The organism is Kitasatospora sp. NPDC057940, assembly GCF_042887425.1.
Lineage (GTDB): Bacteria > Actinomycetota > Actinomycetes > Streptomycetales > Streptomycetaceae > Kitasatospora.
Window position 1 is genome coordinate 142,497 of the sequence record NZ_JBHVPH010000002.1, and the last position, 54,627, is coordinate 197,123.

Below are 54,627 nucleotides of genomic sequence, written 5' to 3' on the forward strand. Positions count from 1 at the left end.
GCCGAGTTCGGGCAGTTGGACGTGGTCGTCTCCTGCGCGGGCATCGAGTACTTCGGCGCGCTGGAGACCATCACGCCGGCCGACTTCGACCGGGTCTTCGCGGTGAACACGCGCGGGCAGCTGTTCACCGTGCAGCACGCCGCGCCGCACCTGCGCGAGGGCGGCCGGATCGTGCTGACCTCCTCGGTGAGCGCCCGCAAGGCCGTCTTCCACCACACCTTGTACGCGGCCAGCAAGGCCGCCGTGGAGTCGATGGTCCTGAACCTCTCCGCCGAGCTGGGCACGCGGGGTATCACCGTCAACGCCATCGCCCCGGGCGGGACCGACACCGACATGGCCGCCGAGGTCGCGCCGCACTACGTGCACCCCGACCTGGCCGGCACGCAGGACCTGGCGCGGCTGCTCGGCACACTGACCGCACTGCGGCGGCTGGCCCGGCCCGAGGAGGTGGCGGCGGGCTACGCCTTCCTGGCCTCCGACGACGCCGCCTACATGACCGGCCGCACCCTCCGACTGGACGGCGGGACGTTCTGAGCACCCCGTGCGAACCCTCTCCGGGGAACCGGGGCCGGTGACGCTGGCGGGCCGGCGGGGGCGGTCCGGGCGGGAAGCTGCCGGTGGATCTGCCGATCGGCGGTGCGGCGCGGACCTAACGTTCGGTGCGGCGCCGGACGCAGCGGGGCGGGCGCCGCAGGAAACCCCCGCTGGCTCGTCAACTCCACTGTCCCCGGAAGGACTTCAAGCCCACCCATGTCCAGACTCCGCTCCCGGGTCGCCGCCCTGGCCGCCCTCGCCACGATCGGGTTCGGCGCCCTCACCACGGGTACCGCCGACGCCGCCCAGGCCGCCGCCCCCGCCGCGGCTCCGGCCGCCGTGACCGCCGCGCCGTCCGAGCCCACCCACATCCCGATGAACAGCCTGCTGAACCGCGACCAGGCCTGGTACTCGCCGAACGGCCACATCATGCTGGCCATGCAGGGCGACGGCAACGTCGTCCTGTACCGCGACACCACCCCGATCTGGGTCGCCAAGGGTGCCATCCCCAACGGCAACGTCCTGGTCATGCAGGGCGACGGCAACCTCGTCGTGTACTCCGCCGCCAACACCCCGCTGTGGGCCAGCAACACCGGCGGCAACCCCGGCGCCGAACTGGCCGTCTACAACGAGGGCGCGATCGCCGTCCAGCTGAACGGCAAGATCCTGTGGACCAGCGCTCCGTCGACGCCGACCCTGCCCAAGTGCCCGCCGTGGGGCCCGCCCTACCCGGGCCAGGTCACCTGGCCGTGGTGCCCGACCTGGCCCTTCCCGAGCTGACCCGCACCCCGGACACTCACACGACCGGCCCGTGCCCCCGCCGCCCGAACGGCGGCAGGGGGCGCGGGCCGGCGCCGTGACGGTCGACCGGCGTACAGGCTCCCTCGTCGCCGTCGAGTCACCGTCGAGTCACCGTGCAGCTTGTACACCGAGCGGGTGACACTGTCGGGCACCATGCGGTCCTCCTGACCGGAGATGAGCGGCAGGAGAGCCCCGCCACGCGTTCCCGGTGTCCACCCTCCGGCGCGGGTGAGCCGCGACGCCTGCGTCTCCCAGGTCGGACAGCAGATGACGCGAGGAGTTCGCGGCCCGCCCGGTGAGCGCCGGGGCGTCGGGGCGTCGGGGCGTCGGCGGGTACCCGGCGCAGGTGTGTGCGGGAGCGGAAGGGACCGGGGTCGTCCATCGGTGCCTACGCCGGAAACATCGAAGTGACTCGACGTCGCCGACCGATGTCCCCGGCCATGTCGTCCCCGGCCGGGTCGCCGACCGCGCGATGTCCTGTCGGCGCCGCCCCGCCGTGTCGGCGCTCCCTGACCGGCCGTCGGGGACGGTCGGGAATGGTACTGCACGGCCCCGGGGGAAAGCCGCACACTGCCCGCACCCTCCTCCACGGAAGCTCCGGCGTGGGTACCATGCGCAACGTCATCCATTACTAGGGAGTGAACGGTTGTGACCAGCCAACCAGCCAGCACGCTCCGTACGCGGCTCGTCGATCAGGCCGCATCGGATCTGGAAGAGAACCGTCGGCGTCAGCAGGAACTGGCCGAGGAGGCCAGGATGCTGAAGCAGGAGGAAGCCCTCCTGGTCGACATCCTCCAGCTCGCCGAACGGTACGAGGGCCTGTCGGAGCCCGCGTCCCTGCCCGAGCAGGCGCAGGACGAGCCCGTGCTCACCGGGGCGAAGCGACGCCGGGCGTCCGCTTCGGCCCCCGCCCGCACACCCGCGCCGCGCTCGCCGCGTTCGGCACGGACGGGGAAGTCGGCGAAGACCGGGAAGCCCGGGAAGACGGGGAAGCCCGGGACCACCGCGCGGACGGTGCGAACGGTGCGGGCGGGGAAGCCGGCGCGGGCCGCCGAAGCCGCGACCTCGCGTCAACCCCTGCTCGGAGAGCTCCTGTTGTCCCTGCTCAGCGGTCACGACGAACCGCGCCTGGCGAAGGAGCTGCGGGAGGAACTGCTGGCGAAGCACCCGGACCGCGCCCCCACCCCGCAGGTCGTGCGCAACACCCTGGAGTCGCTCGTGGCCAAGGGGAACATCGAGCGCCACAAGCAGCAGCGGTCCGTGCTGTACACCCTCGCCGAGTCCGGCCGGCACGCGCTCGCGGCGCAGGAGGACGCTCAACGGCCCTGACCTCAACTGCCGTTGATCACGGAAGGCCCTGATCCCGGGCCTCTCCTCGTTCGGTGCCCAGGAACGCCTACAGGTGTCCGACGGCCTCGCGTATGACAGTCACGTGTCTCACCGACGCGGTCACGTGACTGTCATACGTGTGAGAGAGCCGGCCGGACGGCGCTCCAGCCGCGCCTCCGGAGCATGCTCCTCCAGCCTGTTCAGGGCGTCCCGGAGGGCGACCCGCGTCGTGATGCCCAGCTTGGGGAAGATGCGGTACAGGTGGGCGCTGACGGTACGCGGGGACAGCCGCATCTGCTCGCCGATCTCCTTGTTCGTCAGGCCCCCCGCGGCCAGCCCGGCGATCCGGCGCTCCTGCCACGTCAGCGGGACCACGGTGTGCGTCGACGCGCGGGACGAGACGCCAGCCGCCCTCAGCTCGGCCCGGGCCCGCTCGGCCCACGCGACCGCGCCGAGCCAGTCGAAGGCGTCGGCCGCCCGGGCAAGGAACGGCCGGGCCGCCGCACCGCCCTGGGCGCGTCGCACCCGGATGCCGTGCGCCAGCCGGATCCGCGCCAGCTCGAACGGGAACCGCTCCGCGGCCGGCTGGGACTCCGCGCACGCGTACGCCTCGGCGGCCTCCCGCTCGTCGGTGGCCGTCATCGCCAGGACCCCGTGGGTGATCAGGGCCAGCCGCGGGGAGAGGTCGGGAAGGCCCGCCTCCCGCGCGGCGAGCGCGTGCGCCCGGGCCTGCTCCGCGCGCCCGGTGTGCAGGGCCGCCTCGACGAGGTCGAGCAGGGTCCGCGAGGCCTGGTAGGCGTAGGGCCGGAACGTTCCCGGGGAGGTGATGCCGATGGCGTGGAGGTAAGCGGTCTCGTAGTCGCCGTCGCTGAGCGCGGCCGTCGCCCCCGCCGAGTCGGCGAGCTGGGTCAGGAACCCGATGCCGCGCGGGCGGGCCCAGGCGTCGACCACCGCCTGGAGCTCGCGCGCGGTGTCCGTCCGTCCGCGCATCGCCGCGAGCTGGGCGAGGTAGGCCTGCGTCTGGTGGGCGAAGAGGTCGTGCCCGTGTTCGGCCGCCTGGCGCATCGCGCGCTGTCCGGTGCGCTCGGCGGCCTCCCACTCCCCGACCGCCATCTGGTCGAGCATGATCAGGTGCAGCATCACCATGCCGGTGGACACGGCACCGGTCTCCAGCTCACGGGTCACGACGCGCTGGAGGTAGGGGCGCAGCGGGCTCAGGAGGTCGAGGTGGTACGCCGACACGGCCAGGCGTGCGACGTCCCAGGGCTCCTGGTCCCGCAGGTCCGCCGCCGCCCGCTCCACCGGCCGGGACCAGCCGGCGCCGTGCCGGACGACGTCGCTCCAGGTGCTGCTGTAGATGCGCGCCCGCTCGCTGACGGTGTCGCCGAGTGAGGCGAGCAGCGCGTGGGTGCGTTCCCACAGGGCGCGGTCCGCGGCGTACTGGCTGACGGCGAGCAGGAGGGCCACCAGCCGGTCGAGCACCTCGCCGGGCCGGTCGGCCCCGCCGTCGCGCAGCTTCTCGACCGCCGCGGCGATCTGACGGTGCGTGGAGCGCACGTCGCCGTCGTGGTACAGCCCCTGGTATCCGGCGGCCAGGACGGAGGCCGGGGATTCGTGGGAGCCCGGCGTGGAGTCGGCCAGCACGAGCCGGCACGCGTGGCCGAGGCGGGCCGCGTGCCCGGCGATGAACGCCGCGTCGCCGAGCCGCCTGGACCGGTCGGTGTGGTGCTCGCTCAGCTCGGCGGCGCGGGTCAGCCAGGCCACCGCCGTGAGGGCGCCGCCGCGCCGGGTCGCCGACTCGGCCGCGGCCTCCAGGGCGCGGGCCACCTCCTCGTCGGGGTCGATGGTGGCCACCGCCAGGTGCGTGGCGCGGCGTTCGAGGTTCCCCAGGTGGATGTGCGCCAGTGCCCGGTGGGCGGCGCGCCGCTGGTCGGGCGTGGCGAGCTGTACGACGCTGGAGCGGACGAGCGGGTGCCGGAAGGCGAAGTCGCCGGTGGTCGGCTCGACCACCAGCAGGCCGCAGGCCACCGCCTCGTCGACGTCGCGCATCCGGTACCGCGCGGTCGGGGCCGCGCCGTCGCCGGGCCCGGCCGCCGCACCGTCGAGGGCACCCTTCAGCAGCTCCGCCCGGACGGTGTCGCCCAGGTCGGCGATGCGGGTCCCGTAGACGTACTGGAGCCGCCGGGACAGCGACGCGCCGCGCGGGGCGTACAGGTCGTCCGGCGTCCGCCCGCCGGTGTGGGCCGCGGCGTGGGCGGGCAGCTCCAGCAGGGCCAACGGGTTGCCCTGGGCCTGTTCCAGCACGAGCCGGCGCAGCTGCCGGCCCAGCGCCGGGTGGTGCCGGTCCAGCAGGCGGGCGGCGTCCTCGTCCGCGAGGGCGTCGACCGGGGCCTCCGGCAGCGCGGCGGTGTCGAAGCAGGAGGCGATGTCGGCGCGGATCGCCAGCAGGAACTTCACCGGGCTGCCGGCCAGTCGGCGGCCCACGAATCCGCAGACCGCCGCGCTGGAGTCGTCCAGCCACTGGCCGTCGTCGAGGACCAGGAGCAGCGGCTGCCTCGCGGCGGCCGACGACAGCAGGCCGAGCACCGCGATGCCGAGGGCCATGACGGACGGCGGCGTGCCCTTGACCTGGCCGAACGCGGCGTCGAGCACCGCTCGGGCGCCGCCGTCCAGTTGGGCCGCGTCGGCGAGCAGCGGGCAGAGGAGCTGGTGGAGCCCGGCGTAGGGCAGCTGCGACTCCGCCTCGACTCCGGTGGCCCGGACCACGAGGTGGCCCTCCCGGGCCGCCAGCTCCGCCGCGTAGTCGAGCAGTGCGCTCTTGCCGACCCCGGTCTCTCCTCTGAGGACCAGGGGCTGCCCCTCCGCTGCCCGTACGAACGCGGACAGCTGCGCCCGCTCGCCGTCCCGGCCGACCATCGCCATGGAGGACTCCACGACCCGCTCCTTCCCCACCGACCCGCAGGTTCGCGACCGCCGCAGCCCTGCGGGTCACGGGGAGCGGGACCCGGGTGACGCGCCGGAGCCGCTTTCAACTACCTGGTTAGTTGATTACAACCCGTCAGTAAGGATCGTGTCAAGTAAACGGTTAGTTAGCAGTGCGCTAGGCTCGGGGAATGCAGCGCGACGCGGAAGCCACCAAGCAACGACTCATCGCGGCGGGGCGGGCCGAGTTCGCCGCCTACGGGCTGAACGGCTCCCGCGTCGACCGGATCGCCGACGCCGCGCAGTGCAACAAGGCGCAGATCTACCACTACTTCAAGAGCAAGGTGGGGCTGTTCGAGGCGGTCTGGAGCGGCGTCGTCGAGCAGATCGTCGGGAACGTGCCGCTCGACGTGGACGACCTCCCCGGGTTCGCGGCCCATCTGAGCGACGTCTACGCCGAGTACCCGGAGCTTCCCCGGCTGATCACCTGGCAGCGCCTGGAGCGCGGCGACGAACCGCCCAACGAGTTCGCGGTCGCCGAGGTCCGGAACAGGAGTGCCGCGATCGCCGACGCCCAGGCCAGGGGCACGGTGTCGGCCCGGTTCGAGGCCCGGGTCCTGTTCGCCCTGATGGTCCACCTCGCCACGCTGTGGCCGGCGAGCAACCCCGAGATCCTGGTGGTGGCGGACGTCGGCGACCGCGAGCAGCGCCGCGAGACCATCCGCCGGGTGGTCGCCGTACTGACGGACTGACCCGGAGGGCTCGGCCCGGCCTGCCGCCCGTCGAGGGGGAAGCGTCACCGCCTCAGGTCGCGCGGGGCAGGTCCAGGACCCGGCGCGCGGCGCGTTCGCCGGTGGCGAGCGCGGAGTTGGTGGTGCTGTAGGCGAAGTGGTCCCCGGCCAGTTGGACGGGGGAGGTCGGATCCAGGCTCGCGGTGAAGGCCGCGAGGTCCCGGTACCCGCCGGCCGGGCGGGCGAGGACCGCGTTCTCCCAGCGCTGGACGACGGCCATCTCCCGGTGGTCGTCGATGTGGGCGGCCAGACCCGGCATCACCTCGCCCACGGCCGCGCGGGCGTCGGCGATCACCGTGTCGTCGTCGAGGGCCATCCGGGCGGCGTTCCAGTGGTGCCGGAAGATCAGGCTGACCAGGCCCCGGCCGGCGGGGGCCCGGCCGGGGCCGAGGTTGTGCTCGTACAGCGCGACGCACAGGTCCGGGTGCTCCCGGCGCGGCACGGCGACGCCCAGCGCCGTCTCGGCGGGAGGCCGGCGCAGCCCGAAGGTGACGTGGACGTCGCTGGTGTACCGGACCCCGTCGAGGTACCGGCGCTGGTCGTCGTCGAGGGTGGTGACGATCCGGGCCGCGGCCGGGGCGGGTACGGCCACGACGCAGGCGCGGGCCCGCTCCGTCCGCACCTCGCCGTCCCGCTCCCACACCACCGCAACCCCGTCCCCGTCCCCGTCCCCGTCCCGGCGGACCTCGGTCACGTGGGCGCCCAGTTCGACGCGGGTGCCCGGGGCGCGCATCACGGGGGTGTCGAAGAGGTGTCCGGGGAGGCGCCCGACGCCGCCGTCGAAGGTGAAGCTCGCGGCCCCGAACGTGCCCCACATGATGCAGAAGGCGCCGACGGCGGCGACCTCCTCGGCGGGTACGAGGAACTGGGTGCTGCACAGGGGCTCGACCAGGTAGTCCAGGAGCTCCCGGTCGAGCCTGCGCAGGGCGTGGTCCCGGGCGCTCTCCCCGTCGATCCCGGCGGCGCCGGACATGTCCTCCCAGCGCAGCCGGCGGCGGGCGGCCGCCAGGTCGCGCAGCAGGTTCAGCGCCTTGAACTTGGCGCGCCACCCGAGCAGTCCGGTCCGCAGGAGTCCCGAGGCCTGGACGAGGGAGAGCCGGTGCACCCGGCCCTCGCGCAGCACGGCCAGCTCGTCCGAACACGGGAGCATGTGCGCGGCGAGCCCCGCGTCCTCCAACAGCCGGATCATGGGCGCGTAATTCCGGGAAAGCCAGCTCGCGCCGCGGTCGACGCGATATCGGACGTCTCCGACCGGCACTTCGCGGGTGGACATCCGGCCTCCGACGTGGTCCTCCTTTTCGAACAGAGTGACGTCGCGACCGGCCTGGCGCAGCCGAAAAGCGGCGGCCGCTCCCGCGATTCCGGATCCGACCACGATCACGCGGTCCTCACGGTCCTTTTCGGCCATGCAACGCCTCCTCGGACATCCCGGTTCCCCGGGTTTCTTTTTCGCGTGGGCAGAAACACTCTGGGACGGCGCCGAGTTGTCCGTCAACCCCATCGGATCTCCTCCGGCGCGACCATCACGGCGCTTCTGTCAGCAGGTTGACGCACCGTTGACACCCGTGGAACACCGGTGTTGAGATCGATGCGAATCGAGGGCGGCGGTGGTGCGCCGCCCTCACGTCACCGTGTTCACGGCCTCCGCGCGAGAAGCCACGAGAAGCCACGAGAAGCCGCGAGAAGCGAAGCACGAAATCCGGTGCGCCGCACCGAACGGACTGGCGTGTCGCCAGGGGGCGGTACAACGGCGCTGATCCAATCGGCGAGGAAAAGGAGGTACCGCATGCGGAAGGAACCGCCGACAGAACGCGAACTCCCGGCGTACGGGGACGAAGTCCTCGCCTTCGCCCACCCCGCGCAAATGGAACGCCTGAACGCCCTGGCCGATTTGTGCGATCCCGCGACGACCGGCGATCTGGCGCGTTGGGAATTACCGGCCCGGGCCCGTTGTCTGGAAATCGGGGCGGGGGCCGGGACCTTGGCCCTGTGGCTCGCCCGCCGGCACCCCGAGGGCGAGGTGACGGCCACCGACACGGACCTCCGCTTCCTCGCGGGCCTGCGCCACCCGGCCCTGCGGGTGCTGCGGCACGACGTGCGCACCGAAGGGTTCCCGCCCGGCACCTTCGACCTCATCGTCGCCCGCAGTGTCCTGTGCCACCTGCCCGATCGCGCCGCGCTTCCGGGGCGCATGGCGTCCTGGCTGAAGCCGGGCGGCCGCCTGTACATCGAGGACCCGTCGTTCTTCCCCTCCGCCTCCTCCCCCGATCCGGTCGTACGGCGTCTCGGGGCCGCCGTCACCACCACCCTGGCCACCACGCTCGGCAGCGACGTGGCGGCCTGGGCCCGGTCGTTCCCCGCCCCGCTGCGGGGCCTGGGACTCGGCGAGGTGGGGATGCGGGTCCACTGCCCGACGCTGACGGCGGCCAACGCGGCGGGGCGGGCCTGGGCGCTCTCGATCGCCGACCTCCTGCCCGCGATGGCACGCTCCGGCGCCCTCGGGGAGGCGGAAGGGGCCGAGGCGCTGGCCCACCTGCGCCGCCCCGGGTTCGTCGACACGGCGCACGCGATGATCGCCATGTGGGGCGTGCGCCCGGTGCGGCATCAACCGGAGCAACAGACGGAGCGGCGGGCGGCACAACGGTTGGAAACGGGGGCCGCATGACGATCGACGTGCTCAAGGGCTCCGCGATCCGGGACGTCCCGGCCCGCCACGGCGACCACGCCGAGACCGCCGACGCGCGGACCCTGCGGTGGGTGGAGGCCGCCGGCCTCTGCGAGACGCCGACGGAGCTGCGCAACCTCGCGCGGATCCGCCCCGGGCTGCTGGCGGCGTGGTGCCATCCGCGGGCCGACCGGTCGGACAGCGTCCTGGTGGCGATGTGGATGGCCTGGCTGTTCCTCCTCGACGACCGGATCGACGAGGGCGACCTGGGGCGTGACGCCGATCGCCTGGAGGCGCACCTGCACGAGCCGCTCGGCGTCGTCTCGTACGGGTCGGCGCCCACCTCACCGATGGGGCGGGCCCTCGCGGAGATCGTCGAGCGGGCCTCGGACGCCATGCCCGACGCCTGGGTCCTGAGGTTCCGTCGTCACGTGGCCGACTACCTGTCCGGCTGCGTCTGGCAGGCCGCCCACCGCCAGGCCGGCCACGTCCCGCACCCGGAGGGGTTTCCCGCCTGGCGCCGGGCCTTCGGGGCGATCATGCCCTCGTTCGACCTCGTCGAGCGGACGGACGGCTGCTTCCTGCCCCCGTCCCTGTACTACTCCCGCCCCTTCCAGGAACTCCTCGTCGCGGCGGCGGACCTGGTGTGCTGGACCAACGACCTGATGACCGTGGACAAGGAGGCCGCCCAGGGCGACCCCCACAACCTGGTGCTCGTCACCGCCCACCACGGCGGCATGGACCGGCACGCCGCCGCCCTCCTCGTGACGGACGCCTTCGAGGACCGCCTGCGCGCCCACGCGCGGGCCCGCCGCGAACTCACCGGCCTCGCCCGCGCGCTCGCCACCCCACCCGCCCTCCGGCGGCAGGCCGACCACTGCGCCGAGGCGCTCCTCGACTGGGCCCGGGGCCACCTGGAATGGGGCCTGGGCACGCCCCGGTACCGCACCGGAACGACAACGACCGCGCCTGCGCCTGCGCCTGCGCCTGCACCCACGGGAGAGGACCACCATGCCGACACCCCCTGACCCCACCGGCCGCCGCCCGCCCCGGGTGCCGGGTGCCGTCCCGCTCCTCGGGCACGCGATCCGGCTGGCCAGAGCGCCGCTGGCCTTCCTCGACGCCCAACGCCGGTACGGGGACGTGGTCGAGTTCCGCATCGGCCCCCGGCCCGCCTACCTCCTCAACCACCCCGACCTCGTCATGGCCCTGCTGACCGGGCCCGGGGGACGCTTCGACCGCGGCGAGATCTTCACCAAGTCCCGCCCCCTGTTCGGCACCGGCATCGCCGTGGCCGACGGCACCCACCACCGGGACCGCCGCCGCGTCGTCCAACCCCTGCTGAGCGCCGCGCGCCTGCCCGGATACCTCGGCACCATGGCCGAACTCGCCACCGCCCGGGCCGACTCGTGGCACCACGGCCAACGGATCGACCTCAACGCCGAGATGGCCGAACTGACCCTGAACGTGGTCGCCGCGACCCTCTTCGGCCGTCCGCTCCCCGCCGGCGCCGCCTCCGTCGTCCACCACGCCCTGCCGGTCGTCGTGGCCGGACTGGGCCGCAGGGCCTACGGGCCCGCCGCCGCGTTCCTCGACCGGCTGCCCGGCGCCGAGCGGCGCAGCTACCGCACCGCCCTGAACGACCTCCACGGCGTCGTCGACGCCCTCATCGACGCGGACCCGCACAACGCCGGCCTGACGCACCTGTCGGCCGGCGCCGAACGGCGGCAGGTCCACGACGACGTGACCTCCCTGCTGGTCGGCGGCTCCCACACCAGCGGCGCGGCCGCCGCCTGGCTGTTCATCCTCCTCGCCCGCCACCCCGAGCTCCGCCGCCGGGTCCGCGAGGAGGTCCGCCGGGTCGTCGGCGACCGCCCCGTCGAGCCGGCGGACCTCCCCGCGCTCGTCCTCACCCACCGCGTCGTCCAGGAGACCCTCCGGCTCTACCCGCCGATCTGGCTGTTCCCCCGCCGTACGCGCAGTGCGGTGGAACTGGGCGGCCACCGACTCCCGGCCGGGGCCCAGATCTTCTACAGCCCCTACGCCCTGCACCGGGACCCGCGCTGGTACCGCGACCCGGGCGCGTTCGACCCCGACCGCTGGGACCCGCAACGGCACCCCGCTCCCCCGCGCGGCGCCTACCTGCCCTTCGCCGCCGGTGTGCACGGCTGCCCCGGCGGCGACTTCGCCCTGGCCGAGCTCACCCTCCTGACGGCGGCGGTCACGGCCGCCTGGCAGGTGGACCCGGTCCCGGGCAGCCGCCCCCGCCCGATGGCGGCGGCCACCCTCGGCCCCGCGCCCCTCACCGCGACCGTGACCGCTCACTCCTGAGCCCGTCCCTGAGCCCGTCCCTGAGCCCGCCCTGGGAGGCCGACACCCGGACGTCGGCCTCCCAGGGCGGGCCCTCACGTCACCTCCGCCAGAACAAGTGGTGCATCACCCCGCTCGGGCTGGGCACCACCTCCAGGTGGAACCGGTCCAGCAGCTCGTCGGGGGACTCCCAGAGCCGTAGCCCGGGGCCGAGCTCCACCGGCGACACCGCCACGTGCAGGGTGTCGACGAGGTCGGCGGCGAGGAACTGCCGGATGGTACCGACCCCGCCACCGAGCCGGACGTCCTTGCCCTCCGCGGCCTCCCACGCCCGGGCCAGGACCGTGGCCGGGTCAGCGTCGACGAAGTGGAACGTGGTGTCGGAGAGCGTGAACGACGGGCGTTCGTGGTGGGTCATGACGAACACCGGAGTGTGGAACGGGGGTTCGTCACCCCACCAGCCGCGCCACTCGTCGTCCTGCCAGGGCCCGCGCTGGGGCCCGAACTTGTTGCGGCCCATGATCTCGGCACCGATGTTGCGCGCGAAGTCCCGCGTGAAGCAGTCGTCGAGGCCCCGGCTCCCCCCGGGAGCCGTCCGCATGGGCCAGCTCGCCGTGGCCCCGGCCCAGGCGAACAGCCTCTCGGGGTGGTCAAGGCCGAACGGCCGCTCAAAGCTCTGCTGCTCGCCGGCACCGGCACCGACGCCGTCACTGGAGACGTTGAAGTTCATGACTCTGAGCAGTTGGTCCACGTGTTCCCTCGTCAGGTCTCGTCGTCGCGTCACCGTGCGGCAGGGCGCCGCACATCATGACGTCGCAGCGGACCCGGCCGAATCGACATCGGCCCGAACCTTCTTCTCGATCTTTTTCTCGGGGCCCTGCCGATCACTCGGGGACGGTGGGGGCGGCGGTGACGGCGACCGCGTTCGCTCCGACGATCACCAGCATGGCGAGCCAGGCCGCCGCACCGAGGTGCTGGTCGAGCACGACGAGGCCGATCAGCGCGGCGAAGACCGGGTTGACGCTCATGAACACGCCGAAGAACTGCGTGGGCACCCGCCGCAGCGCCAGCAGGTCGGCCAGGAAGGGCAGGGCCGAGGACAGCACTCCGGCGGCCAGCGCGCAGGCCAGGGCGGCGGCGGTCGGGGGACGGAGGCACAGCGCCACGATGCCGACGGGAAGGTAGAGCGCCCCCGAGAGCGCGGCGGCGGCGGCCGAGCCCTCCAGCCCGGGCAGGCGGCGGCCGACGACCCGGTTGAGCAGGATGTAGCCGGCCCAGCACACCGCCGCGAGCAGGGCCAGGGCGATGCCCGGGTAGTCGGTGGAGGGCGAGGGCCGGGCCAGGACGACCACCGCGGCCGCGGCGGCCACCGCGCACAGGGCGTCGAGGCGCCGGCGCGAGCCGGCCAGGGCCACCGCGAGCGGACCGAGGAACTCCAGGGTGACGGCCAGCCCGAGCCCGATGCGGTCGATGGCCGTGTAGAGGGACAGGTTCATCACGGCGAACACCACCGCGAGCCCGAGGACCGGACGCCACTGCGCCGCCGTGAACGACCGCGGCCGCGGCCTGCCGACCGCCCACAGCGCCCCGGCGGCCACCCACTGGCGGACGGCCACCACGCCCACGGGGCCGATCACCGGGAAGGCGAGCGCCGCCATCGAGGCTCCGGTCTGGTTGGACAGGCCGGAGCCCAGCATCAGCGCCACCCCGGCCAGGCGCCCGTCGCCCTGGGCGGTGACGCCGTCGTGAGAACTCTTCAGCTCCATGTCCTCCACGGTGGAGCCGGCGCAGCCATACGCAAAATGCATTCATCGACCCATTGATACGCTGGGCGTATGGATGAGCGACGGCAGAGTCCCGCCGATCTGGAACTGAAGCACCTGCGCTGCCTGGTCGCCATCATCGACACCGGCAGCTTCACCGACGCCGGCCCCGAGCTGGGCCTCTCCCAGGCCGCCGTCTCCCGCAACCTGCACGCCCTGGAACAGTTCCTCGGGGTGCGGCTGCTGCACCGCACCAGCCGCACCATCGCGCCCACACCGGCCGGCGTACGGGTCCTCGCCCGCGCCCGCGTCCTGCTCGCCGGCGCCGACGAACTGGTCGCGGAAGCGACCGCTGGCCACGCCCTACTCCACCTCGGCCACGCCTGGTCCGCCTTCGGCCGCCACACCACCGACTTCCAGCGCCGCTGGCACGAGCGCCACCCCGAGGTCGAGCTCCGCCTCGTCCGCCACAACTCCCCCACCGGCGGACTGGCCGAAGGCATGTGCGACCTCGCCGTCGTCCGCGCCCCGCTCGACCTGAAGCCCTGGTCACACGCCCTCATCGGCCACGAACACCGCATCGTCGCGCTCGCCTCCGACGACCCGTGGGCCCGCCGGCGCAGCATCCGCCTCGACGAGATCCCCGCCCGCACCCTCGCCATCGACCGCCGGACCGGCACCACCGCCCTGAACCTGTGGCCCGAGGACCAGCGGCCCGCCGTCATCTACACCCAGGACATCGACGACTGGCTCGCCGCCATCGCCACCAGCCGCTGCATCGGCGTCACGCCCCAGGCCACCGCCGCCCAGTACCGCCGCGACGGCATCGTCTACCGCCCCCTGCGCAACGCCGCCCCCGTCCCCGTCCACCTCATCTGGCGCCGCCAGGACCCCCACCCCGCAACCCACGCCGCAGTCGCCCTCGCCCTCGACCTCTACCGCGAGAAGCCCAACTCCCCGCCGCCCCCACGGAGCCGCCGCTGATCAGCCGAGGTAGGGGGACGCCTCGTTCCGGAAGCCGTGGGCGAGCCGCAGCCTGGTCGTCGGGGCCATGTCCAGCGCTTCCAGATCCTCGCGCGGCACCCACCGGACCTCGAACGACTCGGAGCTGGCGCTCAGTTCGCCACCGACCGGCCGCGCCCGGAAGCACAGGGAGAACTCCTGCCGGACCTCCCCGTCGGAGAACTCGATGACGTGGCCGGGGTCACTGTACGTACCGACGAGACCGGTGACCTCAACCTCGATACCCGTCTCCTCCCACACCTCCCGGACAACGGCCCCCGGAAGGTCCTCACCGATCTCAAGAACTCCGCCCGGCATCCCCCACCGGCCGTTGTCGGAACGCCTCTCCAGCAGGAGTTCGCCCCGGTCGCTCACCACGAACGCGGTGACGGCGGGAACGATCCGCTGGGCCTTCGGGGCGTTGGGGTCGTCGAAGTAGTCGGTACGGCTCACGATGCCTGCCTTGGTAGGGGAACAGCACTCGCCCAGACCTTTTCGAAGCTGTGCTGGTAGGTCAAGGCCAGCTGGGCGCCGGCAACACGCCTCAGATGGAGCACCGGAGCGAGAGGGGCGCTCACCCCGTAGATCTGGGTGTTGACGAGCACCTCGTCGTCGAACCTGTACAGGGAGTTGTGCAGCGTGGACCGGTGGGCCCGGAACTCGATGCCGGGCGTCCCGTAGAGCGGCCGGTAGAGCTTCATCACCTCGCGCACCTTGTAGGCGACGCCCGCGCCGATCTCTTCCTCCTCTCCCCGCCGGGCGACCTCCGGGCTGTCCGGGTCACCCAGGAGCATACGGACGCGAACCCCCGATCGCGCCCGCTCGGCGAGGATTCGATGCCATCGCGGGTTCTCAGCGAGGTGCACGCCGGCGTGGACCAAGACCCCGATCTCGATGGTGGCGCGCTCGGCGAACTGCAGCCACAAGTCCGGTGGCACGGACGAACGGTGGGGGTAGACGTGGACGATCTCAGCGTCGGCCTCGTCCAGGCGCTGCGTCTCGGACTTCGCGTCCGGCCAGAGGTAGTCCTCATCGATCTGCAGCTTGGCCGCCGCCGCCTGCCGGTGTCGCCGGTACGGTTCGCGGTTCTTGAGGATCCAGCGCTCCACGGTCTTGGCGTCCACTCCGCAGTGCTCCGCCAATCCCTTCTCGGTGACCCCTCGGATGACGAGAGCCGACCGGAGACGTTCGTTCGCCATCGCGCTCCCGGGTGGGACGTCTTGGGACGTACTGAGGCCTCTGGACGATACAGAGGACGTCCCAAGACGTCCAGCTCAGCTCTGATCATGTCCTGTGTCCTCCAGGCATTCTGATTCCCGACCAGCTCGGACAGTTGAATCGGCTCTCCCGCTGTGCGACTCGTGCATGTACGTCGTGTGTGCTTCGCGTCCGCAGCCACCCAGCTCCTCTGCCCCACCCATCCGACAGCAACTCCGCCCCAGCTCATCAGGGGCGAGGTGCCCGCATCCACACCGGTCTGGGTCCGTCCATGCGTTGCCAGCCCGCTTGCCGGGCCCCACGCGGACGTACGACAACCGGACTCACTCCGACCTCCCGACAGCGGAGGACTACGAGGAAGACGTATGGAGATGACTGAACACGCTCCCCCGCAGCACACGGTGGTGATCGCCTCCGGTGGACTGGACAGCACCACCGTCGCCTACTGGCTCGCCGACGCCGGCAGTCGGCTCACGCTGCTCTCCTTCGACTACGGGCAGCGCCATCGGAAGGAACTCGACTTCGCACAGCGGGCCGCCGGCCGCCTCGGTGCACGCCACGAGGTAGTCGACCTGAGCGGGCTCGGCCGCCTGCTGGCGGGCTCGGCGCTGACGGACCCGGCTGTCAAAGTGCCCGACGGCCATTACACCGCCGAGAGTATGCGCAGCACCGTGGTACCGAACCGGAACGCGATCATGCTCTCGATCGCTGTGGGTACGGCGGTCGCTGCGGGAGCGGATGCGGTGGCGTTCGGCGCCCATGCCGGCGACCACGCCGTCTACCCGGACTGCCGCACCGAGTTCTTCGACGTGTTCGCCGAGGTCGCCCGGGTCGGCAACGAGGGGTTCATCGCCGAGGGCTTCCGGCTGCTGGCGCCGTTCATCGACCAGACGAAGGCGGACATCGTGAGGGTCGCCGGTCAGGTCGGTGTGCCGTTCGCGGACACCTGGTCGTGCTACCGCGGCGGTGAGCTGCACTGCGGGACGTGCGGGACGTGCGCCGAGCGGATCGAGGCGTTCGTGCTCGCCGGGATCGAGGACCCCACCGAGTACGCCACCGCGCCAACGGGGGTGGCCCGATGAACGGCGTCGTCGTGCCCGGCCGGCACCGGATCGGGAAGACGTTCCGGTTCGAGGCGGCCCACTCCCTGCCCGACCTGCCGGAGGGGCACCAGTGCGCGCGGATGCACGGCCACTCCTACGCGGTGGAGTTCGTCCTCACCGCCGACCGGCTGGTGCCGCCCGGCTTCGTCACGGACTTCGGCGACCTCACCCCGGTGAAGAAGCTCATCGACACCACCCTCGACCACCGGACGCTGAACGACATCCTGCCGGTCGCGCCAACGTCGGAGAACCTCGCCGCCTGGCTGGCCGGCTGGTTCGTGGAGCACGTGGAGCCCTCGCTGCCGGGCCGGCTGGCGTCGGTGCGGGTGTCGGAAACGGCGAGCAGCTGGGCCGAGTTCGTGCTGGAGGAGCGGTGAGCGTTCTGGGCGGTGAGGTCGCCGGCGGCAAGAGCCTGTTGGTGGCGGAGTGCTTCGGACCGACGTTCCAGGGCGAGGGCCCCAGCATCGGGCAGCAGTCCCTGTTCGTCCGGCTGTCGCGGTGCAACCTGCACTGCCCCGGGTGCGACACCCCGGAGACGTGGGACTGGAGCCGGTTCGACCCGCGCGAGGTGTCCACGCGGCACGGCGTGGAGGACCTGGCAGCGTGGGTGATGGCCCGCTCACCGCGGCTGGTGGTGGTCACCGGCGGTGAGCCGCTCCTCCAGCAGCCCCAGCTCGTCGACCTGGTGCAGTTGCTGTCGAGGCGGCGGGTAGAGGTGGAGACGAACGGCACCGTCGTCCCGCGGCCGGAGCTGGTCGAGTCGGTCGCGGCGTTCAACGTGTCGCCGAAACTGGAGGCCTTCGCCGCGTCCGGGGACCGACGGATCGTCCCGGAGGCGCTGGCGGCGCTGGCGGCCTGCAGCAGGGCTCGGTTCAAGTTCGTCGTCCACAAGGCCGCCCAGCTCGACGAAGTCGCCTCCCTGGTCGAGACGTTCTCGCTTCCCGACGTCTGGATCATGCCGGAAGGAACGAGCAGCGAGAGGGTCCTCGGCGGAATGCGGGAGCTGGCGGACGAAGTCCTGGAGCGCGGTTGGAACCTCACCCCGCGACTGCACACGCTGCTCTGGGAGGACGAGCGTGGCCGGTGAGGACAACAAGGCGCCTGGACGGCGCGGTCGTTCCGACTCCCCGAGGCCGCGCGTGTTGGGTAGCGGCCAAGTACTTGGTGCGGAGGAGAGCGGGATCCTGCATGCCGTCCAGGCACGACCTACTATAGCCAACTCCCGCTCCCCGCGCGCCCATTCGCTGATGCCGTTCCTCGTCGAACCCCGTCACCTCAAAGCCGCCGCACGGGCCTGTATGCGCCGGGCCGGATCACCGGGCGCCGACGGAATGAGCTGGGCACAGTTCCGGCAGGGCATGGACGGCCGGCTGGAGGCTTTGGCCGAGCACCTGCGGACGGGCTCCTGGACGCCGGGTCCGCTGCGCGAGGTGGCGATCACCACGTACACCGGCAAGACGATCCCCTCGGTGATCCCGACGGTGACCGACCGGGTCGTCCAGCGGGCGATGCGGGGGGCGGTCGAGCCGGTACTGGAGCAGCGGGCGTTCGCCGACTGGGTCTCGGGCTACCGGACCGGGCGGAACCGGATCACGGCGCTGCGCGACTCCGACCGGTACCTGCGGGAGGGCTTCCGGTGGGTGGCGGACGTGGACGTGCGTCGGGTGTCGGAGGGGTCGAGCGCGGCCGAGGTCACCGACTGGCTGGCCGAGCACGTGGCGGACGGCTCCTTCCTACGCCTGTTCGAGCGGGTGCTGGAGCCGCTGCCGTGTCCGCTCGTCCCGGGCACGGCGCTCGCGCCCCTGCTGATCAACCTGCGCCTTTCCCGCGCGGACGCACGGCTGACGGGGCTGCGAACGGTGCGGTTCGCGGACAACTACTGCGTCTTCTGCGACAGCACCGAGCAGGCCGACGAGGCCCTCGGAGCCATCACCGGGGCATTGGCACGCTGCGGGCTGCGCCCCAACCTCGCCAAGTCCAAGGTCTGGACCGGCGTGAACGCCGAAGACCTGTTCCTGATCGCCGGATGAAGAGGACAGCGATGACGACGAACCTGGCCGGCCACGCACTCGTGTGGGTGCCTGTGCCGGGCGGTGTGTGCCTGTTCGGCGACCGGCAGAAGCCATTGCGGGTGGTCGACCTGGAATGGACGGCGACGCCCGTCACGCCCGCCCAGCTCGGGCTCGCCCCGGACCACCGGCCGCTGGTCGGGGTCGCCCACGCGCAGGCGGCCCGGATCGCCGCCGACCTGGGCGGCCGACTGCCGCTGTCGAAGGAATGGGAGTGGGCGGCCTCCGGCACCGAACGCCGCCGGTACCCGTGGGGCGAGGAGGAGCCGGCCGAGGGACGGGCGAACCTGCGCGACTCCTGCGGACGGCTCACCCCGGTCAGCTCCCACCCCCAGGGTCGGACCCCGACCGGCCTGTGGGACATGGCGGGCAATTGCTGGGAGTGGACCGCCTCGAACACCATCGGCGATGGTTTCGTGATTCGCGGCGGTTCCTACAACTCCCTGCCGCTGTACGCCCGGTGCACGTTCCTGAACGCCGCACCGGCCGAGTCGACCTCGGCGGGCATCGGCTTCCGGGTGGTGCGAGCGGCGTGATCGGCGACCTCGTGATCGCGGGCTGCTCGCGCCGCAAGGCGCCGGGGACCGGTCTCCTGCCCGCCCTGAAGCGGTACGCCGGAGGCATCGCCCCTCAGCTGAACGCCCGCTTCGCCGCTTACCCGCAAGCCCGCAGCCGGATCCGCTTCCTGTCCGCCGCCTACGGCCTGGTCCATGCGGACGACCTGATCGCCTCGTACGACCAGCGTCTCGGCTCCGACCGGGTCGAGGGGCTGCGCCTGATCGTGGACAGGCAGCTGCGGCGCGACTTCGCCGCCAATGGTGTCCCCCAACGGGTGCTGCTGGTCCTCGAACCCGACTACCTGGTCCTGCTCGCCGATCTCCTGGCCCTGCCGGAGCGCCCAGCTCTGCACTGGATCTCCGACCCTCGCGGCTGGCCCCAGGCCGCCGCCGTGCTCGACGAATGGAGGTGGCCGTGATGCGCAGCCTTGCGGACACGCTCAAGACCCTGGCCAACGCCCACCAGTACTTCACGACCGGGTTCACCACACGCACCAGTCTGGGCTGGCACCAGCCGACCCCTGCGTGTGCCGCCACCGGCCGGGCGCTGTCGGTCGTGATTCCGGCCCGCAATACCGCCTACGCCTTGCCGTCGGTACTGGACGCGCTAGCTGCCCAGCAGCACGCCGCCGACGTAGAGGTGATCCTGGTGGACGACGCCTCCACGGACGCGACGTTCGACATCGCCCGCCGCCACCCGGCGGTCACCACCGCGGTGCGCCTGGCTGAGCAGCGCGGCTCGGCGGCGGCGCGCAACACCGGTGCCCGCCTCGCCCAGGCTCCGACCGTCCTGTTCGTCGACGCGGACATGGTGCTGCCTTCGCACGTTTTCGCCGACGTCGCGGCGCGTGCCGCTGGCGACACCGTGCTGACCGGGTTTCGGCACAACGTCACCTACCAAGCGTTGCCCTGCGGCGGGCCGCTGCTGCCTGAGGGGCCTCCGCTCCTCGCGGCCGATCACCGCGTCACCTGGACGCCTCCGGTGGGCAAGGCACTACCGTACTCGGGCATCACGCTCACCGAGGAACTGGACGGGCGCCCGCTGGATGCCACCAACGACTTCCAGAACCTCGGGTACGGGCGGTTCTACTACGACTGGGACCTGCCGAGGATGGCCGTCACCGCGCTGCTCGCCGTTCCGCGCGAGCAGCTGGTGGACGTCGGCGGCTTCGACGAGGAATTCGGAGCGCGGGGCTGGGGCATGGAGGACACCCACCTCGGTGCGGCCCTGATCGCCACCGGATGCCTCGTCATCCCGCTGCGTCAAGCCGTCGGCTTCCACCTCGACCCGCCGGACGCCGCCGCCCAGTGGCAGACCAAGCTCGCCTCCTGGCCCGCAACACTCGCCCACTACCGCCACCTGCTCTCGCTGCCAACACCCACCGGGCGCGATCACGCCTTCGCCACCGCCGCCGACAAGCACCTGACAGACGCTGAGGTGATCACCCGATGATCCGCGCATTCGCCGTAGCCACATTCGACAGCACCACCGTCGTGCACGACCCGGCGGTCGGCACCAACCACCTTCCGCCCCAGCCGATCCCCGCCGGCTGCATCGCCTTGGACGACCAGCAGGTGGCCGCCTGGCCCGAGGCCGCCCCCTCCACGCTCGCGCTCGAATACCCGCTGAGCATGTGCTGGTCTCCGATCGTGCGCTGCAACCTGGACTGCCCGCAGTGCCTCGACGACAAGAGCGTGCGCGAGTCCACCGCGGCCGAGCGGCGCATTCTCGCCGGCCACATCGCCGCCTCGGGGATCCTGGGCGTGGACATCTCCGGCGGCGAGCCGCTGCTGCTGCGTGACCTGCCCGACCTCGCCCTCGCGATCCGCCGCCAGGGCACCAGCGTGGTCAGCTGCACCACCAACGGCTGGCACCTCGCCCGCCGCGCCGAGGAACTCGCCGACGCCCTCGACGCGATCCGCGTCTCCCTCGACGGCGCCACCGAGGCCACCCACGACACCTGGCGCGGCCAGGACAGCTACCGGCGCGCCGTCGCGGGCATCCGCGCCGCCGTCGACGAAGGCCTGTTCGTCCAGCTCCAGATGGTCCTCATGCAGTCCAACAAGCACGAGGCCCAGGAATTGCTGGACCGCGCCGCCCAACTCGGCGCCGGCGGAGTGACCTTCCTCCAGATGCTCCCCATCGGCTCCGGCGCCGCCCTCGCCGCCGAACAGATGCTCACCGACGAGCAGGCCCAGGAGACCGTCGCTCCGCTCACCGTCCCCGACGGCGTCCGGGTCCGGCTGCGCACCCGCACCAGCGCGGGCGGCTTCACCGTCCTGCGCGCCGACGGCTACGCCTGGCGCAACACCCGAGGCGCCACTGGCATCTCCGCGTCCGTCCCCGTCACCGGACCGGCCGACCTGTGCCTGCCCACCTCCGGGAGCACCTCGTGACCGACACCCCCTACGCCGAGCGGCGGGTATTCGCACAACGCGTGCCGTTTGCCCCGACGCACTACCAGTGCTTCGACGCGGCCCGGATGATCGCCGAGTCCGTCGTCGGGATCGACCAGGATGTCTCCTGCGTGATCGGCATCGCCTCCGGCGGGATCAAACCGGCCCGCCTCATGGCCGACTACCTCAAGGTGCCCTTCCACTCCGTCACCGCCAAGCACAACAAGAGCGACGCGCCGTTTCAGCAGGCCACCGGCAAGGTCGAGGTCCTGTTCGCGGACGCGCTGCCCGAGCGCTTCACCGGGACGGTACTCCTCGTCGACGACATCGCCGGCACCGGAGCGACGTTTGCCGCCGTCGCCGATGCGCTGAGCCACCGGCTCGACGACGACGCCGAGATCATGACGGCGGCGCTGTTCCGCAACCAAGGCTGTATGCATAAGCCCGATCGGTGGGCCTGGACCGTCAACGACTGGGTCGTTTTTCCCTGGGAGACACCGCACCACGGCCAGACCCACCCCGTCCCGACGCTGCGGTGGGTGAGCGCCCGGTGATCACCCGCCCCGCCGCCCGCGGTGTCCTGCTGGTCCTCATCTCCTGGACCCCGGACGCCCCGGCCGGCATCGAACGCGCGACGGCCGCGCTGGCCCTCGGCCTCGCCCAGAACGGCCACCGGCCCGTCATCGCCACCGCCGCACCCCAGCCCGAAAGCCCCGACCTCCCCGGCGTCACCATCGCTCGGCTTCGCCTCGACGACGTGCACTTCCCCTGCGACGACGACATGTTGCGCCGGGCCATCATTTACCAGGACACCACGCTGACCCGGCAGATCCGGGACCTGGTGACCGAGCACCGCATCGACACCGTCCTGTTCACCGACGCGCTGTGGGGGCTCGGCCGCCTGCGCGGCGACATCCCCGGCCACGTCCGCCGAACCCTCGCCGCCCACGTCAAGCCGCACCCCCTCGACGCCGGGCCCGCGCTCGCCCGCGCCAGCCGTGTCCTCGTGCCCTCTGCGGTCGTCCGCGACGAGCTGGCCGGCTGGGACCCACGCAACCTCCGCGTCGTCCCCAACGCGCTCCTACCCGACCCCGCCGTGGTCCCACCCACGCCGTCCCGGCGAGAGGAGCTGCGCCGCAGCGGCCCGGTGCGCATTCTCGCACGGCTCGGGCCTGAGAAAGGCGTGCTCGACCTGCTGAAGGCCGCCTCCGGATGGAGCCGACCGATCGAAGTGGCCCTCGCCGAGGCCGGATTCGAGGCCAACGCAGGGTCGCAGTCCAAGCTCCTCAACAGCTGCCGCAAGGCGGCCGCCCGCGCCCCGGGTGTCCACCTGCGCGGAGCGCTGGCCTGGGACGAGGTACTGCCCTGGCTCGCCGGAGCCGCCGTGGTGATCGTCCCCAGCCACAAGGAGACCTTCGGCCTGGTGGCGCTGGAGGCGATGAGCGTCGGCACCCCCGTCGTCGCCTACCGAGTCGGCAACCTGCCCGCCCTCATCGGCCCGACCGGCCACGGCGACCACCTCCTCGTCGACCACGACGAAGGCCCGGCCGCCCTCCACAGGGCGACACAAAGCCTTCTGGAAGATGACATACTGTACGCCGCGACTACACAGACCGTGTATCGGCGAGCGGCCCAGTTCAAGCCCCGCCGAATCGCTGACTTCTTCCTGGAAGCGGTGTCGTGATGCCCGAAACCCCAGCAACCCCTGCCCCGTTGCTGCTCGTCGACGGATTCAACCTACTGTGGGCCGGCACCTTCGGCTTCCCCGCACCGATCCACTCCCGCGACAAGAGCCGCGAATTGACCGGCCTGTTCGCCTTCTTCGCCCTGCTGCGCGCCGCAATCCGTGACGATGTCGACGTCGTGGAGCCCGAGGTCCTGGTCGTCTTCGACGGCGAGCACGGCTCCGCCGAGCGCACGGCCACCGACCAGGAGTACAAGGCGAACCGGGAGGCGACACCGGAGGCGCTCAAGCCGCTGCAGTTCCTCGCGCCGGTCAAGGACGGCCTGGACGCGCACGGGATCCGGTGGGCCGAGGTCGAGAACGCCGAGGCCGACGACGTCATCGCCACCCTCGCCACCCAGACGGCGGCCTCCCGGCCGGTCCTGATCATGTCGCGGGACATGGACTTCTACCAGCTCCTCGACGATCGCGTACGCATCCTCAACCGCTCCCGGAAGTCGGCCCAGCGGATCATCACCGCCGACGAGGTCGTCACCCGGTACGGTGTCACCCCCGCCCAGTGGCCGGCCTTCCGCGCCCTGACCGGCGACAAGTCCGACAACATCCCCGGTGTACATGGCGTCGGCCCAAAGGTCGCCTCCGCCCTGCTGCATGACGGCATGCGGCTGCGCGACCTGCCCGGCTCCGGACGGCTGACCGGCGCCAAGGGCACAGCAATCACCACAGCCTGGGCCGACGTGCTGCGTTGGGAGGCGATGATCACGGTGCGCCGCGACCTGGACGTGCCCATCGCCCCCAGCGGCCAGGCGAGCCCCCAGCTGCCGAAGCCCGCCGAGGTCGTCGAGAAGCTCGGGCTGTGGTGACCGGTTCCGTACCGGGCTCGGTCCTGGCCGCCTTCGCGCACCCCGACGACGCCGAGCTGTGGGCCGGCGCCACCCTCGCCCTCCACGCCAAGTACGCCGCCGTCACCATCGCCGTCCCGCACCGCGACGAAGTCCGCGACGCCGAGGCCCGCAAGGGCGCCGCCGCCCTCGGCGCCGACCTGCACCACGCACCCCGGCTCGACCACGCCTCCGTGCAGCAACTACTGCTGGAAAAGCGGCCGGACATCGTCATCACCCATCCGCTGGGCGACGTTCACCCCGAGCACCGGGCGGTGGCTGCCGTCGTGCTCGGGGCCGTCCCCGAGCCCCGGATCGCCACTGGCAGTCCGAACCGCTTCTACACCTGCGACACCTACAACTCCCTCACCCTCGACGGACCGGTGCACGCCGACGTGATCGTGGACGCCACCGCGACCTTCGACACCAAGATGGCCGCGCTGCGCGAGCACGCGAGCCAGCCGATCGAGCAGCACTTCGGGCCCATGGCCGAGAACCTCGGCCGACTCTGGGGCGCCCGCATCGGAACCCGGTACGCGGAGGCGTTCACCGCCGTGCCGATCCTCGGCTGCCTGCCGGGCGCCACCCACCTCTGACGCTTGGCTCCAGCAGCCCCTGTACCGTCAACTCACCCCAAGGGGACGACCATGACGTCCATACCCGAGCAATCCACGCGCCGGCCCGTCGACCGTCCGCGCGTCGAAGCGCTCGCCCGCGAGCTACTGCTCGCCCTCGGAGAAGACCCCGACCGCGACGGCCTCAAGGACACGCCCCGCCGGTTCGCCGACTGGTGGACCGAATTCCTCGACCACGACCCCGGCAGGCTCAACACCACCTTCCAGACACGCCAGTACGGCGACTTCGTCCTACTGACCGGCATCGAGGCATGGAGCATGTGCGAACACCACCTGCTCCCCTTCCGCCTCGACGTCTCCATCGCCTACGTACCGAACACCGACGTCCTCGGCCTGTCCAAGCTCGTACGGTACTTGGAGGCCCACACCCACGCCCTCCAGCTCCAGGAGCGCATCACCCACGACGTCGCCCACGACCTCGCCAAGGCCGCCGGCACCGACGACGTCGCCGTCTTCACCGTCGGCGATCACCTGTGCATGAGCATGCGCGGCGTCAAGGCCGCCACGGTCCGCACTACCACCATGTGCCGGCTCGGCCGCACCGAGAGCGACCCCGACCTGGCCACCCGAATCGAACGCCTCGCGCTCCCCGTCCGCGCGTAACCGCCTCCCGTCCTCAACGCACCAGGAACCGATCTTGCCTGTCCACACCTTCACCCTCACGGCCTCACTGGGCACCGACACGGCTGCGGCCGAGGTCTGGCAGCAGCTGAAGGCCTCTCCGCCCGTCGGCTGCACCTACGACTCCGAGGTCTTCACCCAGACCCCCGGACTGCGCTGCGAGCGTGAGGCACCCACCCGGCTGGAGGGCGTCTTCGCCGTCGTCGGCGAGGTCCACACCACCCACAGCCTCCTCCTCGACGACCTGGGAGTGGAGAAGCTCTCCGAGTGGATCGGCGACGGTGAGGACAAGCCCGACAGCCTCTCCGGGATCCATGCGCACGACACCGCCGCGCAAGCCCTGCTCCTGGCGATCGACCGACTTCGGCGTCTCGGCCACAGCGCCGACGGCATCAAGGCGTTCACGGACCTGGTCCTCGGCAGGCCTCGCACCACCTGATCACCAGGCCATGGACATACCGGCGGTGCCAAAACCAGCTCATCCGCCCGAATCGATGCCACGCTGAAGAAACTCAGCAGGCCCTCCGGGAAGTAACCCGCGTCAACGCTTCCAGGGCTGCTCACGGCGCTACCTGTGTGAGTCCCTCAAGAGCTGGTCAGCCACAGCGCTTTGTACTGGATCTCGGGGTGCCGGTGGTCTGCTGTGGCGAAGCCAGCCGGCCTGTGGCCGAAAGATCTGAGCAGGTCCTGCACTGTGTTCTGGTCTCGTTCCTCGTTGTAGACGCCGATGATCAATCGGCCGCTCGGGGCGACGACCTGGTTCAGCAGATGGGCCACATACGCACCGCACAGGTCTGCCGGCACATAGTCCAGACCAGTGCGGACGGCATCGAAGCGACGCGGCGGCTTCCAGCCCATCGCGTTGGCGGCCCAGATCCGATGCGCCCACTGCGGGCAGCGGGTTCGGGCGAGGTCGGCGAGGGCCGCGGAGATCTCCACTCCGTACGGTTCGATGACGGACCCGGCCTCGGCGGCCCAGTCGGTCAGGCTCTCCATCAGGTGCCCGTTGGCGCATCCGACGTCGAGGAAGGTTCCGCCGTGGGGCGGGAGCAGGTCGACGAGCAGGCCTCGGGCTTCTCGCCAACGTGTCTCGTCGCCGCTGTGGCCCGACTGGGCCCGCGGATTGCCGCCGTTGAGGTAAGCCGGTTCGATGACGTTCAGGACAGCGGCGTGCCACTCGGTGCCCGTGATCTCGCCCGCCTGGTAGGCGTCGTCGATGGGCACCAGATCGCGCCAGCCTCGCTCCTTCGCACTCGCGATGTCCTCAGCTTCGTGACCGCCCGGAGGGCGCGTGGTGGGGTCCATGCCTGATCCTTCCCTGTTCGGTGACGATGGTGCGATGGCAATACGGCTGACGTTCAGCCCTCGGCCCCCGCCTGCTGAAGCACCTCGCACGACCCAGCACCTCCACCGACTGACCGTCCGTACCCTGCCGGCCCTCCGACCACCGGAGTTGCTGCTGTCATGGCCACCACCCTCCCGCCCTCGCGGAAGTGACAGCGGCACCCCAGCAAGGCCGCCTCGCTATCCCAGGCACCGGAGGTGCTCAGGGCTGCTGGGACTTCTCACCACTCGGCCGCCGGCTGGACGACGGTGGGGCCGCCGCGGTGGACCGTGGCGACATGTTCGCGGGCCGGGGCGGGCAGCGCGTCGACACACCTCCGGGAGCAGGCGTTGACCAGCAGGGGCAGGACGTCGGTGGCGACCGGAAGGGAGATCCACACCTGCCACAGGTCCGCGAGCTCGACGTGCCGTGCGCAGATACTGCAGGACCGGACCGCCTCCGCTCCCCAGATGTTGGGGTCCAGGCGCTCGGGATCGTGCCGTGCCGCGTCCGGCGTTCTCGGCGCGAGCGACGGGAAGTGCGGGCGGTACTTGGAGTTGCCGTACAGCGCACGGCTGCTGACGGTGCTGCGGACCAGCTTCGGGCACCGCGTCAGCTCGTACGGGAGCCAGTGCAGGCGGTGGGAGGTATACGGGGTGAACTCCTCCAGACTCTCCATCGCGCCGATCTCCGGCGGGATCCGGACCAGGTTGCTGCCGTACAGCACCAGGTGCCGGACAGCGGTGAGCTTCGCGACGGTCGGTGGCAGGGTGATGACCTGGCGCCGTTCCTCGGCGGTGAGTTCGACCAAGGGCTTGAACACTTCGCGGCCGTCCACAGCCGCCTCTTCGATCAGGGCAAGGAGTCGCAACCAGCCCGGCGCCTCAGTGTCCTGGCGTTCAGGATGGAACGCCACGGGCGGCTGCGGAGTCGACTCGCCCGTCCCCAGGCACGCGCACCGATCCCGATCCGCCGTCTGTCCGACCGGGCCCACGGCCTCCGCCCAACAGTTCCCGAAAACGCGCGGGTCCCCACCCTCACTCATGATCCGCACCCTATCTTCCGTCCCATGGCGGTACGAGGCCTGGCAGCTTCCCCCAGCTGTGGCAGGCACGGCTACGGCAGGGGGCCGAGGTCGCCTTCGATGACGGTCTCCGTGATCAGGGGGCGCTCCCAGAGGGTGAGGAGTTCGTTCGCGAGGGCCATGATCGGGCGCAGGTCGTGGTCGCTCGGGGCCTCGATGGCGGCGGCCGACAAGCCGCGCGGGACGGCGCCGGCGTCGAGGAGGCAGCGCCAGTCCTCCGGGGTCAACTCAAGGAACTCCAGCCCGGTCAGCCGGGCGACCTCCCGGGGGTCGCTGAGCGCGCCGGGGCCGGCGTAGAGGGTGCGGAGCCGGGGCAGTCCGACGAGAGGGGTCAGACTGACCGGTTCGCCGCGCCACCCTCCGAGGGTCAGGACCTCCAGGTCGGGGTGGGCCGCCGCCTCGATGCTGTCGGGGGCCTCGCCGTGAAGCCTCGCCACCACTGACGTCAGGTTCCGGCTCCCGCCGGAGTACCAGGTCCGGTCCGGGTCCCGCACCAGGTCGGTGAGGGACTCGGCGAGCAGGCAGGCACCGACGCTCCGCTCGTGGTCGAGGACGATGAGCTGCCCGAGGTGGCCGCCAGGACCGGGGGTCAGGTCGACGACCACCAGGTCCCCGCTGCCGGTGTCACCGATGACGACCCACCCGGGCGAACCGACCAGGTCCTGCACGACGGCGTCGGGCGAGGTCACGCACGCCTCCGTCGCCGCGTGCTCCCAACGGAACGAGGAGCGCGAGCGGTCGGCGATGACGAGCCCGTCCAGGGAGTTCAGCTCGAAGCCGAGCGCGTCGCCGACGCGGTCGGACGCCTCCCAGCGTGCCTCGGCGTCCTCGTCGTTCTCCGTGTGTTCCCACCACCGCGCGGCGGTCACCCGGTAGAGCACCTTGATCTCCTCGGGCAGCGCCACACCCAAGCGGGCCTCCGCGGCGGCGATCTCCTTCTTGGTGGCGCCGGTCTCGTCGGGCATCCGCTCGCGCAGCGTCCGCTCCAGCGCCGCCAGGTCCACGGACGGGGCCGGCCTCGCCCCGGGCACCGGCTCGGGCAGGCGCCGCCACGGCTCGGGCACGGCGCCCTCGACCAGCGTGAGCGCGCCCGGGTGGGCGTTGCCGATGCCGGGGTCGACGGCCGGACCGTGGTCGAACAGGTGGAGCACTGCCCTCCCGCTCGGCGGGATCTCCGCGGCGAAGGCGACATCGCCGATCCCGGCCTCGGTGAGCGCGGTCCGGACGCGGTCGATCGCGTCGTGCACCTCCTGGTTGTCGGACACCAGCATGGCTCGCCCGGGCCCCGGGAACCGCATCCTCACCGGCACGCTCCACCCCTGCCTGCCGATCAGCCCCGCCACCTCGCCGCCCGGCACGGCGAGCGACTGCGCGTGGTCCGTCCGCAGGAGCCGCAGCAGGGGCTCCCAGGTCGCGAAGTCGTGCAGCGAGGACAGCGAAGACGACGGGGACGACGGGGACGACGGGAGCAACGAGGGCCTCCAGCGGATCCGGTGATCACGGCAGTGGCGATTATGACGCTCACCACCGACAGCCCGGCCGGCCCGGCCAACGGGAACGGCCGGACCGTGCCGCACCGCGCCGCACCGGACGCCGAAAGCACCTGGTCACCGCACCCGGGCCCTACCCGTGCTGCCCCAGTCCGTCGCGCAGCAGGGCGAAGGCCCGCTCGGCGGCCCGGACGGCCTCCGGGTAGTGGTCGTCGGCGGACGTGCCGTCGGCGAGGCGTTCCTGGTTCATGACCGCCAGTTCCCGCTGCACCACGATCACCTGGGTGGCGACGAGACGGGCGTCGAGCGGGTCGACGCCGGCCTCCAGCAGCGCCTCGGCCAGCTCGTCGCTGCCGCGTGCCGCGTAGCGGATCATCCGTGCCGCCAGGCTCTCGGTCTCGACGATCATGCGGAGGAAGGCCATCACCTCCGGGTCGTCGCACAGGCCGGTGTTCGGGTCGCGGCGCGCCAGGCCGTCGAGCACGGCCGCGCGCAGCGCCTCCAGCGGCGGCTGGCCGCCCGGCCGGGCGCGCACCGTCCGGGCCGCTTCGTTCTCGTGGTCGGCGAACCGCTGGAGTACGAGGTCTTCTTTCGTCGGGAAGTACGCGAAGAGGGTCCGGCGGGAGACCTCCGCTGCCTCCGCGATCTCGGTGATCGAGACCTGGTCGAAGCCCCGGTCGAGGAAGAGGCGGATCGCCGTCGCCGCGATCGTCTCCCGGGTGCGTTCCTTCTTGCGTTCCCGCAGGCCCATCTGCTGATTCATGCACTCAGTCTACCTTGTGGTAGACTGAGTGCAGAATTGCACCCAGTTCCGTCTTTCGGGAGGTCATCGTGCGAACCGAGGTCATCGTGGTGGGGGCGGGCCCGACCGGGCTGATGCTGGCCTACGAGCTGACGCTGGCCGGAGTGCCGGCCGTCGTCGTCGAGAAGCAGCGCACGCCCAGCACCCAGTCCCGGGCGGGCGGGCTCCAGCCGCGCACCGCCGAAGTGCTCGACCTGCGCGGGCTGCTGGAGCCGCTGCTCGCGCAGGGGCCGTCCGACAAGACCACCGGCGGGCACTTCGCCACCCTGCCGGTCGAGCTGGACTGCCGGCCCTGGCGCACCCGCTACCCCCACCCGGTCAACGTTCCGCAGGTCCGGCTGGAGGCCCACCTCGAACGGCTCCTCGGCGAGCAGGGCGTGCCAGTGCTCCGCGGCCACGAGGTGACGGCGGTCGCGCAGGACGCGGAGGGGGTCACGGTCGCGTGGCACGCGGACGGCGCCCCGGGCGGCAGCGACGCCCCCGACGGCGGTGAGGCCCGCGGCGACGGTGAGACCCGGGTCGGCGACGGTGAGACCCGGGGCGGCGACGGTGAGATCCGCGGCCGCTACCTCGTCGCGTGCGACGGCGGGCACAGCACGGTCCGCCGGCTGCTGGGCGTCCCCTTCCCCGGCCGGGAGCGCCGGATGTCCGCCGTGGCGGCCGACCTCACCCTCGCCTCCCGGTCCGAGGCGGTCCCCACCGAGCGCAAGCACTTCAGCCAGTACACCCGCGTGAGCGGCGGCTTCCACTCGATCCTGCACCCCATCGGCCCGGACCTGTACCGGATGCTGTTCGGCAGGCTCTCCGGACAGGGCCCGGACCGCGAGACGCCGGTCTCGGCCGACGAGGTCCGCGAGGCGCTGCACGCCGTGTACGGCCCCGACACCGAACTGGGCGAACTGCGCGCCGCCTCCCGGTTCGGCGACGCCGTGCGCCAGGTCGAGCGCTACCGCGAGGGCCGGGTGTTCTTCGCCGGGGACGCGGCGCACATCCACATGCCGATCGGCGGTCAGGGCGTCAACCTGGGCCTCCAGGACGCGGTCAACCTGGGCTGGAAGCTCGCCGCCGCGATCCGCGGCTGGGCGCCCGACGGCCTGCTCGACAGCTACCACGAGGAGCGGCACCCCGTCGCCGCGCGCGTGCTGCGCCACACCCGGGCCCAGGCCGTGATCATGAACCCCGGCGGGGACGAGGAGCTCGGCACGGTCCGCGAACTCGTGACCGAGCTGCTGGGCCTGCCCGACACCAACCGGTACGTCTCGGGCATGATGTCCGGCCTGGACCTCCGGTACCCCGGCGTCGGCCCCCGGCTGATCGACCTGGACCTGACCACCGAGGACGGCCCGACCCGGGCGAGCCGGCTGATGTGCTCCGGCCGGGGCCTGCTGCTCTCCCTCGACGGCAGGCGGCGGTCGGTCGGCGACCGGTCCGACCGGGTCGAGCACGTCATGGCGAAGACCGACGAGGACGTGCACGGCGCCGGCGCCCTCCTGGTCCGCCCCGACGGCTACCTCGCCTGGACCGACACCGACGGCACGCCGCTCGACACGGCCCTCGCCCGCTGGTTCGGCTGAGGCCCCGGCGGGTTCGTCGGTACGCCGTGGATCGTGGCGCACCGACGAACCCGCCATTCTTTCTGGAGCATTCGATCCAGATAGGCTACGGTGAAACCATGGCAAGGACCCGGGAGTTCGACACCGAGGCGGCGGTGAGCCGCGCGATGGAGCTGTTCTGGACGCGCGGCTACGAGGCGACCTCGGTACGCGACCTGACCCAGCACCTGGGGATCGGGCAGGGGTCCCTGTACGCGGCGTTCGGCGACAAGGCCGGCCTGTACCGGGCCGCGCTGGACCACTACCGCGCCACCCTCGCGGCGGATGCCCTGCGCAGCCTGGAGGAGGGGGCGGACGCCCGCTCGGCGATCCGCACGATGCTGATGGAGCGGGTCCGCATCGCCGCCGAACACGGCGGCCGGGGCTGTCTGGCGGTCAATGCCGCCTGCGAGCGCCTACCGGAGGACTCGTCGATCCGGCGCACCGTGCGGGACATGCAGGATGCCAGCCGGGACGCGCTCGCCGAGGTGCTGCGGGTCGCGGCGGAACGGGGTGAGATCGCGGCGCGACACGACCCGCAGAGCCTCGCCGCCTTCTTCGTCACCTTCCTCAACGGGCTACTGGTCTCCTCGAAGATCACACCGGACCCCGGCGCCCTCGCACCCGTCGTGGAGGTCGCGCTGACCGCCCTCGACTGATTTTTTCATGCCCGCAATCTGTATCGCACGATCCAGATAAGGGGTCGGACCCCGCAGTCGGCGCTCCAGTTCTGCTCCATCGAAATGCCCCATCGCAACGCTCCATCGACACTTCGGAGGACCCGTGCCCATCGCACCCACCCCGAGTACGCCCGCCCTCGGCGGCAGCCGCTGGAACACCTTCCCCGCGGCCGGCACCGCCCTGACCGCCCGTGAGTTCTTCACGGCCACCGAGCCGCTGCTCCAGGGCGTCATCGATGACAACGCCCTCACCGCCGCCGACGGCGAGGTGCTGGAGACCCAGATCCGCGCGACCCTCGCCCTCGGGACCCGGGAGACCTCCCTGCCGCTGGCCGTCGGCCCGGGCAGCGCCCCGGCCGCTCGCGAACTGGGCGCGCAGGCCGAGGAGATCGGCCGTGAGCTCGCCTCCTGGGCCGCCGCGGCCCTGGAGCGGCTGCTCGCCGACCGGATCGCGCTGCCCGCCGGCCCTCTGGTCGTCCGCAGCCACTGCTACGGCCACCTGCTCACCCCTCCCGCGACCGACCTGCTCCTCGGCCGCCGTGGCGGACCCGTCACGATGCAGCTCTACAACGAGTGGCTGCACCAGGTCGTCCTGCTGCGAGACGCCCTGCTGCCCTTCACCAACTGGCAAGACGTCCCGCTGCTGATCACTCCGACCGGGCTGCGGCACATCGAACCGGCCCGGGACGCGTTCCTCACCGAACTCCTGGTCCGCCAGATCCGGCACACCAGCATCGTGGCCTTCGCCCGCCACACCGTCACCGGGACCCCCATCACCCCCGGCACCCCCAGCCCCTCCGGTCCGGCCGGCTACGGCTTCGAGGCGAGCGGCGGCACCGCCCTGCCGGCCGTCCTCGACCAGCCGCCCCTGACCGCCCCCCGGTACCTGCTGACCTGGCGCCCCGACCCGGCCGCCGACGAAACCGTCACGCACGTCGCCGAGGTGCGGGACTACTACGCCGCGCCGCGCACCCTCGTCGAACACCTGCCGCCCGCCACCGCCGCACCGGGGCCCCACACCGGCCGCATCACCGGCCGCATCGTCGCCGGGCCGGTCGCCGACGGGGCCCGCACCGCCACCATCGAGCTCACCCACGACGGCGCCACCGCCCACGTCGACCTCGGCCAGGCCCTGCGCGGCCACCGCTTCGCCCACCGGCCGAACAGCGCCACCAGCGCCGACACGCTGCCCGCCGACGCACCGGCCGCCGACCCGCCCGCCGCCACGGACGTGTGGACGGCCCTGCGCGCACCGGGGCTGGTGTGGACGGAGGCGGGCGACGCCGCCCTGGACGCCACCGGCCAGGGCGACCTCGTCGTCCTGGCCCTGCTCGGCCGCCTCTACCCGGAGAACGTCACCCTGCACCCCGCCGACCGTCCCGTCACCCACCCCACCGACCATCCCACCGACCGGGCAACCACCTCCGGCAACGGCCCGAGCCGGCTGGTGGCCCGGATCGACCCGCCGCAGACCAACTGACACCCGCTCCACCTCGAACGGACCGCCCCTCGGTAGCCGACGCCCAGCCGCCGAGGGGCGGGTACAGGTCAGCCGGCCCGGTACCGGGTGGCGAGTTCGGGGCTCTGCGCGCCGAACGCCGCCAACTCGGCCCGGAAGGCCGCGTCGAGGACGCTCGCGTCCTCCACCCCGTGCGCACAGACGACCTCACCGAGTTGCAGGCCGCACAGCACCGCTTCTCCGGACTACGGATGTCGGCCGAGTGAGGGCATGATCCCGGCGCAATTCGGCTTGTCTCCTGTGCGGTGGCGTTCCACGTGCCGGGGGCCGGCGGGGTCGTACCGCTAACTGGACTGTCACAGCCGTCGTCCATGCTGTCCGCCATGAACGAGGACTCCTTTTGGCAGCTCATCAACGAGTGCAGGCCCACCGGGGCCGATCCGGATTCGGAACAGCTCGCCGCCGCTCTGGAGGCCAGGCTGATGAACGGCCCGCTGCCAGCAGTCGTGGGATTCGCCGAGCAGCTTTCCTGGGCCCTGTACCGACTCGATCGCAAGGAGTACGGCACCGGGGTGTCGGGTGATGCGTTTCTCTACACCCGCGCTGCCGTCGTGGCCGCCGGTCGAGACGAGTACGAGGCGGTGCTGAACGACCCCGCCCTGTTCCTGCCGTACGCAGACGGCTTCATCTGGGCTGAGCCGCTGCTGTACGTCCCGGACACCGCCTACCAGAGCCTGACTGGCCGTGAATGGGATCGCGACACCCGCTACGACTATGAGTCGTACTCCAACACGGAAGGTTGGGCGGATTAGGACCTCTCTTTCGGATCTTGTCGAATCAGCCCGGCATCGGGCGGTCGGGAAGACCGGAGTGAGCACGCCTGAACGTCTGCGTGGAACGGGAGAGGAGCCGGCGTCGACTGGCTGATCGGCTTCTGGACGCGAGGTCAGCCGTGGTACTCGAAGTCCGCGATGCAGAAGCAGGCTGCGCTGACCGAGGTGTCCCCTGCCCGCTCCGCCCGTGCCCACACCTGGGAGTCGCCCGGGCCGATGTCCCCGCCGCAACCCATGCGCAGGTCCAGGCCTCGGTCCTGGATGTAGCGGATGATGTCCGCCTCGACGGCGGAGGGCTTGCGGCCGATCAGTTCGATGCCGTAGAGGGACACCAGGGGGCCGCTGCGCCCGTGGACGCTCACCCGGACCAGCGCGGAACCCCTGCCCGCCTGCGACGCGTAGGAGTAGTGCGCGCTCACCCCGGCCCGGGCGTAGTACTCCTTGCTCACGTGCCACTCCTCGGGAGTGCCCTGGTCCTCCCAAGGGCTGCCCACCGGGAAGGGGTGGTGGCCCCGGCTCTCGGCCGGCACCTCGCCGTCCAGGGCGGCCGACACCTGCTGCGGACTCATCCCGAAGCGCAGCGGACCGACTCCCTCCAGCGGGGTGCAGTACCAGCGCGGCCGGTCCTCGGCGTCTGCCACCAGCCACGGCCCCGCATCGGCAGGCTCCTCGTGCAGCCCGGGCCGGTCGCCGACCGGCCCGGCGTTCCAAAGGTCTTCGGCCCATTCGGGGCCGGTGGCCAGGAGGCCGGTGATCATCGTGTCCCGGCGCTGCGGGTGCCCCTCGGGGGCCAGGCCCCATTCCTGCGCGACGTCCAGGGAGACGCCCCAGGCCGGCACCTCCGCCTCGCCGTACCGGTTCACCCTCGCCTCGGCCCGCTCCTCCAGGGCGAGGCGGCGGAGGTCCGCGCTCGCTTCGGAGGGCGTCCTGGCGACCAGTTCGACCTCCCCCAGACGCACCAGCGGGCCACCCACGGCGCTGATCGCCACCGCGGCCAACCGCGGGCCCGGCCCGTAGAACGCGGTAAGCCCGGGCTCGTCGTAGCGCTCGCCGGCCATCCGGCCGGCCTCGGTACTCCAGCCGCCCTGGAACCTGACGGAGTCGCCCTTCTCCCCCAGCGCGTCCTGGACCTGCTGCGGGTCCATCCCGAACCGCAGAGGCCCCACTCCCACCAGCGGGTCCAGCACCCACCGCTGCCGGTCCCCCTGCTCCCTGTTCCACCAGGCCACGTGCCCTCCCGACCGGCTCTACCGATGACCTTTCCGGTCACCCTAGGCGCGTGCGCCGACAACACCGCAACCACCCGACTCCGTACAGGGCGAACCGACCAGCCTGGCTTTGTTCACGAGAACGGGTTCTGGCAGAGTTCTGTGGCAGCTCACGTTGCGTGAGTGTTGATCTTCTTGGCTGTCCTCGTGAGGTTGCCTGCAAATCGTCGGGTGCCGTCGTGCTGTCGCTGACACTTCTGGCCCGTGAACGAGGTGCTGGTCCGGCTGGAGGCGTTGCTGTTTCCGGCGGTCGCGGACGTGAGGGTGCTGTCGGTCGATGTGGACGGCGAGGTGATTCGGGTCGAGGTGAGGTCCACGGCAGTCGGGGCGTCGTGCCCCGGCTGCGGAGTCCGATCGAGTCGGCTTCACGGCTCCTACCTGCGCTCTCCCACGGACACGCCGAGCGTGGGCCAACGGGTGCTGTTGCGTCTGCACGTCCGCCGGTTCGTCTGCGCCGGCGCGTCGTGCGAGCGGCGGACCTTCGCCGAGCAGGTGCCGGGCCTGACCCGGCGGCACAGCCGGTGGACGGAGCGGTTGCGAACGGCACTGACCAGCATCGGTTTGGCGCTGGCCGGCCGGGCCGGCGCCAGGCTGGCAGACACCCTCGGTGTCTCGATCAGCCGCAGTGCCGTACTGCGACTCATCCACGCACTGCCCGAACCACAGCCGCCGTCTCCGCGGGTGGTCGGTGTCGACGAGTACGCGATGCGCAAGGGCCGCGTCTACGGAACCGTGCTGATCGACATCGAGACGAGGCGGCCGGTCGACCTGCTGCCGGACCGGGAAGCGGCAACGGTCGCCGCCTGGCTCGCAAGGCATCCCGGCATCGAGGTCGTCTGCCGCGACCGGGCCCGTTCTTCGCCGAAGGCGCCCGGACCGGCGCCCCGCAGGCTGTCCAAGTCGCGGATCGGTGGCACCTCTGGCACAACGTCAGCGAGGCCGCCGAGCGATGCGTCTCCCGCCACCACACCTGCCTGCGGACCGTCGTTCCCGAACCGGACCAGCAGCCCGAGGAGGAGACGTCCAACGCCGACCAGCCACCCAAGTCGCACTGGCCGACCGGCCACCGCTTCGCCGACCGCACCCGGAGCACCCACGCCACCATCCACACCTACCTGGCCGCCGGCCACAGCCGACGAGCCATCGCGCGCCAACTCGGCATGACCTACCGGACCGTCAAGCGATACGCCGACGCCACGACGCCGGAAGAGCTGTTCAAGGGCCAGTGGCAAGGCAGGCCGAGCAAGCTCGACGAGTTCAAGCCCTACCTGGACCAGCGATGGTCCGACGACGGCTGCACCAACGCCTGGACACTCTGAGAGGAGATCACCGCGCGCGGCTTCCGCGGCAGCTACCAGACCGTGCGGGCCTACATCTGCCCCAAGCGGACCTCGACCCAGCCCGTCCAGCCCCGGCCACCGTCACCGCGAACCGTCGCCGGATGGATCCTGCGACGCCCCGACAACCTCCCCGAAACCGACCACCTCCAGCTCAAAGCCGTCCTGGCCCGGTGCCCCGAACTCGACGCCCTCACCGGCCACGTCAGGTTCTTCGCCCAGATCCTCACCGGGCGCGAGGGCGAGCGGCTACCGCAGTGGCTCGAAGCGGTCCGACGCGACGACCTCCCCGGTCTCCACACACTCGCAGCCGGACTCGAACGCGACCTGGACGCCGTGATCGCCGGCTTGACCCTGCCCTGGAGCTCCGGCGCGGTCGAAGGCCACGTCAACCGCATCAAAATGCTCAAGCGCCAGATGTACGGCCGCGCAGGCTTTGATCTCCTTCGGAAACACGTCCTGCTGGCAGGGTGACTCCTTGCCGCCTGCTCCAATTCGTGACGATCATGGTCACATGACTCATGAGCAGGAGCGGGACGACATAGCCCACGCGGACCGTGGAAGGCGGCCGAGTTGGACCGAGGAGATAGCCCTTCAGACGGTCGACTCAGCTGGTGCCATTCGCCATGTCACCGTCTACATCGGCGCCCCCTCCGCTGCCCTCATTACGCTCATCGATGCCGATTCATGCACGGAGATCAGCGGTGCTGACTACCTCGACTGCCTTACCCAGGCTCGGCGGCAGCTGGAGCAAGAGGGACGACGGCTCTGCTGCCAGGGGGCCCGCCCCAACGTGCACCCGTCGGGACAGCTACGACAGTTCACAAACGGACGGGAGGCATACGTCCACCCATCAGACGCCGCAAGCGGCATTTCTGAGACCGTCGACATATTCGCGCCGGCACTCCCTGAAGATGTCGTCCGGCTGGACGAACAGCGGGCGGCAATCCTGGCCTCCTGGAACGCCCGGAGCAGAACCAACCCGATCTGAACACACTTGCCGTTCAGTCACTGAGCGTGCGCCTCAACAGAACTCGTGCCAGAGCCACAATTCAGACGACACCTGCCAATGGCGACCGAGCCAGGCTACGCCGGTGCGCCAGTCGGAGACGGCGAATTGGGCGACCTCCCCTTGGGCCGACGGACGGATCCGTCTCCGGCGCGAAGCCACTCGGGTGCCCACCAGGTCCCACCAGGTCCGTCCACGAGTGGCCGGGGCGAGACCCCACCGGTCAGCCATGTGACCCCGCGGTCACGGCGGTCGCGACGGTCACCACGGGACGGGGCCCTCCTCCTCGAAGAAGCCTCCGGTGGGGCCGTCGGGGGCGATGCCGGCCATCCGGACGATGATCTTGGCGCACTGCTCGGCCGACACGGCGCCGCGGGGGTTGAAGTCGGTGGCGGCGGACCCCGGGTGGACGGCGTTGATCCGCATGGTCGGGAAGGCGTTGGCGTACTGGACGGTGATCATGTTGACCGCGCTCTTGGACGAGCAGTAGGCCACCATCGGGAAGGTCGCCTCAAGGCTGGCGGGGTCGCTGCAGCGGGTGAGGGAGCCGCCGCTGCTACTGACGTTCACGATGACGGGGTGGTCGGCGGCCTCCAGCAGCGGCAGGAAGGCGTGGGTGACACGGACCAGGCCGAAGACGTTGGTCGCGTAGACGCTCTCCATGTCGTCGGCCGTGTACTCGCCGGCCTGCTTCCAGGCGCCCGAGATCCCGGCGTTGTTGACCAGGACGTCGAGCCAGCCGGCTTCCTCGCGGATCAACCGCGCGGCGGCCTGGACGGACTCCTCGCTGGTGACGTCGAGCTGTACGGCTCGGGCGCCGATCCGCTCGGCGGTTTCCCGGCCGCGCTCCAGGTCGCGTGCCCCGAGGTAGACGGTGTGTCCGGCCCCGGCCAGTCGGCGGGCGGCCTCCAGGCCGATCCCGCGGGTGGCTCCGGTGATGAGTGTGGTCGTCATGGGGTGCTGTGAAGGCGTCGGGCTCCTCGTGTGTGCGGGGCTCCTCACGCCTTCACCTCCTTTCCGGGTGGGTGGAACCGCACGGTCGCGCCGTGTGCGTTCCTACGGTGTGCTCAGGGCTGTGAGCCGTTGCCTGCTCTCCTCGTCGGCGGCGGGCATGACCGCGAGGAACTGGTCGCGTTCCTGGGCGACGGTGAGGACCTGCCAGTCCAACCGGACCTCGCCGACGACCGGGTGCAGGATGCGCTTGCTGCCGAAGCTCCTGCCGGAGACCCGGTACGTGGTCCACCAGTGCTGGAAGTCGGAGTCCCCGGCGCTCAGCTCGGCGACCAGTTCGGCAAGCCTGGGGTCGCTGGGGTAGCGGCCTGCGTCCATCCGCAGGTAGGCGACGCACTCCCCCGCCGACAGGTCCCAGTCCGGCACGCGCTCGCGCGTCCGCGGGTCGAGGAACGTCAGCCACAGATAGTTGCGGTGTTCCTCGGGGACCGAGGCGAAGTCGAGCAACAGCTCGGCCGCGAGGTCGTTCCAGGCCAGGACGTCCATGAACCGGCCCAGGACCACGGCGGGCGTGGTCCGCAGGTCGGCCAGTACGGCCAGCACCGCGGCGGGCACGACCTGGTGCCGTGAACGCCGCTGGCGGCGGGCCGGGGCCAGGTCGGCCAGCTGGCGCAGGTAGTCACGCTGGTCGTCGTCCAGCAGCAGGGCGCGGGCCAGTGCGTCCAGGACGCTGCCGGACGGTGCGGGCAGCCGGGCCTGTTCGAGGCGGGTGTAGTAGTCCACGCTGATCCCGGCCCGCCCGGCCACCTCCTCCCGGCGCAGCCCGGCCACCTTGCGGGACCGTTCGTACGCGGGGAGTCCGACCTGTCGGGGGGAGACCTCGGCGCGCCGGGCACGCAGGAACGTGGCGAACTCCCGGCGCTTGTCGTTGTTCGTGCTCACACCGGCCACTGTGCCAGGGCGCCGCGCGAGCCGGGAGGACATGTTTTTCCCTGGAAGAACGTGTCCCCCAGCCCCGGCGCGCGGCAGCGGCCATGGATGGAACGGCCTGCGGCAGGACGGTCTCAGGCACGACGAACACCCCCGCGCCCGCCGGGACGGCCGACGGCCCGGAGTGCGGTCAGGGCATGGGGACGGCTTCCAGGCAGGGGTGGATGGTTCCGTACTCGGCCGGAGCGGCGAGGACTTCCGCGGTGGTGCCCCGGATCTGGACGCGGAACAGGCCGGTGGCGTCCTCGTAGACGGGCTCGTGCGCGGGGCCCAGTTGGTCGGTGAGGTGCACGATGACGGTGTGCGCTGCGGCGTGGGCGCCGGGCGCGCCGGGCAGGGCGATGGCGTAGCGGCGGACGGGGTCCATGGTTCTCGGCTTGCGGTGGTGCGGGGTGGCCCGCGTGCGGTCAGGGAGCTGCGTTCTCGGTGTGCGGGGGGTCGGCGGGGCGTTCGGCGGCTGCGGGGCGTTCGGGGACGGCGGGGGTGAAGAGTCCGGTCGTCTCGGTGATCGCGAGCAGGCGCTCGACCTGGGTGCTGGCCGCGGTGATCGCGAGGGTGCGGCCGGTGCGGTGCGCGGTGCTGCGCAGGCCCAGCAGGAGGTTGAGGCCGGAGCTGTCGCAGAAGGGGACGGCGGACAGGTCGACGTCGAGCCCGGTACCGCTGGCCCGCAGCGCGCGTCCGAGGGTCTCGTCCAGGCCGCCGACGACGTCGAGGTCGATCTCGCCGCGGACCGTCGCACGGACCCGGTCCCCTTCGACGGCGAGCCGGACCAGCAGGCCCCTGGCGACGTGCAGGTCCGTGGACAGGCCCCCATCGACCGGGGGCGGCGCGGGGGGTGGAGGAGTCGGGGTCGGGGCAGCGGGGCGCGCCACGGGCGGCTTACCGCGCATGGTCTCTTCTCCTGCCTGTGAGCCACGGGACGACATCTCCAGCGTCTGCCGAATCCCTTCTCACGTCAACCGATACGTGAACGGGAATTCGTCAATGGCAATGCGTGCAATCGGGTTCGGTAGTGCGTGCCGTCGGCGCGTCGTCGACGTGCCACCGGCGGCGCGGTCAGCGCAGCAGGACGGCCAGCAGTTCCGCCAGCGTCGGACCGCTGTCGGCGGGGTGGCGCAGCTGCTTGCCGTCGATGACGCGGTAGACGTTGGAGCGCCCGACCCGGTGGTGGCTGAGGTAGCCCGCCTCTTCGAGGTCGACGATGATCCGCTGGACCGCTCGCTCGGTCAGCAGGCAGCTGGTCGCGATGTCACGCACCCTGATGCCCGGGTCCCGGGCGATCTGCACCAGGACGCGCGCGTGATTGGTCAGGAACGTCCACTGGCGCCCGATGGCCTGCTGTTCTTCCACGCCCTCAGGATAGGGCGGTCGCGTTGGCTGGGACATGAGAGGAATTCGCGTGCTCCTTCCCGCTTTTCGTGGTCGCGGCGGCGCACCGCCGTCAGCCCTCGATCGCGTTGGCGATGCGGTGGAGCACGCCGCCACTGGACGGGCGGCGCGGCGCGGTCTCGCGCATGGCCTGCATCCGCTCGCCGATCTCCTGGAGTTCCTTGCGGCCGAGCGCGGCCCGGACCATCGGGAACCAGGAGCCCTCCTCCTGCTCGATGTGCCGGTCGACCGCGTCGATCAGGACGGCGGTCTTGGCGTCGTAGCCCTCGTCGCCGGGGCTCATCCGGCTCAGCTCCTCGCAGAGCAGGTCGGCGACGTGGTGTTCCTGCCGGGCGCGGTCCATGTCCTCGGCGAGGCCGGGAACCTCCTGGCGGATCCTGGGGTAGACCAGTTCGTCCTCCAGGTAGGTGTGAACGGTCAGCGCCTCGACGATCCGCTCGACCGTCTCGTGCCGCGCGTTCCCCCCACCGCCCCCGTCCCCGTCCCCGTCTCCGGCGGCGAGTTCCCGGTACTGGCGGAACAGGCGGCGGACTTCCTTGTGGTCCTCCCTCAACAGGACGATCGCATCGTTCGACATTGCTCGTCTCCTCACTCAGAGGCTTCCCTCCCGACTCCGGCGTGTCCCCCGATGCCCCTCGGTCAAACACCGTGCGCACACACCGTGCGCAAACGCCGTGTGCAAACTCGCGCGCGGTTTGCCGGGCCACCCATCGGGCAGCCGCCCCGCCGACACGAGCCGGGGGCCGACGGCCCGGCCGCCCCGCGCCGTTCCCAGGACGGAGATCGCGACATGCCCACCAACCCCGAGACCCCCCAGCCCGAGCCGCCCGCCGGCCCCGGCCCCGGCCCCGACCCCGACCCCGACGCCACGGACACCACCGACGCCAAGGACGCCGCACTCGACGCCTTCCGCGCCCCGGACCCGGACGGCCCGCTCACCACCGACCAGGGCGTGCGCGTCGACGACACCGACAACTCGCTCATCGTCGGCGACCGCGGCCCCACCCTGCTGGAGGACTTCCACCTCCGCGAGAAGCTCACCCACTTCGACCACGAGCGCATCCCCGAACGCGTGGTGCACGCCCGCGGCGCCGGCGCCTACGGCTTCTTCGAACCGTACGAGTCGCTCGCCGGGTTCACCTGCGCCGACTTCCTCCAGGAGGCCGGGCGCCGCACCCCGGTGTTCGTACGTTTCTCGACCGTGCAGGGCCCGCGCGGCTCCGCCGACACCGTACGGGACGTCCGCGGCTTCGCCACCAAGTTCTACACCCGGCACGGGAACTACGACCTGGTGGGCAACAACATGCCGGTGTTCTTCATCCAGGACGCCGTCAAGTTCCCGGACTTCGTCCACGCGGTGAAGCCCGAACCGCAGAACGAGATCCCCACCGGCGCCTCCGCGCACGACACCTTCTGGGACTTCTGCTCGCTCCAGCCCGAGTCCACCCACATGCTGATGTGGGTGATGTCCGACCGGGCCATCCCGCGCAGCTACCGGATGATGCAGGGCTTCGGTGTGCACACCTTCCGCCTGGTGAACCGGGACGGGCGCGGCACGTTCGTCAAGTTCCACTGGCGGCCGCGGCTCGGCGTCTGCTCCCAGGTGTGGGACGAGGCCCAGATCACCGCCGGGCGGGATCCGGACTTCCACCGCCGGGACCTGTGGGAGGCGATCGAGGCGGGGGACTTCCCCGAATGGGAGCTCGGTGTCCAACTGGTCACGGCGAAGGACGAGTTCGCCTTCCCCTTCGACCTGCTGGACCCCACGAAGCTGATCCCGGAGGAACTGGTGCCGGTGCGCCCGGTGGGGCGGATGGTCCTCGACCGCAACCCGCAGAACTTCTTCGCCGAGACCGAGCAGGTGGCCTTCCACACCGCCAACATCGTGCCCGGGATCGACTTCACCAACGACCCGCTGCTCCAGGGCCGCAACTTCTCCTACCTGGACACCCAGCTGATCCGCCTGGGCGGCCCCAACTTCGGCCAGCTGCCCGTCAACCGCCCGCTGGCCGACGTGCGGACCAACCACCGCGACGGCTACGGCCAGCAGGTCGTCCACCCGGGGACGAGTTACGCACCGAACTCGGTGGGCGGCGGCTGCCCGTTCACCATGGGCGGCAGCCACCTGCCGGAGGGGGTGTTCCAGCACTACCAGCAACGGGTCAACGGCAGGGCGATCCGGCGGCGCAGCCCCAGCTTCGCCGACCACTACAGCCAGGCCGCGCTGTTCTGGCGCAGCATGGCGGGCTGGGAGCAGCGGCACATCACCGCCGCGTTCGCGTTCGAGCTCGGCAAGGTGGGCGACGAGGAGGTGCGGCTCCGGATGGTCGGCAACCTGGTACGCGTGGACCCGGGCCTGGCGGCGGAGGTCGCCCGACGCATCGGCGTGCCCGAGCCGGAGCCGGCGCCCGAGGACCGGGCGGCAGCGAAGGGCGGCGAGGTAGCGGGCCCTCGGGTCTCCCCCGCGCTCAGCCTGGAGAATCTGCGCGGAAGCGGCATCCGTACCCGCAAGGTCGCCGTGCTGGCCGCGCCCGGGGTCGACGGCGGCCAGGTGCGGGCCGCGCACGAGCGGCTGGGCGCGCAGGGCGCCGTGGTGGAGACGCTGGCCGCGCACGGAGGTCACGTGGCCGCCCGTGGCGGTGACCCTCTGCCGGTGGACCGCCCGCTGCCCACCACCGCCTCGGTGCTGTACGACGCGGTGGTGGTTCCGGACGGCGCCGGGCCCGCGCTGGCCGCCGATCCGGACGCCGTCCGCTTCCTCGCCGAGGCGCTGCGCCACGGCAAGCCGGCGGCGCTGCTCGGTTCCGGCGTCGAACTGGCCCGGGCGGGCGGTCACGACGCGCCCGGGGGCCTGGCCGGCGTCGCGCTCCACGACCCGCAGGAGTCGGCGGATCCGGCCCTGTGGGAGGGCTTCGCCCGGCTGGTCGAGCAGCACCGCTTCCCGGAGCGCTGACACCGCGCCGACACCGCAACGGCGGCCCCGGCCCGAACGTCCGGGCCGGGGCCGCCGCCAGGGGGTGCGGTCAGGGGCGTGAACAGGTGACGGGGCTCAGCCGGGGGTGATCCGGCCGCGCCAGGCGCCCTGCTCCCGGCCCTGGTCCTCGATGAAGTCCTTGAAGCGCCGGAGGTCCCCCTTGACCCTGCGGTCGACCATGCCCAGCATGTCGCCGGTCTTCTCGGCCATCCCCTCCGGCTGGAAGTTGATGGCCAGGTTGATCCGGGTGTGCCGGTCATCCAGCTCCTGGAAGGTGACGACGCCCTTCTGCCGCACGTCGCCGTCCGTCGTGCGCCAGGCGATCCGCTCATCGGGCAGCTGGTCGATGATCTCGGTGTCGAACTCGCGGGTGACGCCGCCGATGCTGGTCCGCCAGTGGTTGTGGCGCTCGTCCAGCTGGGTCACCGCGTCGACGCCCTCCATGAAGCGCGGGAACTCCTCGAACTGGGTCCACTGGTTGTACGCGGCGTGCAGCGGCACGTCGACGTCGACCGTCTCCTTCACCATGCTCATCTGGGGCCTCCTCACGTGTGCGGTGGCCGAGTCCTTCCCGGCCGCCCGCGCGCCTGCCCGCTGCGCCGCGCCCTAACCCACCCGGACGCCGCAGCACCGGCCACCCGGCCCGGCACCGGCGCTACGACGCGCGGCGGGCCTGGACCACGGCGCGCCCGGCCAGCGCGCCGCCGTAGACGGTGTAGCCGACGCCGATCAGCCACGACTGGACGATCAGCACCGTCCCGACCGTCCCGTAGGAGACCGCGTTGGACACCAGCAGCGGCGCGAAGACCAGGCGCGAGAAGAGCCGCAGGCCCGCCAGCGCCACCATGGTCGCGACGGCTCCGGGCAGCAGCTGCCTCGTCGGGACGCGTCCGGCCAGCAGCAGGTGCTGGAGCCACCAGAACAGCAGGAGGCCGCCGACGGTCGAGACGGCGATGCGGAAGGAGGGCTGGACGGACGAGTGGTGCCAGGGCATGCCGCTGGAGGCGGCCAGCACGATGTACCCGATCAGCCCGGCCAGGCCGAGGGTCTGGCGCCAGACGGCGTGCCAGGGGCCGCGGTCGAGCTCCCACACCCGCTCGTACACGCCCTGGACGGACGCCATCAACGAGACCCCGAAGACCGCCAGCGCGGCCAGGCCGAAGCCCGTGGTCGTGCTGAGCACCTGGCCCCGGGAGGCGAAGAGCCGGTGGACGGCGTCGGCGCCGGGCCCGCTCAGGCCGAGGCCGTCGGTGATCCACTCGGAGATCCCGCTGCCGCGCGCGGGGAAGGCCGCCGCGATGACGATCAGCAGCGGCACCAGGGTCACGAAGAAGAGTGCCGCGAAGGCCATCGAGCGCTGGAGCAGTTCGATGGTGCGGCCGTGTTCCCACACACCGACGACAGCCGCCCGCAGGACCTGCCACCAGCTGCGGGCGATCTCCGCCAGCCGACTGCGGCGGTGCACGCCGCTCAACCCAGGAGGCCACACGGCGACGACGGCGACGGGGACCGCCACGGCGGGGACGGCGGAAACGGCTGGGACTGCTGGGACGGGGACGGCGACGGTCGGTTCACGGCCACTGGATCCTCGCTCTGCTCGACGCCCACGGACGGACCTGCCCCGTCAGAATGCCACCGCGAGGGGCGCGTCCGGCGCTCCGGCGCCGCGACCGGCGTCCGGCGCCGCCGGGTGGCCGCGCGCGGACACCGCTCCTCCCGGACGCGGACGCGGAACACCCGCCCGGCAGGCGCCGGCCAGGCCGTCAGCTCGCGGGCAGCCGCAGGTCACACCACACCGTCTTGCCCGGCCCCGACGGGTGCCAGCCCCAGCGCAGGGTGAGCCGGCTCAGCAGGAACAGGCCGAGGCCTCCCGGTTCGTCCGGGGGATGCGGGGGCCGGGGCAGCGGCGGGCGCGGGCTGGAGTCGCTGACCTCGATCCGCAACCGGCCGGTGGCACGGATCAGGAGCAGCGTCCCGGGCTCGCCGGCGTGGCGCAGGGCGTTGCCGACGAGTTCGGAGACCAGCAGGACGGCGTCGGCGACCAACAGCGGGTCACCGACGTCGGCCAGGAACTCGGCGGTGAAGGCCCGGGCGTCGGCTGCCGCCCCGGGGTGGGCCCGCAGCGGCAGCCGCTGCGCCTGCGGCCTCGTGGGGAACGGGCGTCCGGGGGAAGGCCGTGGTCCGGTCATGCGGTCGCGTCCTTCCCCGGCCCGGCGAGGGGCCCGTGGTCGTCGTGGGATCGGCTGCGGGGGCGTCGCGACGCCTCCGGCGCCTCAGTGACCGAACAGCCTCAGTGACCGAACAGGTGACGGTGCCGGCCGCCGCGCGGGGGCTCGGCCGGCAGGCCGGCGTCCCGGCCGCCCTCCTGGGCGGCGCGTTCCTCCGGCGGCGCGGGCTGCTCGCCCTCGTCGGACCGGAGGGTCCGCTCGGGCGGGTCCGGCCGCACCACCGCTTGGGACCGCTGGGGGACCGCCCGGTGCGCGCCCGGCCGGACGTGGCGTCGGGACCGCCGGGCCGTCATCATCATCAGGGCCAGGCCCAGGCAGAAGAGCAGGGCGAGGGCCAGCCCGGCGAGGAAGATGCCCAGACTGCTGAGCGCCGGCAGGTGGATGCCCAGCACCGTCGCCTGGTAGTCGGGCCCGCCGGAGAGGTTGTCCGCGATCAGCAGTCCGGCGAAGGCACCGGCCGCCGCCATCAGCAGGAGTCCTAGCAGCAACATGGGGAATCCTCTCCGTCGTTCGGTTCCGGTCGCCCCCGCAGGGCCGCGCCTACCCGGGCGGGCCCGCGCCTAACGCCGTACTTCGCAGGCCCGCTCCCGCTCGGGGCGAGGGGACCACCGGGGCGAGGGGACCGTCAGGGCGTTACCGGGGAGGGACTACCGGCTCTGGACGGCGATCAGGCAGGTGTCGTCGTCGGTGTCGGCGGGGCTGAGGTCCAGCAGGCGGTCGAGGTAGCGCTCCAGGTCGGGGCCGGGGGCTCCGGCCGCGCGGATCAGCTGGTCGACGGACTCCTCGACCGGGCGGTCCCGGCGTTCGACCAGGCCGTCGGTGTAGAGGACCAGGACGTCGCCCGGCGGCAGGTGGGCGGTGCGCTCCTCGTACCGGGCGTCGTCCAGGGCACCGAGGAGCACGCCGTGCGGCAGCGGCAGCACCTGGGCGCCGTCCGCCCCGACCAGGATCGGGGGCAGGTGCCCGGCCCGCGCCCAGCGCAGTTCGCCGCCGGCCGGGTCGACGAGCACGCAGACGGCCGTCGCGGTGATCTGGCCGGGTTCGCGCAGGGCGACGGTGTTGGCCCACTCCAGCATCCGGGCCGGGCCGGCGCCCGTGACGGCGAGGCCGCGCAGCGCGTGCCGCAGGGCGACCATGCCGGTGGCCGCGCCGACACCGTGCCCGGCGACGTCCCCGACGGTGAGCAGCACCCGCTTGTCGGGCAGCAGCAGCACGTCGTACCAGTCGCCGCCGACCCGGTCGTGCTGGGCGGCCGGGCGGTAGCGGACGGCGGCGCGCAGGCCGGCCGGGCCGAGCGGGGGCGGGGCGGTGGGCAGGATGGCCTGCTGGAGCCGCAGCGCCAGTCGCTCGCTGTCGGCGGTCTCCTGCTCGCTGTCGGCCAGGCGTGCCCGGGTGGCGCCGAGGGCGACCTCCGTACGGTGCTGGGCGGACACGTCGTGGAGGGCGCCGCGCACGCCGGTGAGCCGGCCGTCGTCGTCGAGGACGGGTTCGGCGATCACCCGGGTGTACCGGTGGGTGCCGTCCCGGTGGACCAGGCGGACGACGGCGGACGCGGTCCGGTGCCGGCGCTGGACGGTGTCCAGCAGGCGCCGGATCGCGGGCTCGTCGTCGGGGTGGGCGTGCCGGGCGAGCTGGGCCAGCGGTACCGGGTCGGTGTCGGGCGCCAGCCCGTAGATCTCGTGCAGGCCGTCGCTCCAGCGGATCCGGCCGTCGGCCGGGCACTCCTCGAACCCGGCCACCCGGGCCAGCCGCTGGGCCTGACGCAGCAGGGCGGTCTGGTCGGCCTCACCGGTCCGCGCGGTCTCCGTCTGCCAGCCGACCAGCACGCGGCCGCCGACGGGGGCCGCCGCGAGCAGGACGGTGGCGGGAAGCGCGAGTCCGCCCTGCTGGAAGACCAGCCGGACGCGCTCGCCGGCCAGCGGGGCCCCGGTCTCGTGCACCCGGAGCAGCCGTTCGAAGAGGCCGCCGGCGCACGCGGCCGGGTAGACCTCCAGGAGCGAGGCGCCCTCCAGCGTGTCGCGGGGGCGGCCCAGCGGGTCGCGGAAGTGCGCGTTGGTGCGCAGGAGCGTGAAGTCGGTGATCTCTCCCCGGCGGACGACCGGTTCCAGCAGCAGGGCCGGAGTGGGCAGGCCCTCCAGGAGCGCGGTGTCGTCGCCGGGCGGGACGGGGGCGGGAGCAGGGACGGCAGCGGGGACGAAAGCGCGGGCGGAAGCGCCGGTGTCGGCGTCGGCCAGCAGGGTCGCGCAGAGGTCGGCGAGGGCGTGGAGCCGGCGGCGCTGGGGCTCTCCGAGAACCGGCGCAGGGCCGGGGCCGGAGTCAGGGCCGGGGCCGGGTGCGGGCCACAGGACCTCCAGCGCACCCCGGCGGCGGCCCGCGCCGATCAGCGGGAGGACGGCCCGGGCCGAGCCGGCTCCCACCGACGGGCCTGCGGCCTGCGGATCGCCGGGCCACAGCTCCGCGCCGCCGACCACGACGCGCTGGGCCGGGGTGGGGACGCCGGGTGGCACCCGGCTCCAGGCGTCGGCCTCGGCGGCGGGCAGCCCGGCGTGCGCGGCGAGGGCGAGCACGCCGCCCGGCAGCCGCAGCCACAGCGCGACGGCGTGCGCGCCGAGCGCGTCCGCCGTCTGCTCCAGGACGGCTTCGGCGACGCCCTGCAGATCGACGACGGCGGCCAGCGCGGGCGTCACGGGATCGGGCGGCGCAGGATCGGCCGCCCCGGCTGCCTGGCCGGACACCCCGGCGATGTCGGCGGCCAGGGCCGCCACGGGCACGGCTGCCTCCCGGGCGAGCCTGGCGAGGCGGGCGGCGGCTTCGGCGGGCAGCAGGCCGAGGCGCTCGGCCAGGATCCCGGTGGCCAGGTCTACGACAGCGCGGGCCCGGGCGTCGGCCTGCACCCGGGCGGCGGCGCCCTGGAGCCGGCGCACGGTCTCGGCGAGGGCCCGGGCCGTGGTGTCCCGGGCCGTGGTGCCCGAAGGCTCCTGCCCTGGGGTCATGGCGCGTCCAGCCAGTGCTGCATCCGGCCGAGCAGGTGTCGGGTGTCGACGGGTTTGGTGACGTGGTCGTCGGCGCCGGCGGCGAGGCTCTTGTCGTGGTCCCCCGGCATGGCCTTGGCGGTGACGGCGATGACCGGCAGGCGGGCGAAGCGCTCGTCGGCGCGGATGGCGGCGATCGCGGCGTAGCCGTCGAGGCCGGGCATCATCACGTCCATCAGCACGAGGTCGGTCTCGGGGTGGGTGCGCAGCAGGTCGAGCCCGGCACGGCCGTCGGGGGCGTGCAGCACGTTCAGGCCCTGCTGTTCGAGGGCTGCGGCGAGGGCGAAGACGTTGCGCAGGTCGTCGTCGACGATCAGGACGGTCCGCCCGGCGAGCGTGTCGTCGGGGGGCGGGTCCGGGTCGGCGGCGGGCGCGACCGGATGCCGTCCGCCGAGCAGGTGGATCACGCGTTCCCGCAGGTCGTCCAGGCCGTGGATGAGGTCGACCCGGCCGATGGCGGGGTCGGAGCGGCCGCTCGGGCCGTCGCCCTGGTAACCGAGGACGGGGCCGTCGCCCTGGTAACCGAGGACGGGGGTGTCGTCGGCCAGGACGTCGAGCAGGGTGGGGGCCAGTTCGCCGGAGTGGGCCAGGTCGAGGACGACGCAGCGGTACGGTCCGGCGCCGAGGGCGGCCCGCAGTTCGGCCTCGTCCCCGACGCTGTGGAGCTGGACCGGCTGCTCCGATGTGCCCAGCGCGTCCGTGGCGTCGCGGGTGACCAGGGTGAGCAGGCCCGGCGGGTCGGGTTCGACGACGAGGACGTGCGGGCGGTCGGCCGGCGGCAGCGGTGCTTGGCCCAGTGGCAGGTGGAGGGTGAAGCGGCTGCCCAGGCCGACGGAGGAGCGGACGGTGAGGGTGCCGCCGAGGAGCCGGGCGAGTTCACGGCTGATCGACAGCCCGAGGCCGGTGCCGCCGTAGCGCCGGCTGGTGGTGCCGTCGGCCTGTTGGAAGGCGCCGAAGATGCTGTCCAGGTGGGCGGGGTCGATGCCGATGCCGGTGTCCTCGACGTGGAACGCCACCGCCTCGGCCGCGCGGCCGAGTTCGGGCGGCAGGTCGGGGTGTTCGGCGTGCTCGATCCGCAGCCCGACCCGGCCGACGTCGGTGAACTTGACGGCGTTGGAGAGGAGGTTGCGCAGGACCTGGCGCAGTCGGGCCTGGTCGGTGACGAGTTCCTGCGGCACCGAGTGGTCGACCTCGACCTCGAAGGCGAGGCCCTTCTGGTCGGCGAGCGGCTTGAAGGTCGACTCGACGTACTCCAGCAGCGTGCGGACGGCGAAGGGCGCGGGGGCCAGCTCCATCTTCCCGGCCTCGACCTTGGAGAGGTCGAGGATGTCGTTGATGAGCTGGAGCAGGTCGGTGCCGGCGGAGTGGATGACGCCCGCGTACTCGACCTGTTTGGGGGTCAGGTTGCCGGTGGAGTTCTGGGCGAGCAGTTGGGCCAGGATGAGCAGGCTGTTGAGCGGGGTGCGCAGTTCGTGGCTCATGTTGGCCAGGAACTCCGACTTGTACATCGAGCTGAGGCTCAACTGCCGGGCGCGCTCCTCCAGTTCCTGGCGGGCCTGTTCGATCTCCAGGTTCTTGGCCTCGATGTCGCGGTTGCGCTGGGCGAGCAGGGCGGCCTTCTCCGCCAGTTCCGCGTTGGAGTACCGTAGTTCCTCCTGCCCTTCCTGGAGCTCTTCGGAGCGGGCCCGGAGTTCGGCCGTGAGGTGCTGGGACTCGGCGAGCAGTTCGTCGGTGCGGGCGTTGGCGAGCAGCGTGCCGATGTTGACGCCGCAGGACTCGGCGAACCGCGTCAGGAAGTCGCGGTGGACCTGGGTGAACGGGTGGACGGAGGCGAACTCCAGGACGCCGAGCAGCCATTCCTCCAGGGCGATCGGCAGGATCACGAGCGAGCGGGCGTCGGCGGCGCCGGAGCCGGAGGAGATGACGGCGTAGCCGGGTGGCAGATCGTCCACGGCGATGGTGCGCCGGGTGCGGGCGGCCTGGCCGAGCAGGGATTCGCCCGGGCGCAGCCGCTGCGGCGGCGCGTTCCCGACCGGGCGGCCGTAGGCGCTGATCAGGGCGAGTGCGGGGCCGGCGGCGGTCTCCTCGGCGAGGTAGAAGGCGCCGTACTGGGCGCCGACCAGGGGTGTCAGTTCGTCGGTGATCATCTCGGCGGCGGCCCGGATGCCCCGCCTGCCCTGGATGGCGGCGGAGAAGTGGGCGAGGTTGGTCTTGAGCCAGTCCTGCTCCTGGTTGGCGCGGGTGGTCTCGCGCAGCGACTCCACCATGGCGTTGATGTTGTCCTTGAGGTCGGCGACCTCGCCGGAGGCGTCCACACTGATCGAGCGGGTGAGGTCGCCGGCGGCGACGGCGCTGGTGACCTCGGCGATCGCGCGGACCTGCCGGGTGAGGTTGCCGGCCAGCTCGTTGACGTTCTCGGTGAGGCGCTTCCAGGTGCCGGAGACGCCCTCCACCCGGGCCTGGCCGCCGAGCCGGCCCTCGCTGCCGACCTCCCGGGCCACCCTGGTCACCTCGGCCGCGAAGGAGGACAGCTGGTCGACCATCGTGTTGACGGTCGTCTTCAGCTCCAGGATCTCCCCGCGCGCGTCCACGTCGATCTTGCGGGTGAGGTCGCCCCCGGCGACGGCCGTGGTGACCTGGGCGATGTTGCGCACCTGGCTGGTGAGGTTGTGCGCCATGAAGTTGACGCTGTCGGTGAGGTCCTTCCACGTCCCGGCGACGTTGGGGACGCGGGCCTGGCCGCCGAGGATGCCCTCGGTGCCGACCTCCCGCGCCACCCGGGTCACCTCTTCGGCGAAGACGCACAGGGTGTCCACCATGGTGTTGATCGCGTCGGCGAGGGCCGCGACCTCGCCCTCGGCCTCCACCGTGATCTTCCGGGAGAGGTCCCCGCGCGCGACGGCCGTCGCCACCTCGGACATCGAGCGGACCTGGCCGGTCAGGTTGGAGGCCATCACGTTGACGTTGTCGGAGAGGTCCTTCCACGCTCCGCTGACGCCCTTGACGGTGGTCTGGCCGCCCAGGTTGCCGGCGGTGCCGACCTCGCGGGCGACCCTGGTCACCTCGGCGGCGAACGCGGACAGCTGGTCGACCATGGTGTTGAAGACGGTCGCGATCTCCCCGAGCACGCCGGGCTGCTCGGGCGCGAGCCGGGTGGCGAAGTCCCCGTCGCGTACGGCGGTCAGCCCGGCGAGCAGGTGCCGCAGGGCCTGCTCGGCCGGGTCGGCGCCGGGTACCGGCCGCTCGTCCATCCGTCCCACCGCCCGGGTCCGCCGCACGACCGGGGTGCCCGACGGGCTCCCCGACCCCGGGGCGGCGGGCCGCCGCCCTGCTCCCACTGTGCCACCGGACGGCGAAGGGCGACAGACAGGACAGGTGTCGCTCCGGCGGGCCGGGGGGCGTCCACGACCGCCGGCGACGCGTTCACTCCGGTGGCGCGTCCCGCAGCACGAAGACCTCGACGGCCCCGGTCAGTTCGAGCATCCGCAGGACCAGCGGGCGGGGGCGGGCCAGTTCGATCCGGCTGCCCTCGGCGGCCGCACGGGCGTGGGCCCGGAACATCGCGTTGAGCCCCGTGGAGTCGCAGAACTCCAGGCCCTCGCAGTCGAGCACGATGACGGTCAGCGGCGCGGCCAGGGCCGCGTCGAGAGCCGTGTGCAGGTCGCCGACCGAGTCGAGGTCGAGTTCGCCGGCGAGCGCGAGGACGGTGCCGCCGGCCCACGGCCGGGCCAGCGCCGTGAATCCGCCCGTCTGCGGGACACGGCCGGTCGGTGGTCGGCGGGTCATGGTGTCGGCTCCTTCCGTTGGCGGCCGGTCGGGCGGTTCACGCCGTGCGGTACGCGTCCGCCCGGGCAGGTGCGAGGCGCAGCCCGCGTCCATGGCGGCCCCCCGCAGCGCGGCTATCCGCTGCGGGGGGCCGGAAACGCCCGGGAGGGAGGGGAATCAGCGCGGCGCCTCGGGTTCGGCGACTTCCTCGTTTTCCTCGGCGTCCACTGCGCCGTCGTCCACTCCCCCGTCGTCCGCTCCCTCGGGTTCGACCGGACCGGCGGGTTCCTCCGCAGGTTCGTCCGCCCAGCCGGGGGCGTCGCGGTCCTCCAGCTGCTCGCGCAGGCTGGTGAGGGTGGCGGTGAGCAGGCGGGAGACGTGCATCTGGGAGACGCCGATGCGCTCGGCGATCTGGGACTGGGTCCAGCCGTCCCAGAAGCGCAGCTTGAGCACCGTCTGATCGCGGCACGACAGCCGGGCGAGCAGGGGGCGCACGGCGGTGCGGAAGTCCGCGAGTTCGATGCCGGGGTCGCAGGCCCCCATGTGGTCGAGCATGGCGCTGCCGCTCTCGTCGAGGTCCTGCTCGCGCGGCGCGTCCAGCGAGTCGGGCCGGTAGACGCGGCCGGCGACCAGGCCCTCGGTGGCCTCCTCGACGGTGATGTGGAGGTCCTCGGCGATCTCGTCGGGGTGCGGGAGGCGGCCGAGTTCCTGCTCCAGCCGGTCGGATCCGCGGGCGACGGTCAGGTACAGCTCCTGCATGCCGCGCGGGACCCGGACCGGCCAGGAGGTGTCGCGGAAGAAGCGCTTGATCTCACCGGCGATGGTGGGGATGGCGTAGGTGACGAACTCGACGCCGCGGTGCGGGTCGTAACCGTCGACGGCCTTGATCAGGCCGATCGTGCCGACCTGGAGGATGTCGTCCATGTCCTCGGCGCGGTGGCGGAAGCGGGCGGCGATGAAGCGCACCAGCGGCATGTTGAGCTCGATGATCGTGCCGCGCACGTAGCTGTACGCGTGGCTTTCGCGGGCGAGTGCGGCCAGGCGCTCGAACAGCGCGTCGCTGAGTTCGCGTGCCTCGTACTTGCCCATCGCGCGCAGTTGCGCGTCCGTCGGGCGGGGAGGCACGTCGGGCGGGAGG

General features: G+C 72.4%; 57 protein-coding genes (2 of these 57 running past the window's edge). 31 read left to right on the forward strand and 26 right to left on the reverse strand.

The features are described from left to right. From ACFVTF_RS04135 to ACFVTF_RS04145, 3 genes are all read left to right on the forward strand, one after another. A protein-coding gene (locus ACFVTF_RS04135; protein WP_387808698.1) for an SDR family NAD(P)-dependent oxidoreductase crosses the window boundary here: on the forward strand, nt 1–534 show its 3' portion. 207 nt of this gene lie to the left of the window's left edge; 534 of the gene's 741 nt are visible here — the last part of the coding sequence; the start codon falls outside the window, past its left edge; the stop codon is at nt 532–534. A 216-nt stretch (nt 535–750) separates the two neighbouring features. Next, a complete protein-coding gene (locus ACFVTF_RS04140) occupies nt 751–1,314 on the forward strand; it encodes a hypothetical protein (RefSeq protein ID WP_350878699.1) in 564 nt (187 codons plus the stop codon). 669 nt (nt 1,315–1,983) lie between these two features. Further along, nucleotides 1,984–2,664, forward strand: a complete 681-nt coding sequence (locus tag ACFVTF_RS04145) for a hypothetical protein (protein ID WP_387808701.1) — start codon at nt 1,984–1,986, stop codon at nt 2,662–2,664. 120 nt (nt 2,665–2,784) lie between these two features. Here ACFVTF_RS04145 and ACFVTF_RS04150 read toward each other — a convergent pair whose 3' ends face one another. Continuing rightward, entirely contained in the window at nt 2,785–5,580 is a 2,796-nt protein-coding gene (locus ACFVTF_RS04150; RefSeq protein WP_387809579.1) for an AAA family ATPase, read from the reverse strand. Nucleotides 5,581–5,777: 197 nt separating this feature from the next. Between ACFVTF_RS04150 and ACFVTF_RS04155 the strand changes: the two genes are divergently transcribed. Beyond that, nucleotides 5,778–6,338, forward strand: a complete 561-nt coding sequence (locus ACFVTF_RS04155; RefSeq protein WP_387808704.1) for a TetR family transcriptional regulator — start codon at nt 5,778–5,780, stop codon at nt 6,336–6,338. Nucleotides 6,339–6,390: 52 nt separating this feature from the next. Here ACFVTF_RS04155 and ACFVTF_RS04160 read toward each other — a convergent pair whose 3' ends face one another. Then, entirely contained in the window at nt 6,391–7,785 is a 1,395-nt protein-coding gene (locus tag ACFVTF_RS04160) for a protoporphyrinogen/coproporphyrinogen oxidase (protein ID WP_387808707.1), read from the reverse strand. Between the two features lie 378 nt (nt 7,786–8,163). Between ACFVTF_RS04160 and ACFVTF_RS04165 the strand changes: the two genes are divergently transcribed. Genes ACFVTF_RS04165 through ACFVTF_RS04175 form a run of 3 tightly spaced genes read left to right on the forward strand, consistent with a single transcriptional unit; the run spans nt 8,164 to nt 11,373 of the window. Then, complete coding sequence (locus tag ACFVTF_RS04165) at nt 8,164–9,042, forward strand: class I SAM-dependent methyltransferase (RefSeq protein ID WP_387808710.1); 879 nt, start codon at nt 8,164–8,166, stop codon at nt 9,040–9,042. Further along, nucleotides 9,039–10,070 carry a terpene synthase family protein gene (locus ACFVTF_RS04170; RefSeq protein WP_387808713.1) on the forward strand — a complete coding sequence of 344 codons (1,032 nt, stop codon included), beginning with the start codon at nt 9,039–9,041 and terminating at the stop codon, nt 10,068–10,070. Before ACFVTF_RS04165 ends, ACFVTF_RS04170 begins: the two co-directional genes overlap by 4 nt. After that, the gene (locus ACFVTF_RS04175; protein ID WP_387808715.1) at nt 10,054–11,373 is read left to right on the forward strand and encodes a cytochrome P450; all 1,320 of its coding nucleotides are present in this window, start codon (nt 10,054–10,056) and stop codon (nt 11,371–11,373) included. Before ACFVTF_RS04170 ends, ACFVTF_RS04175 begins: the two co-directional genes overlap by 17 nt. A gap of 79 nt (nt 11,374–11,452) precedes the next feature. Here the strand turns inward: ACFVTF_RS04175 and ACFVTF_RS04180 are convergent, their stop codons facing one another. Continuing rightward, nucleotides 11,453–12,103, reverse strand: a complete 651-nt coding sequence (locus ACFVTF_RS04180) for a dihydrofolate reductase family protein (protein ID WP_387808718.1) — start codon at nt 12,101–12,103, stop codon at nt 11,453–11,455. Nucleotides 12,104–12,236: 133 nt separating this feature from the next. After that, nucleotides 12,237–13,049, reverse strand: a complete 813-nt coding sequence (locus ACFVTF_RS04185; RefSeq protein ID WP_387809582.1) for a DMT family transporter — start codon at nt 13,047–13,049, stop codon at nt 12,237–12,239. A gap of 138 nt (nt 13,050–13,187) precedes the next feature. Here ACFVTF_RS04185 and ACFVTF_RS04190 point away from each other — a divergent pair, with 138 nt between their 5' ends. Beyond that, nucleotides 13,188–14,099 carry a LysR family transcriptional regulator gene (locus ACFVTF_RS04190; protein WP_387808721.1) on the forward strand — a complete coding sequence of 304 codons (912 nt, stop codon included), beginning with the start codon at nt 13,188–13,190 and terminating at the stop codon, nt 14,097–14,099. On the opposite strand, the gene ACFVTF_RS04195 is transcribed toward ACFVTF_RS04190, so the two are convergent. Continuing rightward, on the reverse strand, nt 14,100–14,570 hold the full coding sequence (locus tag ACFVTF_RS04195) for an NUDIX domain-containing protein (protein ID WP_331745120.1): 471 nt from the start codon (nt 14,568–14,570) through the stop codon (nt 14,100–14,102). After that, nucleotides 14,567–15,316 (reverse strand): helix-turn-helix transcriptional regulator, encoded by a 750-nt coding sequence (locus ACFVTF_RS04200; protein WP_331745118.1) that lies wholly within the window; start codon nt 15,314–15,316, stop codon nt 14,567–14,569. The genes ACFVTF_RS04195 and ACFVTF_RS04200 overlap by 4 nt, the downstream gene beginning before the upstream one ends. Before the next feature lie 384 nt (nt 15,317–15,700). Here ACFVTF_RS04200 and queC point away from each other — a divergent pair, with 384 nt between their 5' ends. From queC to ACFVTF_RS04270, 14 genes are all read left to right on the forward strand, one after another. Then, nucleotides 15,701–16,417, forward strand: a complete 717-nt coding sequence (gene queC, locus ACFVTF_RS04205) for a 7-cyano-7-deazaguanine synthase QueC (RefSeq protein WP_387808725.1) — start codon at nt 15,701–15,703, stop codon at nt 16,415–16,417. Beyond that, nucleotides 16,414–16,815 (forward strand): 6-pyruvoyl tetrahydropterin synthase family protein, encoded by a 402-nt coding sequence (locus tag ACFVTF_RS04210; RefSeq protein ID WP_387808728.1) that lies wholly within the window; start codon nt 16,414–16,416, stop codon nt 16,813–16,815. Before queC ends, ACFVTF_RS04210 begins: the two co-directional genes overlap by 4 nt. Then, the gene (locus ACFVTF_RS04215) at nt 16,812–17,525 is read left to right on the forward strand and encodes a 7-carboxy-7-deazaguanine synthase QueE (protein WP_387808730.1); all 714 of its coding nucleotides are present in this window, start codon (nt 16,812–16,814) and stop codon (nt 17,523–17,525) included. Before ACFVTF_RS04210 ends, ACFVTF_RS04215 begins: the two co-directional genes overlap by 4 nt. A 244-nt stretch (nt 17,526–17,769) precedes the next feature. Then, on the forward strand, nt 17,770–18,468 hold the full coding sequence (locus tag ACFVTF_RS04220; RefSeq protein ID WP_387808732.1) for a reverse transcriptase domain-containing protein: 699 nt from the start codon (nt 17,770–17,772) through the stop codon (nt 18,466–18,468). Between the two features lie 11 nt (nt 18,469–18,479). Further along, complete coding sequence (locus tag ACFVTF_RS04225; RefSeq protein ID WP_331745109.1) at nt 18,480–19,043, forward strand: SUMF1/EgtB/PvdO family nonheme iron enzyme; 564 nt, start codon at nt 18,480–18,482, stop codon at nt 19,041–19,043. Then, entirely contained in the window at nt 19,040–19,483 is a 444-nt protein-coding gene (locus ACFVTF_RS04230; RefSeq protein ID WP_331745107.1) for a hypothetical protein, read from the forward strand. The genes ACFVTF_RS04225 and ACFVTF_RS04230 overlap by 4 nt, the downstream gene beginning before the upstream one ends. Then, a complete protein-coding gene (locus ACFVTF_RS04235; RefSeq protein WP_387808738.1) occupies nt 19,468–20,517 on the forward strand; it encodes a glycosyltransferase family 2 protein in 1,050 nt (349 codons plus the stop codon). The genes ACFVTF_RS04230 and ACFVTF_RS04235 overlap by 16 nt, the downstream gene beginning before the upstream one ends. Further along, nucleotides 20,514–21,461: a radical SAM protein gene (locus tag ACFVTF_RS04240; RefSeq protein WP_331745103.1), complete on the forward strand. Its 948-nt coding sequence runs from the start codon at nt 20,514–20,516 to the stop codon at nt 21,459–21,461. Before ACFVTF_RS04235 ends, ACFVTF_RS04240 begins: the two co-directional genes overlap by 4 nt. Next, nucleotides 21,458–22,015: a phosphoribosyltransferase gene (locus tag ACFVTF_RS04245; protein WP_387808741.1), complete on the forward strand. Its 558-nt coding sequence runs from the start codon at nt 21,458–21,460 to the stop codon at nt 22,013–22,015. The genes ACFVTF_RS04240 and ACFVTF_RS04245 overlap by 4 nt, the downstream gene beginning before the upstream one ends. Next, nucleotides 22,012–23,145: a glycosyltransferase family 4 protein gene (locus tag ACFVTF_RS04250; protein ID WP_331745100.1), complete on the forward strand. Its 1,134-nt coding sequence runs from the start codon at nt 22,012–22,014 to the stop codon at nt 23,143–23,145. The genes ACFVTF_RS04245 and ACFVTF_RS04250 overlap by 4 nt, the downstream gene beginning before the upstream one ends. Further along, on the forward strand, nt 23,145–24,008 hold the full coding sequence (locus ACFVTF_RS04255; protein ID WP_387808744.1) for a 5'-3' exonuclease H3TH domain-containing protein: 864 nt from the start codon (nt 23,145–23,147) through the stop codon (nt 24,006–24,008). Before ACFVTF_RS04250 ends, ACFVTF_RS04255 begins: the two co-directional genes overlap by 1 nt. Further along, nucleotides 24,005–24,622: a PIG-L family deacetylase gene (locus tag ACFVTF_RS04260; protein WP_331745096.1), complete on the forward strand. Its 618-nt coding sequence runs from the start codon at nt 24,005–24,007 to the stop codon at nt 24,620–24,622. Before ACFVTF_RS04255 ends, ACFVTF_RS04260 begins: the two co-directional genes overlap by 4 nt. Before the next feature lie 51 nt (nt 24,623–24,673). Further along, entirely contained in the window at nt 24,674–25,264 is a 591-nt protein-coding gene (gene folE, locus ACFVTF_RS04265) for a GTP cyclohydrolase I FolE (RefSeq protein ID WP_331745094.1), read from the forward strand. A 34-nt stretch (nt 25,265–25,298) separates the two neighbouring features. Beyond that, nucleotides 25,299–25,721: a hypothetical protein gene (locus ACFVTF_RS04270; RefSeq protein WP_331745092.1), complete on the forward strand. Its 423-nt coding sequence runs from the start codon at nt 25,299–25,301 to the stop codon at nt 25,719–25,721. Nucleotides 25,722–25,867: 146 nt separating this feature from the next. Here ACFVTF_RS04270 and ACFVTF_RS04275 read toward each other — a convergent pair whose 3' ends face one another. The 4 genes from ACFVTF_RS04275 to ACFVTF_RS04290 all read right to left on the reverse strand — a co-directional run bounded on the left by ACFVTF_RS04275 (nt 25,868) and on the right by ACFVTF_RS04290 (nt 29,943). Next, nucleotides 25,868–26,587: a class I SAM-dependent methyltransferase gene (locus ACFVTF_RS04275; RefSeq protein WP_387808749.1), complete on the reverse strand. Its 720-nt coding sequence runs from the start codon at nt 26,585–26,587 to the stop codon at nt 25,868–25,870. Between the two features lie 260 nt (nt 26,588–26,847). Next, nucleotides 26,848–27,444 carry a leucine-rich repeat domain-containing protein gene (locus tag ACFVTF_RS04280; protein WP_387808752.1) on the reverse strand — a complete coding sequence of 199 codons (597 nt, stop codon included), beginning with the start codon at nt 27,442–27,444 and terminating at the stop codon, nt 26,848–26,850. A 278-nt stretch (nt 27,445–27,722) separates the two neighbouring features. Further along, a complete protein-coding gene (locus tag ACFVTF_RS04285) occupies nt 27,723–29,126 on the reverse strand; it encodes an SMI1/KNR4 family protein (protein ID WP_387809584.1) in 1,404 nt (467 codons plus the stop codon). Between the two features lie 187 nt (nt 29,127–29,313). Beyond that, nucleotides 29,314–29,943, reverse strand: a complete 630-nt coding sequence (locus ACFVTF_RS04290; RefSeq protein WP_387808755.1) for a TetR family transcriptional regulator — start codon at nt 29,941–29,943, stop codon at nt 29,314–29,316. A 68-nt stretch (nt 29,944–30,011) separates the two neighbouring features. On the opposite strand from ACFVTF_RS04290, the gene ACFVTF_RS04295 reads away from it, so the two are divergent. The 3 genes from ACFVTF_RS04295 to ACFVTF_RS04305 all read left to right on the forward strand — a co-directional run bounded on the left by ACFVTF_RS04295 (nt 30,012) and on the right by ACFVTF_RS04305 (nt 33,734). Beyond that, nucleotides 30,012–31,556, forward strand: a complete 1,545-nt coding sequence (locus tag ACFVTF_RS04295; protein ID WP_387808757.1) for an FAD-dependent monooxygenase — start codon at nt 30,012–30,014, stop codon at nt 31,554–31,556. 98 nt (nt 31,557–31,654) lie between these two features. After that, a complete protein-coding gene (locus ACFVTF_RS04300; protein ID WP_387808760.1) occupies nt 31,655–32,233 on the forward strand; it encodes a TetR/AcrR family transcriptional regulator in 579 nt (192 codons plus the stop codon). Nucleotides 32,234–32,357: 124 nt separating this feature from the next. Further along, nucleotides 32,358–33,734, forward strand: a complete 1,377-nt coding sequence (locus ACFVTF_RS04305) for a hypothetical protein (protein WP_387808763.1) — start codon at nt 32,358–32,360, stop codon at nt 33,732–33,734. A 68-nt stretch (nt 33,735–33,802) separates the two neighbouring features. Here the strand turns inward: ACFVTF_RS04305 and ACFVTF_RS04310 are convergent, their stop codons facing one another. After that, complete coding sequence (locus tag ACFVTF_RS04310) at nt 33,803–33,946, reverse strand: hypothetical protein (RefSeq protein WP_387808766.1); 144 nt, start codon at nt 33,944–33,946, stop codon at nt 33,803–33,805. 150 nt (nt 33,947–34,096) lie between these two features. Between ACFVTF_RS04310 and ACFVTF_RS04315 the strand changes: the two genes are divergently transcribed. Continuing rightward, the gene (locus ACFVTF_RS04315; protein ID WP_387808769.1) at nt 34,097–34,525 is read left to right on the forward strand and encodes a DUF4240 domain-containing protein; all 429 of its coding nucleotides are present in this window, start codon (nt 34,097–34,099) and stop codon (nt 34,523–34,525) included. Nucleotides 34,526–34,659: 134 nt separating this feature from the next. Here ACFVTF_RS04315 and ACFVTF_RS04320 read toward each other — a convergent pair whose 3' ends face one another. Continuing rightward, nucleotides 34,660–35,775 carry a hypothetical protein gene (locus ACFVTF_RS04320; RefSeq protein ID WP_387808771.1) on the reverse strand — a complete coding sequence of 372 codons (1,116 nt, stop codon included), beginning with the start codon at nt 35,773–35,775 and terminating at the stop codon, nt 34,660–34,662. A gap of 243 nt (nt 35,776–36,018) precedes the next feature. On the opposite strand from ACFVTF_RS04320, the gene ACFVTF_RS04325 reads away from it, so the two are divergent. The 4 genes from ACFVTF_RS04325 to ACFVTF_RS04340 are packed head-to-tail and all read left to right on the forward strand — an operon-like array spanning nt 36,019 to nt 38,142. Then, the gene (locus tag ACFVTF_RS04325) at nt 36,019–36,978 is read left to right on the forward strand and encodes an ISL3 family transposase (protein WP_387808774.1); all 960 of its coding nucleotides are present in this window, start codon (nt 36,019–36,021) and stop codon (nt 36,976–36,978) included. Continuing rightward, nucleotides 36,975–37,133, forward strand: a complete 159-nt coding sequence (locus ACFVTF_RS04330; RefSeq protein ID WP_387808777.1) for a hypothetical protein — start codon at nt 36,975–36,977, stop codon at nt 37,131–37,133. The genes ACFVTF_RS04325 and ACFVTF_RS04330 overlap by 4 nt, the downstream gene beginning before the upstream one ends. 42 nt (nt 37,134–37,175) lie before the next feature. Next, nucleotides 37,176–37,625 carry a transposase gene (locus tag ACFVTF_RS04335; RefSeq protein WP_387808780.1) on the forward strand — a complete coding sequence of 150 codons (450 nt, stop codon included), beginning with the start codon at nt 37,176–37,178 and terminating at the stop codon, nt 37,623–37,625. Nucleotides 37,626–37,665: 40 nt separating this feature from the next. After that, the gene (locus tag ACFVTF_RS04340; RefSeq protein ID WP_387808783.1) at nt 37,666–38,142 is read left to right on the forward strand and encodes a hypothetical protein; all 477 of its coding nucleotides are present in this window, start codon (nt 37,666–37,668) and stop codon (nt 38,140–38,142) included. A gap of 279 nt (nt 38,143–38,421) precedes the next feature. Here the strand turns inward: ACFVTF_RS04340 and ACFVTF_RS04345 are convergent, their stop codons facing one another. The 6 genes from ACFVTF_RS04345 to ACFVTF_RS04370 form a co-directional block, all read right to left on the reverse strand. Next, entirely contained in the window at nt 38,422–39,114 is a 693-nt protein-coding gene (locus tag ACFVTF_RS04345; protein ID WP_387808786.1) for an SDR family NAD(P)-dependent oxidoreductase, read from the reverse strand. A gap of 102 nt (nt 39,115–39,216) precedes the next feature. After that, nucleotides 39,217–40,053: a helix-turn-helix domain-containing protein gene (locus ACFVTF_RS04350; protein ID WP_387808789.1), complete on the reverse strand. Its 837-nt coding sequence runs from the start codon at nt 40,051–40,053 to the stop codon at nt 39,217–39,219. A 178-nt stretch (nt 40,054–40,231) separates the two neighbouring features. Continuing rightward, nucleotides 40,232–40,468 (reverse strand): DUF6296 family protein, encoded by a 237-nt coding sequence (locus ACFVTF_RS04355; protein WP_387808792.1) that lies wholly within the window; start codon nt 40,466–40,468, stop codon nt 40,232–40,234. Nucleotides 40,469–40,508: 40 nt separating this feature from the next. After that, the gene (locus ACFVTF_RS04360; RefSeq protein WP_387808795.1) at nt 40,509–40,991 is read right to left on the reverse strand and encodes an STAS domain-containing protein; all 483 of its coding nucleotides are present in this window, start codon (nt 40,989–40,991) and stop codon (nt 40,509–40,511) included. 166 nt (nt 40,992–41,157) lie between these two features. Next, complete coding sequence (locus ACFVTF_RS04365) at nt 41,158–41,487, reverse strand: helix-turn-helix transcriptional regulator (RefSeq protein ID WP_387808798.1); 330 nt, start codon at nt 41,485–41,487, stop codon at nt 41,158–41,160. Nucleotides 41,488–41,542: 55 nt separating this feature from the next. Continuing rightward, entirely contained in the window at nt 41,543–42,067 is a 525-nt protein-coding gene (locus ACFVTF_RS04370) for a hemerythrin domain-containing protein (RefSeq protein ID WP_387808800.1), read from the reverse strand. A 213-nt stretch (nt 42,068–42,280) separates the two neighbouring features. Between ACFVTF_RS04370 and ACFVTF_RS04375 the strand changes: the two genes are divergently transcribed. Next, nucleotides 42,281–44,443 (forward strand): catalase, encoded by a 2,163-nt coding sequence (locus ACFVTF_RS04375; RefSeq protein ID WP_387808803.1) that lies wholly within the window; start codon nt 42,281–42,283, stop codon nt 44,441–44,443. Between the two features lie 96 nt (nt 44,444–44,539). Here the strand turns inward: ACFVTF_RS04375 and ACFVTF_RS04380 are convergent, their stop codons facing one another. From ACFVTF_RS04380 to ACFVTF_RS04415, 8 genes are all read right to left on the reverse strand, one after another. Further along, a complete protein-coding gene (locus ACFVTF_RS04380) occupies nt 44,540–44,998 on the reverse strand; it encodes an SRPBCC family protein (RefSeq protein ID WP_350878726.1) in 459 nt (152 codons plus the stop codon). A gap of 121 nt (nt 44,999–45,119) precedes the next feature. Beyond that, nucleotides 45,120–45,929 carry a YhjD/YihY/BrkB family envelope integrity protein gene (locus ACFVTF_RS04385; protein ID WP_387808806.1) on the reverse strand — a complete coding sequence of 270 codons (810 nt, stop codon included), beginning with the start codon at nt 45,927–45,929 and terminating at the stop codon, nt 45,120–45,122. A 298-nt stretch (nt 45,930–46,227) separates the two neighbouring features. Continuing rightward, entirely contained in the window at nt 46,228–46,653 is a 426-nt protein-coding gene (locus tag ACFVTF_RS04390; protein ID WP_387808809.1) for an ATP-binding protein, read from the reverse strand. Nucleotides 46,654–46,754: 101 nt separating this feature from the next. Continuing rightward, nucleotides 46,755–47,183 (reverse strand): hypothetical protein, encoded by a 429-nt coding sequence (locus tag ACFVTF_RS04395; protein WP_387808811.1) that lies wholly within the window; start codon nt 47,181–47,183, stop codon nt 46,755–46,757. Nucleotides 47,184–47,339: 156 nt separating this feature from the next. Further along, nucleotides 47,340–49,685, reverse strand: a complete 2,346-nt coding sequence (locus tag ACFVTF_RS04400) for a PP2C family protein-serine/threonine phosphatase (protein WP_387808814.1) — start codon at nt 49,683–49,685, stop codon at nt 47,340–47,342. Beyond that, on the reverse strand, nt 49,682–52,975 hold the full coding sequence (locus ACFVTF_RS04405; protein ID WP_387808817.1) for a HAMP domain-containing protein: 3,294 nt from the start codon (nt 52,973–52,975) through the stop codon (nt 49,682–49,684). The genes ACFVTF_RS04400 and ACFVTF_RS04405 overlap by 4 nt, the downstream gene beginning before the upstream one ends. 172 nt (nt 52,976–53,147) lie before the next feature. Further along, nucleotides 53,148–53,510, reverse strand: coding sequence for an STAS domain-containing protein (locus ACFVTF_RS04410; protein WP_387808820.1), 363 nt, complete (start codon nt 53,508–53,510; stop codon nt 53,148–53,150). A gap of 156 nt (nt 53,511–53,666) precedes the next feature. Further along, nucleotides 53,667–54,627 carry the 3' portion of a SigB/SigF/SigG family RNA polymerase sigma factor gene (locus ACFVTF_RS04415; protein ID WP_387808822.1) on the reverse strand. 59 nt of this gene lie beyond the right edge of the window, so only the last 961 of its 1,020 coding nucleotides appear in the window; its start codon lies off the right edge, out of view; it ends in the stop codon at nt 53,667–53,669.

What these genes read in the sequence shown, in the direction of transcription:
- ACFVTF_RS04140 (WP_350878699.1), top strand. Translation starts at nt 751, where the DNA reads ATGTCCAGACTCCGCTCCCGGGTCGCCGCCCTGGCCGCCCTCGCCACG.
- ACFVTF_RS04150 (WP_387809579.1), bottom strand. Translation starts at nt 5,580, where the DNA reads ATGGTCGGCCGGGACGGCGAGCGGGCGCAGCTGTCCGCGTTCGTACGG.
- ACFVTF_RS04155 (WP_387808704.1), top strand. Translation starts at nt 5,778, where the DNA reads ATGCAGCGCGACGCGGAAGCCACCAAGCAACGACTCATCGCGGCGGGG.
- ACFVTF_RS04160 (WP_387808707.1), bottom strand. Translation starts at nt 7,785, where the DNA reads ATGGCCGAAAAGGACCGTGAGGACCGCGTGATCGTGGTCGGATCCGGA.
- ACFVTF_RS04165 (WP_387808710.1), top strand. Translation starts at nt 8,164, where the DNA reads ATGCGGAAGGAACCGCCGACAGAACGCGAACTCCCGGCGTACGGGGAC.
- ACFVTF_RS04170 (WP_387808713.1), top strand. Translation starts at nt 9,039, where the DNA reads ATGACGATCGACGTGCTCAAGGGCTCCGCGATCCGGGACGTCCCGGCC.
- ACFVTF_RS04175 (WP_387808715.1), top strand. Translation starts at nt 10,054, where the DNA reads ATGCCGACACCCCCTGACCCCACCGGCCGCCGCCCGCCCCGGGTGCCG.
- ACFVTF_RS04185 (WP_387809582.1), bottom strand. Translation starts at nt 13,049, where the DNA reads ATGCTGGGCTCCGGCCTGTCCAACCAGACCGGAGCCTCGATGGCGGCG.
- ACFVTF_RS04190 (WP_387808721.1), top strand. Translation starts at nt 13,188, where the DNA reads ATGGATGAGCGACGGCAGAGTCCCGCCGATCTGGAACTGAAGCACCTG.
- ACFVTF_RS04200 (WP_331745118.1), bottom strand. Translation starts at nt 15,316, where the DNA reads ATGGCGAACGAACGTCTCCGGTCGGCTCTCGTCATCCGAGGGGTCACC.
- queC (WP_387808725.1), top strand. Translation starts at nt 15,701, where the DNA reads ATGGAGATGACTGAACACGCTCCCCCGCAGCACACGGTGGTGATCGCC.
- ACFVTF_RS04210 (WP_387808728.1), top strand. Translation starts at nt 16,414, where the DNA reads ATGAACGGCGTCGTCGTGCCCGGCCGGCACCGGATCGGGAAGACGTTC.
- ACFVTF_RS04220 (WP_387808732.1), top strand. Translation starts at nt 17,770, where the DNA reads ATGAGCTGGGCACAGTTCCGGCAGGGCATGGACGGCCGGCTGGAGGCT.
- ACFVTF_RS04225 (WP_331745109.1), top strand. Translation starts at nt 18,480, where the DNA reads ATGACGACGAACCTGGCCGGCCACGCACTCGTGTGGGTGCCTGTGCCG.
- ACFVTF_RS04235 (WP_387808738.1), top strand. Translation starts at nt 19,468, where the DNA reads ATGGAGGTGGCCGTGATGCGCAGCCTTGCGGACACGCTCAAGACCCTG.
- ACFVTF_RS04240 (WP_331745103.1), top strand. Translation starts at nt 20,514, where the DNA reads ATGATCCGCGCATTCGCCGTAGCCACATTCGACAGCACCACCGTCGTG.
- ACFVTF_RS04255 (WP_387808744.1), top strand. Translation starts at nt 23,145, where the DNA reads ATGCCCGAAACCCCAGCAACCCCTGCCCCGTTGCTGCTCGTCGACGGA.
- folE (WP_331745094.1), top strand. Translation starts at nt 24,674, where the DNA reads ATGACGTCCATACCCGAGCAATCCACGCGCCGGCCCGTCGACCGTCCG.
- ACFVTF_RS04275 (WP_387808749.1), bottom strand. Translation starts at nt 26,587, where the DNA reads ATGGACCCCACCACGCGCCCTCCGGGCGGTCACGAAGCTGAGGACATC.
- ACFVTF_RS04290 (WP_387808755.1), bottom strand. Translation starts at nt 29,943, where the DNA reads ATGAATCAGCAGATGGGCCTGCGGGAACGCAAGAAGGAACGCACCCGG.
- ACFVTF_RS04300 (WP_387808760.1), top strand. Translation starts at nt 31,655, where the DNA reads ATGGCAAGGACCCGGGAGTTCGACACCGAGGCGGCGGTGAGCCGCGCG.
- ACFVTF_RS04315 (WP_387808769.1), top strand. Translation starts at nt 34,097, where the DNA reads ATGAACGAGGACTCCTTTTGGCAGCTCATCAACGAGTGCAGGCCCACC.
- ACFVTF_RS04330 (WP_387808777.1), top strand. Translation starts at nt 36,975, where the DNA reads ATGACCTACCGGACCGTCAAGCGATACGCCGACGCCACGACGCCGGAA.
- ACFVTF_RS04340 (WP_387808783.1), top strand. Translation starts at nt 37,666, where the DNA reads ATGACTCATGAGCAGGAGCGGGACGACATAGCCCACGCGGACCGTGGA.
- ACFVTF_RS04345 (WP_387808786.1), bottom strand. Translation starts at nt 39,114, where the DNA reads ATGACGACCACACTCATCACCGGAGCCACCCGCGGGATCGGCCTGGAG.
- ACFVTF_RS04355 (WP_387808792.1), bottom strand. Translation starts at nt 40,468, where the DNA reads ATGGACCCCGTCCGCCGCTACGCCATCGCCCTGCCCGGCGCGCCCGGC.
- ACFVTF_RS04360 (WP_387808795.1), bottom strand. Translation starts at nt 40,991, where the DNA reads ATGCGCGGTAAGCCGCCCGTGGCGCGCCCCGCTGCCCCGACCCCGACT.
- ACFVTF_RS04365 (WP_387808798.1), bottom strand. Translation starts at nt 41,487, where the DNA reads ATGTCCCAGCCAACGCGACCGCCCTATCCTGAGGGCGTGGAAGAACAG.
- ACFVTF_RS04370 (WP_387808800.1), bottom strand. Translation starts at nt 42,067, where the DNA reads ATGTCGAACGATGCGATCGTCCTGTTGAGGGAGGACCACAAGGAAGTC.
- ACFVTF_RS04375 (WP_387808803.1), top strand. Translation starts at nt 42,281, where the DNA reads ATGCCCACCAACCCCGAGACCCCCCAGCCCGAGCCGCCCGCCGGCCCC.
- ACFVTF_RS04380 (WP_350878726.1), bottom strand. Translation starts at nt 44,998, where the DNA reads ATGAGCATGGTGAAGGAGACGGTCGACGTCGACGTGCCGCTGCACGCC.
- ACFVTF_RS04390 (WP_387808809.1), bottom strand. Translation starts at nt 46,653, where the DNA reads ATGACCGGACCACGGCCTTCCCCCGGACGCCCGTTCCCCACGAGGCCG.
- ACFVTF_RS04395 (WP_387808811.1), bottom strand. Translation starts at nt 47,183, where the DNA reads ATGTTGCTGCTAGGACTCCTGCTGATGGCGGCGGCCGGTGCCTTCGCC.
- ACFVTF_RS04400 (WP_387808814.1), bottom strand. Translation starts at nt 49,685, where the DNA reads ATGACCCCAGGGCAGGAGCCTTCGGGCACCACGGCCCGGGACACCACG.
- ACFVTF_RS04405 (WP_387808817.1), bottom strand. Translation starts at nt 52,975, where the DNA reads ATGGACGAGCGGCCGGTACCCGGCGCCGACCCGGCCGAGCAGGCCCTG.
- ACFVTF_RS04410 (WP_387808820.1), bottom strand. Translation starts at nt 53,510, where the DNA reads ATGACCCGCCGACCACCGACCGGCCGTGTCCCGCAGACGGGCGGATTC.